Here is a 57,671-nt window from a genome sequence, read left to right on the forward strand (position 1 = left end):
TCCCGTCCGGGGCTTCACCCGCACGTGCACCCCGCCTTCCGAAGCGCGATCGAATTCTCCCCTCTCCCGCTTGCGGGAGAGGGGCCGGGGGAGAGGGCAGCCGAGGAATGCGCCGGCCCAAATCGAAACACCCTGATCCCGTTCGGCAGCCAGCCCACTCACCAAACCAACCTCACGCACGGCACTAGCTCCCTTCCCCCGCGCAGTTTGCTGGGGAAGGGCTGGGGATGGGGGGCGCCCGCCCGCGCACCGCATTGTGCGTATTTCGGGGAGAAGTGCTCCCCCCTGCCGGCGCAGTTTGCCGGGGGATGGGCAGGGGGATGGCCCCCCCTCGAGTCCGCCCCGTGTCGCCTCGTGTTCCGCGTTGACACCCGCCCGCACGACGGGGTAACTTTCGCGGAATCCGCACTCCGTCCCGGACCCCTTCCCGGAACCCAGAAACGCATCGATGGCAGAGTCCCAGCGCCGCACGCTCATGGACGCCGCCGAGGTGGAGCGGGTCCTGGCGGGCATGGCCCAGGAGATCGTGCGCATCACCGGCGGGGGCGACCTGCTGCTGGTGGGCATCGAGCGCCGCGGCGTGCAGCTGGCCGACCGGATCGCCCGGGCGATCTCCGCCGCGGGCGGCGAGGCCCCGGCTACGGGATCGCTCGACATCACCCTGTACCGCGACGACCTGATGAGCGTGGGCCCGCGCCCCGTCGTTGGACAGACGCGGCTGCCCACCGGCGGCATCGACGGGCGGCACCTGGTGATCGTCGACGACGTGCTGTACACCGGGCGCACCGTACGCGCCGGGCTCGACGAGCTGGCCGACTTCGGCCGGCCGGCGCGCATTCTCCTGGCGGTGCTGATCGACCGCGGCGAGCGCGAGCTGCCCATCCAGGCCGACGTGGTGGGCCGGCGGGTGGAGGTGCCCCGGGGCGGACGGGTGGAGGTGCTGGTTCCCGAGGTGGACGGCAGCCTGGGGGTGGAACTGGTTTCGCCGGAGGCGGCCGGCTGATGGCGCACCCGACGGTTCCCTATCTGGGCAAGGACCTGCTGGGGCTGGAAGGGCTTTCCCGCGAGCAGATCACGGCCATCCTGGACACGGCCGACAACTTCAAGGAAATCTCGGAGCGGCCCATCAAGAAGGTGCCGGTGCTGCGCGGCAAGACCATCGTCAACGCCTTCTTCGAGAACAGCACCCGCACACGCATCAGCTTCGAGTTCGCCGAAAAGCGCCTGGCCGCCGACACGGTGAACATCTCCAGCACGGGTTCCTCCGTCGCCAAGGGCGAAACGCTGGTCGATACCGCGCGGAACCTCGAAGCCATGCGCATCGACATGGTGGTCATCCGCCACGGCGCTTCGGGGAGCGCGCAGTTCCTGGGCGAGCGCATCGCCAGCAACGTCATCAACGCGGGCGACGGCAAGCACGAGCACCCCACCCAGGGGCTGCTGGACCTGCTGACCATCCGCGACCACCGCGGCCCGCTCGACCGGCTGAAGGTGTGCATCTGCGGCGACGTGCTGCACTCGCGCGTGGCGCGCTCCAACATCCACGGGCTGCGCAAGCTGGGGGCGCAGGTGGCCGTGTGCGGACCCGCGACGCTGCTCCCGGCGTGCGTCGACGAGCTGGGCGTCACCGTGTTCCGGCGTATCGAAGAGGCGATCGAGTGGGCCGACGTGCTCAACGTCCTCCGCCTGCAGCTGGAGCGGATGAAGGGCGGCTTCATCCCCTCGCTGCGCGAGTACAACCGCGTCTTCGGCGTGACGCGCGAGCGGGTGGAGGCGGCCCCGCGCGATCTCCTGATCCTTCATCCCGGGCCCATGAACCGCGGCGTGGAAATCGACAGCGACGTGGCCGACGGACCCCACAGCGTGATCCTTCAGCAGGTGACCAACGGCGTGGCGGTGAGGATGGCGGTGCTGTACCTGCTGGCCGGCAACGCGCCGGAGCAGTCCACGGCGGTGCGTTCCACGGGGAGCGCCGAATGAGGCCCCTGCTGATCCGGGGCGGCCGCGTGGTGGACCCCTCGCAGAAGCTGGACGCGGTCGCCGACGTGCTGCTGGCGGACGGGCGCGTCGTCGCCGTCGGCGAACGGCTGGACGCGCCGGAGGGCGCCGAGATCGTCGACGCATCGGGCCTCGTCGTCGCCCCCGGGCTGATCGACGTGCACGTGCACCTGCGCGAGCCGGGGCAGGAGCACAAGGAGACCATCCGCTCCGGCGCGCGCGCGGCGGCCGCGGGCGGGTTCACCGCCGTCGTGGCGATGCCCAACACGGATCCCCCGGTGGACGATCCCGCCGCGGTGGGCTTCGTCCGCGCGCAGGGAATCGCGGCCCGCGCCGCACGCGTGTTCCCCACGGGGTGCATCACCGTCGGGCAGCTGGGCGAGCAGCTCACCGAGTTCGGGGAGATGAAGTCGGCGGGCGCCGTGGCGGTGACGGACGACGGCAAGCCCGTCGTCAGCGGCGGGATGCTGCGGATGGCGCTGGAGTACGCGCTGACCTTCGACCTGCCCGTGGCCGTCCACGAGGAAGACCCCACGCTGTCGCGGCACGGGTCGATGAACGAGGGGATCATCGCCAGCCGCCTGGGACTGACGGGCATCCCCAACGCGGCCGAGGACGTGATGATCGCCCGCGACCTGATGCTGGCCGAGCTCACCGGCGGGCGGCTTCACGTGCAGCACGTCTCCACCCGCCGCGGCGTGGAGCTGATCCGCGAGGCCAAGGCGCGCGGCGTCCGCGTGACGGCGGAAGGCACGCCCCACCACTTCACCCTGACGGACGCGGCGGTGGAGGCGTACCGCACCGACGCCAAGATGAATCCGCCCCTGCGCTCGGCCGCGGACCGCGACGCGGTGCGGCAGGGCGTGGCCGACGGAACGCTGTGCGTGATCGCGACGGACCACGCCCCCCACCACTACGACGAAAAGGAGCAGGCCTTCGAGGACGCTCCCAACGGCATCGTGGGGCTGGAGACGGCGCTGGGGCTGAGCTACACGGAGCTGGTGGAGACCGGGCTGACGGACCTGCCCACGCTGATCGAGCGGATGAGCTGCGCGCCGGCGCGGTCGATGTCGCTGGCGGGGCTGGGATCGCTGGCCGCCGGCAGCCTGGCGGACGTGACGATCCTTGATCCCCGCATCGAGTGGACGGTGGATCCGCGGACCTTTCTGTCCATGAGCCGCAACACGCCGTTCGGAGGGCGCCAGCTGCGCTGCCGGGCGGTGATGACCATCGTGGGCGGTAAAACCGCCTGGCAGCTGGAAGGAAAGCAGGGATGAGGGAAGTGGTGCCCAGGCCGTTCCTGCCCCCGCGCGTGGACCCGCGCGCATTCTGCGGGCCGGCGTACCCGTGGCCGCGCGTGTGCGACCTTCGCGATGACGGACGCGAGGTGACCGCGTGCTACGTGGTGCACGGGAAGAACCGGCGCGAGACCAAGGCCGGCAAGCCGTTCCTGGAGTTCGTGCTGGGCGACGCCTCCGGCAGCGTGGCCGCCATGATGTGGGACGACGCCGAGCGCTGCGACCGGCTCGTCGCCGCCGACGACGTGGTGGGCGTGCGCGCCCGCGTGGGCACCTACCGCGAAAAGCTGCAGCTGACCATCAGCTTCATCGAGCCGCTGGAGGTGTCGGACGACGACTTGGCGATGTTCCTTCCCGCATCCCCGCGCGATCGCGGGCAGATGTGCAGGGAGCTGGACGCGCTGATCGCCACCGTCACCGATCCGCCGCTGCGGACGCTGCTGGCGCGCTGCGTGGGAGGCAAGACGCCGCTGGGGCGCACCTTCCGCATCCATCCCGCCGCCAAGCGCAACCACCACGCGTACCTGGGCGGGCTGCTGGAGCACTCGCTTTCCGTCGCCAAGGCGGCGGACCGGATGTGCGCGCACTACCGCGAGCAGGGCGCCGCGCTGGACCGCGACCTGCTGGTGGCCGCCGCGCTGCTGCACGACATCGGCAAGGTCAAGGAGCTGGCGGCGCGCCGCACCTTTTCGTACACGGACGAAGGGCAGCTGCTGGGGCACATCCTGCTGGGGCTGCAGATGGTGACGCGCGAGGCCGAGAGCATCCCCGGCTTCCGGCCCGACCAGCTGCTTCACCTGCAGCACCTGGTGGCCAGCCACCAGGGCAAGCTGGAGTGGGCCAGCCCCAAGATTCCCATGACGCTCGAGGCCATCATCCTTCACGCGGCCGACGAGCTGGACGCCAAGATGAACTCGGGGATGGCGATGGTGTCGGCGCTGGAGCCCGGGGCGTGGACGGGCTTCGACCGGCACCTGGAGCGCGCCCTGTACCGCCCGCCCGAGCCCCTGGCCGACGCGCCGCCCCCGGCGGTGCTGGAGCCCGTTTCCCCGCAGGCGTTCGTGAAGGACGTGATGCTCGACATGTTCCGCGGCTGACGCAACGGACGGAAACCACGAGATGAGCCAACAGAACCCCATCGCCGGCTCGCCGGTGCTGCAGCTGATCCAGCAGCGCGAACAGCTGAACCAGTGGATCGCCCGCCTCGACGAGGTGGCGCCGCAGGCGTCCAGCCGCGCCACCGAGCGCGTGCGCGCCGACTACGCCGACCGTCTGCGCCGCGTCAACGAAGACCTGGCCACGCACCGCGACGAGATCGAGGCCGACCTGCAGGCGCAGCGGGGCGCCTTGGAAGCCGCCGAGCAGCAGCGCTCGCACGCGGCCGACATCATGGACGAGGTGCAGCTGCGGCACCTGATCGGAGAGCTGGACGAGGCCGCGTGGAACCGGCAGCGCCCGGAACTGGAGCAGGCCGTGGCCCGCGCCGACCAGGCGCTGGTGCACGCGCGCGGCGAAGTGGAGCGCCTGCAGGCCCTGGCCGCCGACATCGCGGGCGCCGCCACCCGCGCGTCCGCCGCCGCTCCGCCGCCGCCCGCCGCCGCCGAGCCCACTCCGCCGGCCGCCCCACCCGCGCCAGCGGCTCCGCCTGCCGCCGCCGAGATGGAGGACGACTGGGAGCCGTCGTTCCCCGACGCGGAGCCCGCGCCGGTTTCCCCGGAGTCGCTGGCCCCGGCGGACGAGCCTCCCGCCGCGGCGGGGGGTGCGGACGAGTGGGACCCGTTCGGCGCGGAGTTCGGACCGCCGCAGGAGACGGGCGACGTCGACGAGGGGCTGCCCTGGCTGGAGGGGATCGACGAGGCCGCCAAGACGTGGACGCCGCCTGCCCCTGCGGTGGAGGAGGATGCGGGGCTGGACTTCCTTCGCGACATCGAGGAGTCGGCCCGCACGCCCGAGCCCCCGACGGGCGACCTGGGCGCGGACGACCTGGCGTTCCTCGAGGAGCTGGACCGCGCCATCGGCGCCCCGCCCGCCTCCATCGGTGGAGCCACGACGCCTGTGCCGCCCCCTGCCGCGCCCCCGCCCGCCGCCGCGCCGGGCGGCGCGGGCCGCGCCGAGCCGCTGCTGTGCAAGGAGTGCGGGGCGATCAACGAGCCGCATTCCTGGTACTGTGAGATCTGCGGGTCGGAGCTGTAGTGCGTGAGTGCGTGAGTGCGTGAGTGCGAAAGTGAAGAAGCCCGCCGAATCCGGCGGGCTTCTTTGCTCAAGCAGGGTCGAGCCACCGACTTGACGGAGCACGGCAACAAGGCAGTCCACGAAGGTGGACATCGTGTGGTTGTTGCAGCGAATTCATTCGCCCGTGCAGGCTGGGGCGCGCGCCTACAGAGGAATCCGAGTACCGGGCTTCCGTGCCGCTGCCGCGTCCAGGCTTAGATGTGGCTCAGGCTAGATCCTTCGGCCCGCAAAGGATCGTGTGCGGGTGAGTGCGGTGCGCTTGGGCCTCTGGATGACAGGCTCTCGGTGTACGGGCGAGTGCGGTGCGATTGGGCCTCTGGATGACAGGTTGCCGACGTGACGATTGCTGTCATGCGGCTGGCGCTCTGAATACCAGATTCGCGCACCGATGGCATGTCGGAGGGGACGCGAAAACCCCGCCGACCGGTGGGGTCGGCGGGGCATCGGTGCTCCGAAAGTACTTGGATCAGGCCGCGATGGCGGCGATCCGGGCGCTCAGGCGGCTCTTGGCGCGCGCGGCCTTGTTCGGATGGATGATGCGCTTGCGGGCAGCGCGGTCCAGCAGCGAAGCGGCCTCGCGGAACGCGGGAGTCGCGTCATCGGCGCTCGTCGCGGAACGCACCTTCTTCAGCGCGGTGCGCAGACGCGAACGGAACTGACGGTTGCGCTCGGCGCGGACCTCGTTGGTCCGCATCCGCTTCTCGGCGGACTTGACGTTCGGCAAGGCTTCTCCTCCAACGGAATCGGCGCCGCCCGGCACCGAAAGGTTTCGTAGCTGTCCAGAAAACAGGAAGCCCCAACATTATGCCTTCAAGCCCCGTCTGTCAACCCCGCCAGCACGCCGTTTTGACATCTTCTCAGGCCACGCGTAGCTTGCGCGCATGCAATTCGACCTCGAAGCCGTTCTTCTTGCTCTTCCCATTCTGCTGCTGTCCCTGACCGCGCACGAGTTCGCCCACGCCTGGGTGGCGCTCAAGCAGGGCGACGATACCGCGTACAAGCAGGGCCGGGTGACGATGAACCCGGCCGCGCACGTCGACATCATCGGCACGCTCGTCTTCCCCGCGCTTGCCATCGCCAGTGGAATGCCGCTGCTGGGGTGGGCCAAGCCGGTGCCGACCAATCCGGCGAACTATCGCAACTACAAGCGCGGCGACATCCTGGTGTCAATCGCGGGAGTCTGCGCCAACGCGATTCTTGCCGTCTTCTTCGCCCTGGTGGCGCTCGTCCTGTTTTGGGCGCTTGCCGCCACGTCGGGAGCCGCGAGCGACACGCTCGGGATCGCCTTCCAGATGGCGCTGTATGGGGTGATCGGCAACGTGGGGCTGATCATCTTCAACCTCCTGCCCATTCCGCCGTTGGATGGGTCGCACGTGATGTATCACATGCTTCCGCCCGACGCCGCCGCGTCGTACCGCCAGATCTACCCGTACGGCTTCATCATCCTGTGGGCGCTGGTGCTCACGAATGCCCTCGACATCCTGTGGCCCGTAATCCGCGGGATCTCGAGGGTGCTGCTGGCGCCCATCGGCATACCGCTGCTCTGATGGAAACGGTCGCGGCGCAGGACCCGTTCGACGTCGACGTGGAGCGGTTCCATGGGCCGCTGGACCTGCTGCTGCACCTGATCCGCAACCAGGACATCGACATCTTCGACATCCCCATCGCGAAGATCACCGAGCAGTTCCTGGCGGCCATCCGCGCGGTGGAGCACCTGGAACTGGAACGGGCGGGGGAGTTCCTGGAGATGGCGGCCACGCTGGTGCGCATCAAGGCCCAGATGCTCTTTCCCCGCCGCGTGGACGACGAGGAAACCGAGGACCCGCGCGCCGACCTGGTGCGCCGCCTGCTGGAGTTCGAGCACTTTCGCGAGGCCGCGCAGCTGATGGAGCGCTCCGAGCGCGAGCGCGCCCGCCTGTTCGCCCGCGGCTTCGTGGAGGCGCGCCCCGCGCCCCGCCTGGCCGACCTGCCGCTGGATACGCAGTGGGACGAGGTGTGGGAGGCGCTGGTGCGCCTGGGCGAGCGGCTGAACGCGCCCGAGATCGTGCACCACGTGCGCGGGCGCGAGGTGAAGATGGAAGACAAGATCCAGGAGATCATGGCGCTCCTGGAGCAGCTGCGGCGCGTGGAGTTCGCGCGGATCGTGGAGCCGTGGGGCACGCGCATCCACGCGGTGGCCTCGCTGCTGGCCTGCCTGGAGCTGGCCAAGCGTAGCGTCGTGCGCGTGCGGCAGGCCAGCCCCTTCACCCCGCTCTGGATCTATCACGCCAGGGACGAGGCGGCGTGATCCGCCCCAGCCGCGTGATCGAGGCACTGCTGTTCGCCAGCGAGTCGCCGCTTTCCCCGGCAGACCTGGCCCGGGCCGACGAGGCGCTGGACGAGGAGCGGGTAGAAGCCGCCATCGCCGAGCTGCGGGCCGAGTACGACCGAGAGGGGCGCGCGTTCACCGTCTTCGAGGTGGGCGGGGGATATCAGCTGCTCACGCGGCCGGAGTTCGCGCCGGTGCTGGAGCGCTTCGACTCCGTTCCCGGCGCGCAGCGGCTCTCGGGGCCGGCGCTGGAAACGCTGGCCATCATCTCGTACCGCCAGCCCGTGGGGCGCGCCGAGATCGAGGAGATCCGCGGCGTGGGCGCGGGCGGCGTTCTGAAGACCCTGCAGGAGCGGGGGTTGATCGAAGTGGTGGGCCGCGGCGAAGGGCTGGGCCGCCCGCTGCTGTACGGCACTACGCCCTTCTTCTTGCAGCATTTCGGCTTCCGGAGCCTGGCAGACCTGCCTCGCTCCGAGGAGCTTCCCGTCGTGCTGGCGCGGCGGGACGAACCGAGGGACACGAATGGCGAAGCAGCCGGGATTTCTTAAGCGCGGCGAGTCGCTGCGCCTGCAGGCATTTCTCTCCCGCTCCGGCCTGGCCTCGCGCCGCGCCGCCGAGGAGATGATCGAGCACGGCCGCGTAAAGGTGAACGGCGCCGAGGTTACCGCGCAGGGCACGCGCGTGGTGGCGGGTGTGGACCGGGTGGAGCTGGACGGGGTGGAGGTGAAGGTGGCGCCCACCACCTGGCTGGCGCTGCACAAGCCCACCGGCTACGTCACCACCCGCCAGGACCCGTTCGGCCGCCGGACCGTCTACGAACTGATCCCGGACAAGTTCCACGGCCTGTTCCACGTGGGCCGGCTGGACCGCGACAGCGAGGGGCTGCTGCTGCTGACCAACGACGGCGACCTGGCCAACCGGTTTCTTCACCCCAGCTTCGGCATCACCAAGGAGTACGACGTCATCGCCAGCGGCAAGCCGACGGACGCGGCGCTGCGCCAGCTGGTGGAGGGCGTGGAGCTGGAGGACGGCGTGGCCCAGGCCGAGTCCGCCCGGCTGATCGGACCGGCGGGGAACGGGCAGTCGCGGCTGAAGCTGGTGCTGCGCGAGGGCAAGAAGCGCGAGGTGCGCCGGATGCTGGAGGCGGTGGGCCACCCCGTGCTGCGCCTGGTGCGCCGCCGCTTCGGGCCCATCGACCTGGGCGAGCTCCCCGAGGGCAAGTGGCGCGTGGTGCAGCCCGAGGAACTGGTGCAGGTGCGCGACGCGCAGGCCAGCCCCAAGGGCGCCCGGCGTACCCCGGCGGGGGACGCGGATGCTCCCAAGGCCAAGCGCGTGCGCACCGCCGACGCCGAGGATCGGCCGGCGCGCGGCAAGGCCGAGCGGCCGGGCCGCAAGGACGCGCCGCGGACCGCGCGTGGAAAGCCGGAGCGCGACGAAAAGCCGGCGCGCGGGCGCGGGCCGGAGCGGGGCGCGCCGCGAGGACGCTCGTTCGATCGCGAGGAGGCTGCCCCGCCGCCGCGCGAGCGCACCCCGATCACCATCGATTGGGACGCGGAGGAGTGGGGCGACGCCAAGCCGCGCGGCGGCGACGCCCGGCCCAAGCGGGGTGCATCCACCCCCTCCCGCGGGGCCGATGAACGCCCGGCGGCACGCGGCAAGACAGGTACGGGACGCGGATTTTCGGAAGACCGCCCGGCGGGTGGTCCGAGAACGGGCGCGGGACGTGGAGCCCCGGATCGCCCGTTTCTCCCGAGCGATCGCGACCGTCCGGCGGGCCGTGGAGGATCGGACCGCGAGGATCGTCCTCGCCGCGACTTCCAGGATCGGGATGACCGCCCGGCACGTGGGGGAGCCGATCGGCCTGCACGCGGTGGGACCGATCGCCCGGCGCGTGGGCCAGCGGACCGACCGGCGCGTGGGCCAGCGGACCGGCCGGTGCGTGGCGGAACGGATCGTCCCCGGCGCGACTTCCAGGACCGCGACGACGGCCCGGCACGCGGGGGAGCCGATCGCCCCCCACGCAGCGGAGCGGATCGCCCGACCCGTCCTACCGACCGGCCGAAGAAGGGGCCGGTGGACTGGGGCACGCGGGCGCCGCGGCAGGACCGCGATCAGCCTGCATCCCGTGGCCCTCGGCCGGGTCCGGGCCGCCGCCCGGTGGATGACGACGACGATTTCGTGACGGAGCGCCGTCCGCGTTCGGCACGGCCAGGGCGGGGCGGAGGCGGTCCGCAGCGTGACGGGGCGGTGCGCGCCGGCGATCGTCCGGCGGGGGCGCGCCCGGGCGGCAGGCCTGGCGGCGCGAAGCCTACCGGCGGCAAGCCCGGCGGCCGCAAGCCGGGCGGAGCCAAGCCCGGGAACAAGCCCGGAGCCAAGCCGCAGGGCCCCGGCAGGCGTCCCGGCCAGGGCGGAGGCAAGAAGGGCCGCTGACGATCCGCCCGGCAGCCGCGGCATGAACTACGGCTGCCGGGTATCCACCGGATCGCGGCACTTGTGGTGCGCCCGCGCCGGCACCATCCTGCATGCCGATGCACCGCAGTATCCATCCGGGCGGGCCGACGGGACCTTCCGCCACGGAGACGAGAGCGCACCGAGCGCCGAGCACCCATGCCGCCGCCAAACACACCCTCGCGACAACTCGTGGACCTCGCCAAGGCCTTTGCCCTGGGCGAGTTCTACCCGCTCACGCATCCCACGCTCACCCAGGCCCTGCTGAGCCTGGCGACCACACTGCTCTCCACGGGCGAATACCTGGAGATCCGCCTCTCGCCCGCCGGGGTGTCGGTGAACGGCGGGCACGGCCCGCGGTCGGGCCACGTGGACCGCTTCGTCCATCGCCTGGCGGAGCACGGCGTGTCGTCCATCGCCCTGCGCCACGACGTGGGCGCCGAGTCGCTGGGCCGCTTTTTGTCGGCGGTCGCGCTTCCGCCGCGGATCGCCAAGGCGGCCGGCGGGCTGGGCGGTGCGATGGCGGCCGCGGGGGCGGCGCGCGTCGCCCTCAACGGGCACTGGATCCAGCCGCCGCCCGTGGTGGTCGGCGCGTCCGCGGGAGGCGGGAGCAAGGTCGAGGGGCTGGAGCCGGGGATCGCGCTGTGGAGCGCGCACGACATGTACGAGCAGGTGCGCGACTCCGCGGTGCGCGTGGAGCACGAGAACACCGACGAGCTGCGCCGGCTGATGCGCGAAACGGCGACCGAGTCCGAGCGGCTGGCCGTGCTCAACCGGCTGGAATTCGTGGCGCAGTACTGCGTGTCGAAGGAGATGATGGACCGCGTCGTGACGCTGATCCAGGACCTGCGCCACGACGCCGAGGAGCTGCGCGGCCGGAACCCCGCCGCACGCGGGATGGTGATGCTGGCGATGCACCGCGTGGCCAACCGCGCGCTGATCGAGGAGCTGGTGACGCGGCTGGGCAAGGCGCGCAGCGAGGACGAGCGCGCCTCGCTCCGCGCCACCCTGCTTCACATCGGCGCCGACACGGTGTCGCCGCTGGTCCGCTCGCTCGTGGCGGCGACGGACGTGTCGGCGCGGCGGGCGTATCGCGACGCGCTGGTGGCGCTGGACCAGGTGGGCGTGCCGCTGCTGGAAGACATGGTGGGCGACGAGCGCTGGTTCGTGGTCCGCAACATGGTGGGCATTCTGGGAGAGATCCGCAGCGCCGATGCCGTGGACCACTTCCGCCGCACCATCGAGCACTCCGACGCGCGCGTGCGCCGCGAGACGATCCTGGCGCTCTCCAAGATCGGCGGCGAAGAAGCGGTGCCGCTGCTGGCCAAGGGGCTGAACGACAAGGAGCCCAGCCTGCGGGCGGCGGCGGCGCTGGGGATGGGGCTGACCAAGCTGGCGACGACCGTCACGCCCCTGCTGGCGCGGCTGGCACAGGAAACGGACCAGGACACGCAGGTGGAGGTGATCCGCGCGCTCGGCCGGGTGGGCGATGCGCGTGCCGTTCCCGTCCTTGCGGAGCGCGCTTCGGCGGGCGGATTCTTTCACCGCACGCCGGCCCCAATTCGCGTGGAGGCGGTGCGCGCCCTGGCCGACGTGGGGGGCGAGCCGGCCCGCGCGGTCCTTCAGCGGCTGCTGAAGGACCGCAACGACCAGGTGCGCGAGGCGGTGTTCGCGGCGCTCGCGAAGGAGTGACGCCGCGCCGCGGCACTGTTCTTTCTGGCACAACCGCCGCGGCCCCGCATCAGGCCGCGGCGGTTCGTCATTGTGGGCCGTTTGCGATGCTGGCACGGAGGGCACAGAGGCCCTGTCATCCTGAGGCCCAAGCGCGCCGGACTAGCCTGCACGCAATCCCATGCGGGCCGAAGGATCTAGCCGAGGACACGTACAAGTCGGGGCGCGGCAGCGGTCACGGAGGCGTGGGCCTCGGCTGCCGTGGGGCCCTCACCCGGCCGCGCTGACACGCGTGCCACCCTCTCCCACAAACAGCGTGGGAGAGGGGGTATACTTCGGGATCGGGAGCGCGTCGGCTGGGTGTGGTGCACGGGCCGGCGCCCCCCATCCCCAACCCTTCCCCCGCAAACTGCGCGGGGGAAGGGAGCCAGTAGAGTGCGCTACGTCAGCCGAAGCGCGATTCAGATCTCCCCCTCCCCTGCGCAGCGGGGGACGGGGGCCGGGGGGAGGGGGCTCCAGAGGTATGCGCCGGCAGCCTGTCGACGCGCGACCGAAGTTCTCCTCTCTCCCGCGCAGTTTGCGGGGGAGAGGCCGGGAGAGGGGGCGGCCGAGGCGCGAGCGACAGTCTGGATCCTCCGGTGCGAAGTCCGGCCGAGTCTCGGGCTGTCGGCCCGCTGTCGCGCCCAGGTTTGGAAGTGGTTCAGGGCTAGATCCTTCGGCGCGCAAAGTGTGGAGTGCGGGACGGTGCGGTGTGCCTGCGCCTCAGGATGACAGACGGTGTGCCCGCGCCCGAGGATGACATACGCGCGCGTGGAGTTTGGCTTCTACCATAGTGCGGTGTGCTCGCGCTTCACGATGACAGACGGTGTGCCCGCGCCCAGGGATGACAGATGTCCGTCGCTTCGACCCGATACATGAAATCGAACTAGCACGCATGACACAGCCGTCGCCGTACGCCCCGCCGGGCGCCCCTCCCCGGGCCGCGTTCCTGGACCGCATCATCCACGAGATGCACCGCCGCGTGGTGGGGCAGGACTACATGGTCGAGCGGCTGCTCATCGGCCTGCTCACCGGCGGCCACGTGCTGTTCGAGGGGCTTCCCGGCCTGGCCAAGACGCTCGCCGTCCGCACCCTGGCCGACACCTTCGACGCCACGTTCGCGCGCATCCAGTTCACGCCGGACCTGCTCCCCGCCGACGTGGTGGGCACCACCATCTACAACCAGCGCACGGGCGAGTTCGTGCCGCACCGCGGCCCCATCTTCGCCCACATCGTCCTGGCCGACGAGGTGAACCGCGCGCCCGCCAAGGTGCAGGCCGCGCTGCTCGAGGCCATGCAGGAAAAGCAGGTGACCATCGGCGGCGAAACGTATCCGCTCCCGACGCCGTTCCTGGTCCTGGCCACGCAGAACCCCATCGAGCAGGTGGGCACCTATCCGCTTCCCGAGGCGCAGGTAGACCGCTTCATGCTCAAGGTGCGCGTGGGCTACCCCACACGCGAAGAGGAAAAGGAGATCCTGCGGCGGATGTCCACCGGGGCCGAGATCCCCGTGGAGCCCGTCGCCACCCCGGCCGACGTGCTGGCGGCGCGCGAGGCCATCGGCGGGCTGTACCTGGACGAGCGCATCGCCGACTACATCCTTGACCTGGTGGCGGCCACCCGCGAGCCGAAGCGCTTCGGAGCGGGCGAGCTGGCGCCGCTCATCGAGTACGGCGCCTCGCCCCGGGCCACGCTCGCGCTGGCCGCCTGCTCGCGCGCCCACGCCTACCTGCGAGGCCGCGGGTTCGTGACGCCTGAGGACGTAAAGGCCATCGCGCCCGACGTGCTGCGCCACCGTATCGTCACCACGTACGAGGCAGAGGCCGAAGAAGTCACCTCCGAAGACATCGTCCGGCGCGTGCTGCGGGCCGTGCGCGTCCCCTGACGCCGATGTCGCTGCTGTCCCGCTTCCGCCGGTCCGCACCGCCCGCGCCGTCCCCGGACGATGCGCGGCCCCCAGCACTCGCGGACGTGATGCGCCAGGTTCGGCGCATCGACCTGCGCACGCGCGGGCTCGTGGCATCGCAGTTCAGCGGCGAGTACCACTCGGTGTTCAAGGGGCAGGGCATCGAGTTCGTCGAGGTGCGCGAGTACGTGCCAGGTGACGACGTGAGGACCATCGACTGGAACGTCAGCGCCCGCACGGGAACCACGTACGTCAAGAAGTACGTGGAAGAGCGCGAGCTTACGGTGCTGCTGGCCGTAGACCTGTCCGGCTCGCAGCGGTTCGGCACACGCGGGCGGTTCAAGAGCGAGATGGTGGCCGAGGTGGCCGCCACGCTCGCGATGTCGGCCATCCGCAACAACGACCGCGTGGGATTGATGGTGTTCACCGACCGGGTGGAGGCATTCGTTCCGCCACGGAAGGGACGCCGCCACGTGCTGCGCATCATCCGCGACCTGCTGGTGTTCCGCCCCGCGGGGCAGGGAACGGACCTGGCCGCCGCGCTGCGCCACGCCGTGCGGGTGATGCGCTCGCGCTCCATCGTCTTCCTGATCAGCGACTTCCAGCTTTCCGAGGCACGCGCCCGGTTCGAGACCGCCATCTCGCTCGCCGCCGCGCGCCACGACGTGGTGCCCGTCGTCCTCGGTGATCCCGCGGATGGCACCATTCCCGACGTGGGCGTGCTGAGGATGAGGGACCCGGAGACCCGGGACCTCGTCTCGGTGGACACGGGACGCGACACCGTGCGGACGCGATTCGCCGACGACGTGCGCGACGAGCGTGCGGCGCTGACGCGGACCTTCCGGCGCTTGGGCGTGGAGCCGATCGAACTGCGCACCGACGCACCCGTGTCCACCGCCGTCCTCTCGTTCTTCCGCCGCCGCGAGCGCCGCCTCCGGCGATGAGCCTCCTGCGCGCCGCCGCGTGGGTGCCGCTGGCGCTCGCGTGCGCGACCCCCACCCATGCTCAGCCATCCGCCGTACAGGTGGGAGTCGATCCCGACACGGTGACGGTCGGCGACCGCTTTCGTGCCGCCGTGTTCGTCCCCCTGGCGGGCGGGCAAGTCACCGTCGAGTTGCCGCCCGCGCCGGACGGCCGCTGGCAGACCGTCGGCGAGGTGCAGCGGACGGACTCCGCCGGGATCGCGCGCATCGTCATTCCCATGGTCGCGTGGGTGCCCGGGCCCGGGGGAAGCGCACAGGGCGAGGTGCGGCTCACCGCGCGGGATGGCACGGTGAGCGCCGTGCCGATCGCCATCCCGCTGCCGTTCGTCCGCGCGGTGCTTCCGGCGGACTCCACCCGTCCGCGCGGGCCGCGTGATGTCGTGGACGTGCCGGGAGCGCCGCTGCCGTGGGCGTGGATCCTGGCGGCGCTGCTCGTGCTGGCGCTGCTGGCGGGGTGGATGTGGATTCGGCGCAAACGTGGCGGGCCGCGTGTGGCGGCGGATGCGCGGCAGCACGCGCTGGCGGAGCTGGACCGGGTGCGCGCGTCGGGACTGGCCGAGGCAGGCGACCTGGAGGGCTTCTACGCGCGGACGAGCGCCGTGCTGCGCGAGTTCATGGCCTCCACCGATCCCACGCTGGGGGTGGACCTGACCAGCCACGAACTGATGGACCGCCTGTCGCGCAACGGCTCGCGGCCAGACGATCTGGAGCGGCTGGCGGATGTGCTCGCCGACGCTGACCTCGCCAAGTTCGCGCGCCGCGCCCCGTCCGCCGGCCGCGCGCTGGACGACTGGAGTGCGGCGCGGTGGTGGGTGGAGTCCTTCGGCCGCCACGGCGCGGCGGGGGGCGGCGAATGAAGCTGCAGCTCGCGAACCCGTGGGCGCTGCTGCTCTTGCTTTTGGTTCCCGCCTGGCTGTGGTGGATCCGCAGGCGCCAGCCGGCCGCGCTCACCTTTGCGCGCGCCGGGACGCTGGGCGACGCGGCGGAAGGGCGAGGCTCGTTCCTGGGCATATTGCCCGACGCCATGCGCGCGGGCGCCTTCGCCTGGCTGGTGATCGCGCTCGCGGGGCCGCGGACGGGCGCCACGGTGGTGCACGACGAGACGGAGGGCATCGCCATCGTGGTGGCGGTGGACGCATCGGAGTCGATGCTGGCGGAAGACATGCGCCCCCGGAACCGGCTGGGCGCGGCCAAGCAGATCATCGCGCGCTTCATCCAGAGCCGCGAGCACGACCGCATCGCCCTGGTGGCGTTCGGCAGCGAGGCCATGACGCGCGTGCCGCTGACCCATGATCACGCCGAGCTGCTGCAGTCGCTGACCGCCATCCGCGGCGCCGAGCTGGGCGTGGGCACCGCGATCGGCGACGCGCTGGCGGCCTCGGCCAACCGGCTGCGGCGCGCGCCCGAGAAGTCGAAGGTCGTAGTGCTGATGAGCGACGGCGTGAACAACAGCGGCGCCGTGGCCCCGATCGACGCCGCCCGCGCCGCGAGGGCCTTGGGCATCCGCGTGTACACCATCGGCGTGGGCACCGACACGGCGGGGCGGCGGCAGGCGGCGGAGGGGGGCGAGCGGGTGCGCTACGTCCTGCGCCAGGCGCGCATCGACGAGGGCACCATGGCCGACATCGCGCGGACGACGGGCGGCCGCTACTTCCGCGCGAGAGACACGGAGGCGCTGGGCCGCATCTATCGCGAGATCGACCGCATGGAGCGCACGCCGGTGCAGACGCGGCGCTACGTGCGGCACCGCGACTGGTACCTGCCCTTCCTGCTGGCCGGGGCGGTGCTGCTGATCCTGGAATGGCTCTTTCGCGCCACCCGATGGGGGAGGGTGCCGTGATCCGCTGGGCCGACCCGTTCCTGCTTCACCTGATCCCGCTCTTCCCTGCGCTGCTGGCCGCCGCGCTGCTGCTGTGGTGGCGCAGGCGGCGCGACGTGGCCGAGGCGCTGGGCGACCCGGCGCTGGTGCGGCGGCTGTCGGGAACGGACCTGCGCGCCTTCCCCCGCCGCCGCGCCGCGCTGCTGATCCCGGCCGCCGCGCTCCTGGGGCTGGCCGCCGCCGGCCCGCGCTGGGGCGAGGTGCGTGTGGACGGCGTTCCGCGTGGTGACGTGGTGCTGGTGCTGGATGCGTCCAACTCCATGCTGGTGGAAGACGTGCGGCCCAACCGGCTGGAGCGGCAGCGCGAGATCGCCCGGACGCTTGTCCGCCGGCTGGAGGGCTCGCGCGTGGGGCTGGTGGCCTTCGCCGGGAGCGGCCACGTGCTGACGCCACTGACCGACGACTTCAGCGCGTTGAATCTCTACCTCGACGCCGTAGGACCGGACATCGTGCACCAGAGCGGGTCGTCGCTCTACTCGGCGCTGGCGGAGGCCGTCAACCTGCTCGACGTCCCCGGCGCGGGGGAGAACCCGGGGTCCATCGTGCTGATTACCGACGGTGAGGCACTGGAGCCGTCGAGCATGGTCGAGCTGTCGCTGGAGCGGGCCGTGCGCCGCCGCGTGGCCATCCACACGGTGGGCCTTGGCACCGAGGCGGGAGGCCCCGTCCCCAACGTGGACCCCGAGACGGGGCGCCGCCGCGGCTTCAAGCGCGATCCGGAGACACGCGAAACCGCGGTCTCGCGCCTGGAGCGGCCGCTGCTATCCGCCATTGCCCGAACGACGGGCGGCACGGTGCAGGTGATGCCGAACGCGCAGGCCGTGGCGGCCCTGGCGAACGCCGCCGCGTCCGGCGGGCGGGGTCCGGGTGGGGGAGACTCGCATCCCGACAACCGCTACGAGTGGTTCCTGGCGCTGGCGCTCGTTCTGATCGCCGCGGACGCCTTGGCCGAGCACCGCCGTCCGCGCCCCCGCGCCGAGGAGCGCCCGTGACGACGCGCCTGCTGACGATCTTCGTCCTGCTCGCGATCGGCGGGGGAGCAGTGGCGGAGGGCAACCGCCACTACCGCGCGGGCGACTACCGCCGCGCCGCGGCCGCGTACTCCCGTGCGCTGGCGGATGGAGATTCGTCCGCCGCGGTGCGCTACAACCTGGGAACGGCGCTGTTGCGGCTGGGGCGCAACGACGAGGCGCGCCCGCACCTGGAGGCTGCCGGCCGTGCACGGGCGCCGCGCCCGCCGCTCCCTTTCCGCGCGGCCTTCAACGCCGGGAACGCGGACCTGGCCCCGGTCGCCGCCGGCCAGGTGCCGGACGAGGAGCGCGTCCCCCGGCTGACGCGTGCCGTGGGTGCCTACCGCCGCGCCCTGCTGTCGGACCCCGGCGATGCGGATGCCAAGTGGAACCTGGAACTGGCGCAGCGGCTGCTGGGGCGGGAGAGCGGGGGCGGGGCGAACGACGACGAGAACGACGATCCGCAGCCGCAGGGCGGGGGAGGAGGCCAGCAGCCCTCGCCCGCCGCGCCGAAGCCGCAGCCCAGTCCGTCGGCGGGTGACGATGGCCCCATGACGCCCCAGCAGGCGGAGCGCATCCTGTCCGGCGCCGAGCAGCGCGAGCAGGGGGTGCAGCGGCGGCAGCTGAAGAAGGACCAGGAGCGTCTTCACGGGGTGAGGGACTGGTAGGCATGGTTCCGTGGGTGGGCGGGCGCCCCCCATCCCCAGCCCTTCCCCCGCAAACTGCGCGGGGGAAGGGCGCCAAGCCCCGTCGCCGAGCCCCCGGTTGACAGCGGCCCACCCCCGGGGCTAGATTCTCCGATCGAATTGCAGGAAAGTGGGAACCGGCGGGTTCCCCACCTTTCGGCTCGGGCGCCACGGGCGCACGATGCTGCCAGGTCCGCAAAACGCGGAGCGACGGCCGCCTCCCCCCACGGGGAGGACGGCTTCGCTGGCGCGTGGACGGATCTGAAGGTTTCAGATCCGTCCTTTTTGTTTGTCCTCGATACCGGAGAGCGGCGTATCAACGAGAAGACGCGTGTGAACCGGCAGATCCGCATCAGCCCCGTCCGGGTGATCAGCCCCGAAGGTGAGCAGCTGGGGATTCTGTCGATCGAACGGGCGCTGGAGATCGCGGAAGATCAGGGGCTGGACCTGGTGGAAGTCGCGCCCATGGCCCGGCCGCCGGTCTGCCGCATCATGGACTACGGCAAGTTCAAGTACGAGGAGCAGCGTCAGGCGCGCGAGGCGCGCAAGAAGCAGCACCACGTGCAGATCAAGGAAGTCAAGATGCGCCCCGGGATCGAGGACCACGACTTCGACTTCAAGGTGCGCCACGCCCGGAAGTTCCTGGACGAGGGACACAAGGTGAAGCTCACCATGATGTTCCGCGGGCGGCAGATGGCCCACCCCGAGTACGGGCGCCAGGTGCTCGACCGCGTGTTCCAGCAGTTGCAGGACCTTTCGAAGGTGGAGTCGCACCCCATGCTCGAGGGACGCAGCATGGTGATGGTGCTGGCCCCCACCGCCAAGCCGCCGCAGGCCGCGCCCGCTCCCGCTTCGACGGCGGCACCCGCGCAGCAGGCGGCCCCGGCCGCTCCGCCGGCTCCCCGGCCGGCGCAGCCGACCAGCTAATACATCCCGCCCCCGGGCGGACCTGAAAAGGAAGTTCTCGATGCCGAAGATGAAGAGCCACCGGGGCGCCGCAAAGCGCTTCAAGGTGACGGCCAAGGGCCGCGTAAAGCGTGGCAGCGCGTTTCACAGCCACATCCTGACCAAGAAGTCGCCCAAGCGGAAGCGCAACCTGCGGGGCACCACCATGCTGGCCAAGGCCGACGAGAAGCGCGTAAAGCGCCTGCTCGCGTCCTGAGCCTGCCCGCATCCGCTTACACGACTTTTTCGTAACCCGGGAAGGATGAGGACATGCCTCGCGTAAAGACCAACGTGGCGCGCCTGCGCCGCAAGAACCAGATCCTGGAAGCAGCCAAGGGCTACTTCGGCCGCCGCAAGAACCTGTACAAGACGGCCAAGGAGGCCGTCGAGCGCGCGCGCAAGTACGCCTACCGCGACCGCAAGAACCGCAAGCGCGAGTTCCGCCGCCTGTGGATCATCCGCATCAACGCGGCCGCCCGCCAGAACGAGATTTCGTACTCGCGCCTGATGGACGGCCTGAACAAGGCCGGCATCGAGATCGACCGCAAGGTGCTGGCCGACATCGCCGTGCGCGATCCCAACGCGTTTACGCAGATCGCCAACGCCGCCAAGACGAGCCTGGCTGCCTGACGCAGCACGCTCTGACGGGACCAGCGGCGCCGGAGACACCCTCTCCGGCGCCGCTTTTCGTTGGGCCGGGGTAGCCAAACGGCCGCTCCGGGGTAAGTTTCGGGATGAGAGCCACGCGCGGGCGCCGGGCCCGCGGGCACACGGGAGTAGACGGGGACATGCCGACGACGACGGTGACCGACGAACTGATCGCGCAGCTTCGCGCGCTGGAGGCCCAGGGCGCCGAGGCCGTGGGCGCCGCCGGCGGGGCCGAGCCGCTGGAGGCGCTGCGCACGGAGTACCTGGGCCGCAAGGGCCGGCTCACGGGCATTTTGCGCCGGCTGGGCGAGCTTTCGGCCGAGGAGCGCCCCGTGGTGGGCGCCGAGGCGAACCGGGTCAAGGAGGCGCTGTCTGCCCTGCTGGACGAGCGCGCCGCCTCGTTCGCGGCCGCGGCCGACGCGGGCTCGGGCATCGACCTGTCGCTCCCCGGCCGCGCGCGCTGGAAGGGCGGGGTGCACCCGGTGACGCTGGTGATCGACGAGATCTGCGAGATCTTCCGCGACCTGGGGTTCAATCGCATCGCCGGGCCGGAGCTGGAAACGCAGGAGTACAACTTCACCAAGTTGAACTTCCCGCCGAACCACCCGGCGACGGACATGCACGACACCTTCTACCTGACGGACGAGGTGCTGCTGCGCACCCACACCTCGCCGATGCAGGCGCGGGTGATGGAGCAGTTCGCGCCGCCGGTCCGCGTGGTGGTGCCTGGGACCGTGTACCGCCGCGACCCGTTCGACGCCAGCCACGCGCCGGCGTTCGAGCAGATCGAGGGGCTGGCCGTGGACGAGGGGATCACCTTCGCCGACTTCAAGGCCACCATCTCCACCTTCGTCCGCCGCTTCTTCGGGGCGGATGCGAAGACGCGGTTCCGCCCGTCGTTCTTCCCCTTCACCGAGCCCTCGGCCGAGGTGGACGTGTCGTGCCAGCTGTGCGGCGGCTCCGGCTGCAGCGCCTGCAAGGGCACGGGGTGGATGGAGATCATGGGGGCCGGCATGGTGCACCCCAACGTGTTCGCCGCCGCCGGCTACGATCCGGAGCGCTACACGGGCTACGCCTTCGGCATGGGGCCGGGGCGCATCGCCATGCAGCGGTACGGCGTGCCCGACATCCGGTTGCTGTACGAAAGCGACGTGCGGTTCCTTGGGCAGTTCACGTAACGGACGACGGTCATGAACATCTCCTATCGCTGGCTCCGGTCCATCGCGCCGGGGCTCCAGGGTACGCCGCAGGAAGTGGCCGAGCGCCTGGCCATGCTGGGCGCGCCCGTGGACGAGATCACATATCTGGGTGCCGGCATCGGCGACGTGGTGATCGCCCGCGTCGAAGAGGTTCGCCAGCACCCCAACGCCGACCGCCTGCGCCTGTGCACCGTGAACGCGGGTGGCGCCGAGCGGCTGCAGGTGGTCTGCGGCGCGCCCAACGTGGAGGCGGGCGGGCTGTATCCGTTCGCGCCCATCGGTGCCACGCTTCCCGGCGGGCTGCAGATCAAGAAGGCCAAGCTGCGGGGTGAGGCGTCGGAGGGAATGCTCTGCTCCGCGCGCGAGCTGGGGCTGGGCCGCGACCACGCGGGGCTGATGACGCTGCACGGCGAGTTCGCCCCGGGCACCGGCTTCCGCGACGCCCTCGGACTCGACGATCACCTGCTGGCCGTCGACGTGACGCCCAACCGCGGCGAGCTGCTTTCGCACCTGGGCGTGGCGCGCGAGCTGGCGCCCGCGGGCGAGGACGGCGTGGAGCTTCCCGCCTTCCCGGGTCGCCAGGGGAGCTCGTTCCCCGTCCACCCTGGCCGCCGCGCGTGCGACGACCTGGGGATGGACGTGGCGATCGAGGACGACGAGGGGTGCACGCGGTACATGGGCGCCATCGTCCGGGGCGTGCGCGTGGGGCCGTCTCCCGAGTGGCTGGCCACCCGCCTGCGCGCCATCGGGCAGCGGCCCATCAACAACGTGGTGGATGCGACCAACTACGTGCTGCACGAGCTGGGGCAGCCCGTACACGCCTTCGACCTGAACCTGCTGCGCGGCGGCCGCGTTGCGGTCCGCCACGCCCGCGCGGGCGAGGCCCTGACGACGCTGGACGGCGTGGAGCGCACGCTGGACGCCCAGGACGTGGTGATCGCCGACGGCGAGGGCGCGGTGGCCCTGGCCGGGGTGATGGGTGGCAGGGACAGCGAGGTGGGCGAGGGAACGACGGACCTGTTCATCGAAGTCGCCCTGTTCGATCCCCAGCGCGTGCGCCGCGCGGCCCGGCGCCAGGGGCTTTCCACCGACGCCTCGTACCGCTTCGAGCGCGGGGTGGATCCCGAGGGCCAGCCCGCCGCGCTGCGCCGCGTGGTCGAGCTGGTGCTGACCGTCGCCGGGGGCGAGGCCGTGGGCGCGGTGGACCTGGTGCCGCACCGCTACGAGCGGCGCGCCATCGGGCTGCGCGAGGAGCGGGTGCGGCAGGTGCTGGGCGTGGAGGTGGCGCCGGACGAGGTGCGCGACCTGCTGGAGCCCATCGGGTTCGAGGTGAACGTGCGTCCCCGGCCCATGCGCGTGCTGGTGCCCGGCTTTCGCCCCGACGTGGTGGAGGAGATCGACCTGATCGAGGAGCTGGCCCGCCGGCGTGGCTACGGCACCTTCCCGGAGGAGATCGCGCCGCACCGCCCCAGCACGGTACCCGAGGACCCCAGCGTGGCGGTGGAGGCGCGTATCCGCTCGCTCTTCGTGCGCTGGGGATTCATGGAGGCGCGGACGGTGCCGTTCGCGCCCGAGTTCGCCGGTGCCGTTGCCGTGCTGAACTCGCTGTCGGCGGAGGAGTCGTTCCTGCGCGCGGCGCTGGTGCCCGGGCTTCTGCGCCGGGTGGAGCACAACCTTGCGCACGGCGTACGCGACGTGCGGCTGTTCGAGATCGGCGCGGCTTTCCACGCGCCCATTGGTGGCGGGGCGGGGGAGGAGCGGCGCGTAGCCGCCGCCTTCACCGGGGCCAGCCGTCCGCCGCACTGGAGCGGCGCCGCGCCGGAGTGGGACCTGTGGGATTTGAAGGGGCTGCTGGAAGAACTGGCGGGCGAGTATCCGGACGGCCGTGTGGATGCGGTGGAAGGGCGTCTCACGCTGTTCGCCGGGGCGGATGAGATCGGCACGGCGCGGCAGGCGGAGGAGGGCGAGGTGGATGCGCCAGCCTGGGCCGGTCCCACGTTCGTGCTGGAGGTGCGGCTGCCGTCAGCGCCGGTGGAGCGCAGGAGCATCCAGTATCGTCCGCTGCCCGTGCATCCCGGTTCGGAGCGCGACCTGGCGCTTCTCGTCCCCACCGCGCTCGCGGCGGGCGACGTGGGCGGGACCATCCGCGAGTCCGCGGGCGAGCTGCTGGAAAACGTCTTCCCGTTCGACCTGTACGAGGGGAAGGGGATTCCGGAGGGGACGCGGAGCGTGGCGTTCCGTCTGCGGTTCCGCGCGGCGGACCGCACGCTGACGGACGCGGAGGTGGATTCCGCCGTGAGCCGCGTGCTGGCGGCGCTCGAGGAGCGGCATGGCGTCCACCGACGCTGATCACCCCGTGATGACGTCCGCTGGGCCGGCCGCCCCCGCCGAAGTGGCGGGGTGGGACCGGCTGGAGCGTGCCGCGCGCGCCACCGCCATCGCGCTGGACGAGTGGCGGCGGCGCGCGCAGGAGGCCGAGCAGGAGGTGCAGCGGCTGCGGGGCGAGCTGCAGGACCTGACGTCGATGGGTTCGCTGCCGTCCATCGAGTCCGGCGACGAGCTGCGCCGTCTGCGAGCGGAGAACGCGGTGCTCACCAGCCGCGCCGCCGAGGCGCGGCAGCGCATCACGGGGCTGCTGGCGCGCCTGGCCATCCTGGAGAACCGCAAGTGAGCCCCCGCAAGCCCCAGCCGTCGCGCCACACCGTCACGGTGGAGATCGCGGGCGAAAAGCACGTCCTGCGCTCGGACGTGCCGCCGGAGTACACCCGCGCCGTGGCGGAGCACCTGGACCAGATGATCCGCGCGCTGCCGTCGTATCCCACGCTGGAGCCGTTCCGCGCGGCGACCCTCGCCGCCCTCTCCATCACCGACGAGCTGTTCAAAGCGCGGGAAGAGATCGCCCGGCTTCGCGAGCTGATCGAGCGGGGGACGGGGGAGGTCGCGGAACTGCTGGAGGAGGCCGTCAGCGGCACGGGCGAACCGCGGTACTGATCACCCCGCAACGTCGGACGAGGGATCACGCGGAGGCGCGGAGAAACAGATGAGCCGCGGAGGGGATCGGTGCCCCTCCGCGGCTCTTCTCTTTTCCTCCGCGGCTCCGCGTGGAGTCAGCGAGGCCGGAGCGCGAGTGCGGGCCGGGCCTGTCGTTCGATGATCAACGAAGCGCCACCCGCAGCTGTCCCCACTTTCCCTGCGTCCACCAGTGCACGACGATCCGGTCCGCGCGGGCGTGGTATCCATCGATTTGGGAATAGGGGATGCTCACCTCGCCGCCCGGCTTCACCGCCGGCCACTCGGTCGCGGTGGGGTTCAGGTCTACACGGTGGCTCGTCTCTTCCTCGAGGGCCACGTAGTGCACGGGATGCGGCGATTCGTTGCGCAGGATGAGCGCGCTGCGTCCCGCGGTGGCGGAGAAGCCTTCTTCCGTGCGGTTCATGTCGGGGCTCAGCGGGCAGCCGCAGACGCAGCCCGACAGGGCGGCGCCCAGGAGCAGTACGATCCCAATCCGAAGCATGGCAGGCGTCCATTCATCCGCGTCAGTAGTCCGCCGTGAGAACGATCGGACGTGCCGGACCGTGACGGGGGCGGGCGCAGCTGAGAATCGGGGCGTTTTCGAATCGGTGCCTGCGCATGCCGAGGGAGCCCCCTCTCCCCGGCCCTCTCCCCCGCTTCGCAGGGGAGAGGGAGAATTCGACGGCGCTTCGAACGGTTCGTGCGGCTCGACCGCAGGGGTGTTGGGTGGCTGCGGTTTGGGTGCGCAACTCCGGCTGTGTGGCGGATCCCTCGGTCGCTGCCAACTGCCGTGTACGGGCAGTTCCGGCGTGGCCGCTCCTCGGGATTACAGTTGCGCGTGGCAGGTGTCGTGCGCGTGCAGGTGAAGCCCCGAACGGGACGCGCGAGCGGCCCGTGTCGGGGCTTTCCGCTTTCCCAGCGGCGGGTTTACCCGCTGCCGCGTTGGGGACGCACCCACCCTGAGAATGGGTCGCCTCAGCACCGCAACGGCCTTAGGCCAGACGCAGGACGGCGGCGTGGATGCCCTGGACCACCATCGCCATTCGCGCATAGTCCAGCGTGTCGGCGGTGTCGCGTGCGGTATGGTAGTGGGGGTTTCGATAGAACGCCGTGTCCGTGATCATCACCGCCGCATAGCCTTCGTCCCAGTAGCTGGCGTGGTCGGAAAAGTCCACACCGGGAACCCACCGCGGCGCGTTGATGGAGTGCACGGGCAGCGGCGACGCCTTCCGCATCGCGCGCTTCACCCGTCGCACGGCGGAGGCCTGCCCCAGCTTTCCAATCACGGTGATGAAGTTACCGCGAGAGGGATAGAAAGCCTTGAGGACGGCGAGCGGAAACTGCTGGCTTCCCTCCGCGTCGGTGAAGTAGCCGATCATCTCCAGCGACATCATCAGCCGCACCTTTACGCCCTGCGCCCGCAGCGACCTGGCGTGCACGGCGCTCCCCATGTGCCCCGTGCGGAAGAACGGTGGCTCCTCCAGCGGAAACGCCACCAGGTCCACCCGCGTCCCCGGCGGTGCCGCGGACAGCAGCCGCGCCAGTTCCAGCAGCCCCGCCACGCCGCTGGCGTTGTCGTCGGCCGCGGGGTAGGGGCCCGCCGCATCGTAGTGGGCGCCCACCACGATCCGCTCGCCCTCCTCCGGGCCGAACGAGGCCACCACGTTGCGGTACGTGGTGCCGCGCACGTCGAAGTCCTGCACCGACACCCGCCCGCCGGCACGCTCCAGTTCGTCGCGGATGTACGCCGCGGCGCGGTTCAGGTTCTGGGGATGCGTGTAGTCGCGCGGAACGAACTCTTCCGAGAGCGCCCGCACGTGGGCTTCCAGCCGCTCGGCCGAGACCGCCGGGGCCGGGCTCATCGCCCGCCCTCCAGCCATCGGCTGCACGACGTAGCAGGTGCCCGCGATGGAGGCGGACGCCGGGAGTGCGACCGCGATGAACAGGCTCCTCGCACGCATGCCATCCCACGACAGGGTTGCCGATGATCCACGAGGCGGGCAGCAGGGCAAGCTCTGCTCCCGCGATCCAGCAGCCCGGGAGGATGTGCACGCCGTGGCGGGAGGTGCATGTTTTCTGCGGAAGCCGTATGATACAGCTCCGAGCGAGATCATCCCGCGAACCGGTGCACCCCCTGGCGTGCCGCGTCGAGGCCAGCGCCTCGGCCTCGGGAGATCCCGACGATCGCCGCCGGTCCCCCATCCACCACCCCGAGGTGCACATGCACGCACGACAGTTCCGCTTCGCCCTGCTGGCCCTTCTGTCGGCCGCGGCGGGGTGCGCGGACGACCTGCCCACCCAGCCCGACATCGCCCCGCCGGCGGGCGCGTCGTTGAACACGCTGGAGCCGTACGCCGGAAAGATCCGCGTGGGCATCATCCCCGCCGCCACGTCGGTGAAGATCGGGGCCACGGTGGCGTACGACGTCCGCGAGAAGGGGACGAACGCCTATCTCGTCTCGGGGCTGGCGGGCGAGCAGGCGACGGTGACGTGGAACCAGTCGGTGGGGGTGGCCACCAACAACCGCCGGCTGCAGGTGGTGTGCACCACCACGGCGGCGGACCGCGACCAGCGGGTGACGGCGGGAACCGCGGCGGGCTTTCCGTCGGCGTGGGAGTACGTGTCCACGGCCAGCTGCTGGCGCGTGTACATCGGCGAGCGGCCGCTGCCCATGGACACCACCGCCGAGCGCATCTACAAGCAGAACGTGATCAACGCGGGCCTGGCGACCACGTCGGCGCTGTGGAAGACGGTGAACACCACGGTCTACGAGCCGCGCTACGTGACCACCAAGACGACGGGAACGTCCGCCATCTCGCGCGCCCAGCCGCGCATCACGGTGGCGTCCACGGCGCGCGTGACCATCGGCACGGCGCAGTACCGCGGGATCGCCGAGGTGATGAAGAACGCCGCGGGCACGCTGGCGGGCATCAACGAGGTGGGGATGGAGGAGTACCTGTACGGCGTGGTGCCGCGCGAGCTGGGGCCGTCGGTGTACCCCGAGATGGAGGCGCAGAAGGCGCAGGCCGTGGCGGCTCGCACCTACGCGCATTCCAGCCTGGGCAAGCACTGGAACAACGGCTACGACGTGCTGGCCACCGTGCAGGACCAGGTGTACGGCGGGTCGGCGGCGGAGCATTCCATCAGCACCAGCGCCATCAATGCGACGGCGGGCATCGTCGCCACGTACAACGGGGCCATGATCAGCGCCCTGTTCTACGCCACCAGCGGCGGCAAGACGAGCAACGTCGAAGACGTGTTCGCCACCACCGCGCCCTACCTGCGCACCGTGTGGGACGCGCCGGCCGGCCAGGAGCTGCCCTCGGTGAGCGCGCTGCTCACCGATCTGCGTACCCCCACGTGGACGGGGGCGTACGGCGGCTTCCACAGCTACCACCGGTGGAACTACAGCTGGACGATGGCGCAGATGAGCTGCGTGGTGGGCGACTTCGCGAACAAGCCCGTGGGCAACGTGAACGCCATCAACATCCTGGCGCGCTCCAGCACCAGCGGGCGGGTGACGCAGATCGAGTTCGTGACGGACCAGGGCACCTTCACCGAGACGGGGACGGCCATCCGCTCCGCGATGCCGTACATCAGCAGTTCCGGCGTGCCCACCATGCTTCCGAGCACGCTGTTCGTGATCGAGCGGGTGACTAACTCGTCGGGCGCGCTCACCGGGTATCGCGCGTACGGCGGGGGCAACGGGCACGGCGCGGGGCTGGCGCAGACGGGCGCCGTGGGCATGGCGCGCGCGGGCCACACGTACGACCAGATCCTCAAGAAGTACTACACGGGAATCGCGCTGCAGGTGATGAACGGCACGCGCCGCAACGGCACCTCGCCGAACCCCACCACCACCACCGACCCGTACGACTGCACGGCGGCCTGACGTATCGGAGGTTCTCACGCCGAGGCGCGGAGAACTGCGGGAAAAAAACGACAGCCGGGGGAGCGATCCCCCGGCTGTCGTGCGTCTGGATGGCTGATCAGCATGACGAGGTGGGCCGGAGGTGGCGCTCCAACCAGCGCAGCGTCTCGTCCATCGCCTGGGTCCAGTGCTGCTCGGACATCAGGTGGACGGCGCCCGCGAGTTCCACGTGGCGATGCCCCGGCTCCGGGTCCGCCGCGGCGAGCCGCTGGTGTAACTCGCGCGCGGCGGCGGGCGGCACGTTTTCGTCGCGTTCCGCGGTGATGGACAGGAGCGCGGTGCGACGGAAGCCCTCCAGATGACGGTGCGGGCTGTCGCCGTCCGGCCATTCCGGCGAACCGAGGATGGCAACGGCGGCGCGGATGGAGGGCTCCACCAGCACCGCCCGATACACGACGTACCCGCCCATCGACACGCCCACGACGCCGACCCGCTCCGCGTCGGCCAGGCCTTCATCCGCCAGCGCGCGGACGACGGCGGGAATCTCATCCGCCGTCCGCGCGGCAAGGCCGATCATGGTGCGCAGCGCCTGCTCGTGCGGCGCGGCCTGGCGCGCGTCCAGGTCCGGCAGGCGGCGAGCGCCGTGGCCCACCGCATCCACGCCCACCCCCAGGAACCCGGCCCGCGCCAATTGCTCAAGTTCCTTGCGGTGCACCTCCTTGTCCACGCCGAACCCGTGGAACCAGAGCACCGCCGGGTGCGGCGCATCCCCCGCCTGCGGAAACGCCAGCAGGAGGGGAACGCCGCCGACGGTCCGCGATGCAAAGGCGATGGAGCGGTCCATCAATCGAAGTCGAAGATCTCGCCCAGGAATCCGCCGCGCTTCTTCTTGTGGCCGTACCCGCCGTGGTAGTCCTTGTCGTACTTCTTGTGCTGGCCGTATCCGGGCTGCTGGCCGTAGCCGGGCTGCTGCGGCGGGTAGACGTTCAGTGGCGGCTCAGGCGCAGACGTGGCGGGGGCCGACGTGGCGGAGCGCTCGATGATCTTGTCGAGCTCGCCGCGGTCCAGCCACACGCCGCGGCATTGCGGGCAGTAGTCGATCTCGATTCCCTGGCGTTCGGACATCACCAGGTCGGGCTGCAGGCATACGGGACACTTCATCTTTCACCTCGACAGTATGGGTTGAACGGACGTGCTCCATCAGGCTGATGGCTACGCGCGGGTGTAGACCGATTCGACGGCCAGGTCTTCCTTGCCGTCGGGCCAGACGTTGTAGTGCGTGATGCGCAGCGTATCATCGCCCGGCGCGACGTCGATGCGCCATCCCCAGTCCGGGCCGGGCGGCGCGGCGTACGAGCCGCGCACGGTCAGCGTGGAGTCTTCGCCGGGCGTTCCGGTGAACGCCATCGCCCCGTATCCCACGTGCCAGGTGTCGACCAGGTGCCCCGACAGTGTGTTGGCCTTGGGATCGAAGCCCACCAGCAGCGAGCCTTCCTGCGGCTTCCCCTGGTACGCCCACGTGTAGTCCATCCGCACGAACCGCCCGCCCAGCACCGGCGTAACGGTGAGCGTGGACGCGGACTCTTCGGCGACGTTGTTCATGGGGTCCTGCAGGGTGCTGGGGCCGCTCCACGTTCCGGCGCAGGCGGCGAGCGTTTCGATCGGGTTCATGGGAGGGAGTGCGTGAGTGCGAAAGTGCGAAAGCGACGTCAGCGGTAGCGCTGCACCATCTCGCCCAGGCGCCGCACGCCTTCCGCCACGGCCGACTCTTCGGGGCCGAACGAGAAGCGCGCGTAGGTGCGGAACCGCGATGCCCGGCCGCTGCGGCGCTTGCCCGGGTTGATGTCGAAGAACTCGCCCGGCACGCAGATCACCTTTTCCTCCAGCGCGGCCTGGAAGAAGTCCATGCCGTCGTTCAGCGGCTCGGGAAGGCCCGCCAGGTCCGCCCAGATGTAGAAGGTGCCCTCGGGCTCCACGTCCAGCCGCATGCCCGCGTCGCGCAGCCCGTCGAGAAGGATGCGCCGCTTGCGCAGGAAGGCGCCGCGGATGGCCGCCGTCTCGGCGCGTACCGCCGCGGGCTCCAGCAGCGCGACGGCGGCGCGCTGCAGGGGCCGGCTGCCGCCGCCGTCCAGGAACGAGCCCGCGCTGGTCACCGCCTCGATCACCGCCTTCGGGCCCACGATCCACGTGGTCCGCCAGCCGGGGTAGCGCCAGTTCTTGGTCAGCCCGTCCATGATGACCACCGGGTCGTCGTCCACGTCGTCCACGTAGCGGGCGGCCGAGACCAGGCCGTCCTCGTCGGGCGTGGCGCACCAGGCGTAATGCGAGTAGAACTCGTCCAGCAGCAGCGTGCACTCCAGCCGCCGCGCCGCCTCTACCCACGACGCCAGCTCCAGCCCGCGGATGGTGCGCCCCGTGGGGTTGGACGGGTTGGAGAGCAGCAGCGCCGAAAGGCCGCGGCCCATGATCTCGCGCTCCAGCCGACCCATGTCGAAGCGGTAGCCGTCGGTTCCTTCCAGCAGGATGGGGATGGCGGTGAACGCGCGGAAGACGTTCAGCAGCTCCTCGTACGCGGTGTAGTCGGGAAGGAAGTGCCCCAGGTTGATTTCGCCCAGCGCCGCCACGGTGCGGGTGAGCCCCAGCCGTCCACCGCCGCAGATGCAGACGTTGTCGGCGGTATACTGCGACGCCTTGCCCTGGCGGTACAGGTGGTTGTACAGGTCGGCGACGGCGCTGCGCAGCTCGGGAATGCCCGCCACGGGCGCGTACTCCTGGTCCGCCGTGCTGATGGGCGCCTCCAGGATGCGGGGCGGGGCACCGGGAAGGGGGCCGGTTTCGGGCATCCCCTGGCCCAGGTTGCACCAGTCGGGGTGGCCGTACGCGTAGCCGCGCTTGGCGGCCTCGGCCATCACGTAGATCACCCCGGTGAACGGAACGGCGCGGAAGCCGGGGATGTGGGGCGGCGCGATATCGATACGTCTGCGGTCCATCAGGTCAGGCGATGTATGGATTCAGGGGGCGATCGTCGGAATCGGGTGCCGCACAGCAATGAACGATCCGTTCCGATGGATGGCGCTGTTGTCAGCTGATGCACCGCACCCTGTCATCCAGAGGCCCAGGCGCGCCGAACCCGCACGCAGGCCGGAGCCGAGGCCTCGGCTCCGGTCCCGTCCAGGCGGTTGCAACCGCGGCTGGAACATCACGAAGTCCGCCTGCGCGGACTGCATTCACGCTCGAGTGCGCCAGGCCGGCCGAAGCGCAATTCAGGTCTCCCCCTCCCCTGCGCAGCGGGGGACGGGGGCCGGGGGGAGGGGGCTCCCAAGGCATGCGAGACAGCCCGTCGCCTCCCGATCGAAGTTCTCCCCTCTCCCGCGCCGTTTGCGGGGGAGGGGCCGGGGGAGGGGGCCCTACTCGCCGGCGGGGCGCGGCTCGCGGGGGAGGGTGAAGAAGAAGGTGCTGCCCTTGCCCCATTCGCTCGCCACCCAGACACGCCCCCCATGCTGCTGGACGATGCTGCGGCAGATGGCCAGCCCCAGCCCGGTGCCGCCCTTGTCGCGCGCGTCGGAGCTGTCCACCTGCCGGAAGCGCTCGAAGATGGCGTCGAGCTTGTCGGCGGGGATTCCCCGGCCGCGGTCGCGCACCTGGAACAGCGCCTGCTCGCCGCGGTTCTCGGCGACCACCTCCACCACGGCGCCGGGCGGGGAGAACTTGGCCGCGTTGGAAAGCAGGTTCACCAGCACCTGCACCACCCGGTCGGGATCGGCCCAGACGTCAAGCCCCGGGTCGATCCTGGCCTCCAGCGTCACCTGCACGCCCGTCGCGGCGCCCTCGACGGCGTGCATCGACTGCTCCACCAGCCGGGCGACCTCCACCCGCGCCGGGTTCAGCTCCAGCCGGCCGGACTGCAGGCGGTCCAGGTCCAGCATGTCGTTGATCAGCCGCACCAAGCGGTCGGAGTTCTGCGCCGCGATCTCCAGCATCCGCTGCGCCTGCGGCGTTCCGTTCAGCCGTCCGCTGGCCAGAAGCCCCAGGCTGCCGCGGATGGAGGTCAGCGGCGTGCGCAGCTCGTGCGCGACGATGGAAACGAACTCGTCCTTGAGCCTGGCGATCTGGCGCCGCTCGGCCACGTCCAGCCGGAGCTCCACCTCGGTGGTTACCGACGCCGCCAGGTCCGCCAGCAGCCGCACCTCGCGCTCCGTCCACTCGCGCGGCTCGAAGCCCGCCACGCAGAGCGTTCCCAGCGCGTGGCCGTTGGAAAGGATCAGGGGAACGCCCAGGTAGCTGACCAGGTTCAGGTCGCGCAGGAACACGCTGTCGCGCACCCGCTCGTCCTTTCGCGCGTCCGCGATCACCACGGGCTGGCGCTCGACGATCGTCCACCGGCAGTACGACTCCTCCACGGGCGAGTTGGGGTCGTCGGGCCAGCCTGGCGGGGCGAAGCAGCTCTTGGCGAACTGCCGCTGGTCGTCCAGCAGGTTCACCAGGGCCAGCGGCGCGTCCAGGAACTCGGCCGCGATGCGGGTGAGCCGGTCGAACGACTCCTCCGGCGCGCTGCCGAGCAGCGCCGTGGCGTGGAGCGCGGCCAGGCGGGCGGGATCGCGCAGCGGGTCGGTGCCAGGGTCCTGCGGCGGCTCGGAATCGCGGCTCATGCAGCTTCGGGTCGGTGGGGCGTGGGGGCCGGAACGGGCACCGCTCCGCCAGAACCCGCGTAATTTCGCGCACGCGGACGATCCGGCAAGGGCGGGACGCACGATCGTCGTCTGGACGCGCGCCGTCCGCCGCGTAAGTTCACGCGTGGCGGCACGGCGACAGGCCGCTGCGGACGAACCACCACCTGGAAACATCCATGCAGAACGGCATCGACCCGGCTGTCACCTCCCCGGCGGAGTACCGGCAGCTGGCGCGCGACATTTTTTCCGAGCTGATCGCCATCGACACCACCGAGGCCGCGGGCGACGTCACCGCGGCGGGGCAGGTGGTCGCCCGCCGCTTGCTGGCGGCGGGGCTCCCGGAGGACGACGTCACGCAGGCCGGCCCGCATCCCCGCAAGATGAACCTGGTGGCGCGCCTTCGCGGCAGCGGCGCGCGCGGGCCGCTGCTCCTGCTGGCCCACCTGGACGTGGTGGATGCCGATCCGGCGGAGTGGTCCACCGATCCCTTCGAGCTGGTGGAGCAGGACGGGTTCTTCTACGGCCGCGGCACGAGCGACCAGAAGGCCATGGCCAGCATCTGGGCCGCCAACCTGGTGCGCCTGCTGAACGAGGGCGTGGTGCCGGACCGCGACATCATCCTGGCGCTGACGGCGGACGAGGAGGGCGGGCCGCAGAACGGGGCCAAGTGGCTGACGGAGAACCGCCGCGACCTGGTGGATGCGGAGATGGGGATCAACGAGGGGGGAACCGGGCGGATCAAGGCCGGGCGGCGCGTCGCCAACAACCTGCAAGCGAGCGAGAAAGTCTATGTCGACTTCGAGCTGTGCGCCCGCGGCGCCTCCGGCCACAGCTCGCTGCCCACCCCGGACAACTCCATCTACCACCTGGCCGCGGCGCTGGGCCGCATCGCCGGGTTCACCTTTCCCGTGCAGCTGGGCGAGGTGGCGCGCGCCTTCTTCGAACGCATGTCGCGGATCGAGGCGGGGCAGGTGGCCGACGACATGCGCGCGCTACTGGACAGGGGCGATCCGGACGCGGCGGCTCGGCTGAGCGAGGTGCCGCAGTACAACGGGATGATGCGCACCACCTGCGTGGCCACGCGGCTGGATGCGGGGCAGAGCAACAGCACCATCCCCCAGTCCGCGCGCGCCATCCTCAACTGCCGCCTGCTTCCCGGGACCGATCCGGACGAGGTGGCGCGGCAGCTGGTGGAGGTGATCGCGGACGATCGCGTGGTGCTCACCCAGGTGAATGCGGCGAAGCCCAGCCCCCCGTCGCCGCTGACGCCGGAGGTCGTAGGCGCGGTGGAGCGGATCACCGGGGAGCTGTGGCCCGGCGTGCCGGTGGTTCCGGTGATGGGCATCGGCGCCACGGACAGCCTCTACTTCCGCGCCGCCGGCATTCCGATGTATGGCGTGTCTGGGATTTTCTTCGACGTGGACGACGTGCGCGTGCACGCGCCCAACGAGCGGATTTCGATCAGCTCCTACTTCGAGGGGCAGGAGTTCCTGTACCGGCTCGTCCGCGCGCTGTCTGGCCAGGGCTGACGTAGCGGGGGTTTCGCACGGAGGACACGGGGGACACAGGGGAGGGCCTTCCGCGTCCTCCGAGCCCTTCGTCAGCGATCCAGATGGCCGCCGCACGTCGCCGAGGGGGTGGATGCGTCGCTCGTGGAGACCAGCGCTTTCGCGACCGGGTTTTCTGCCGGAAGCCACGCCGCGGCGGCGGCATCTGCATCGGCCTGGATGCCCAGGGATCGCAGCTCCTGGCTCATGATCCCGCGCATCCGTGACCGGGCGGCGCGATGAACCAGCGCGCGGACGTCCCTTTCGCCCTGCGCGCCGAGCGAGAGGAACGGGTTCGCGCAGATCATCGCCTCGCGCTCGGCGATCAGCGCGTCGCGCGTCCGCTGCACCCCGGCGATGCGCGCGCGGGCGGCGTCGGGAAAGGCTTCCAGGTCCGCCAGGCTGCGCCACTCGTCCCCGCGCGCGGCGATCGGCCGCTGCCCGCCCGCGGCGGCCACTTCGGCCACCATGCCCAGCGGCCCCAGCGCCGGGCGGGGCCCCCACAGCCCCTCGAATTCGCTCTGCAGGGGGATGGGCAGCGGCGACGCCTCCATCATCAGCGGGCGGAAGACGTTAAGCACGCGGCCGCGCGCATCGGGGGGCACGGCGGTGCCGTGGCCGGCCAGCACCTCGTCCTGGTACGATGACAGGTAGCCGTTGCTGCGCCCGCGCGCGGCCAGCGTCGCGGTCACGTAGCCATCCAGCAGCCGGGCGAACGTTTCCGCGGGGCGCGTCTCGTAGTCCCATCCGCCGCTACGGCCGGCGCTGCGCCCCGCGACGGGTGCCGTGGGCAGGCTTCGCACGGCGGCGGCGAACTCGTCGGATCCGTTCGCCCGCAGCGCCAGGTCGGTGCCGTACGCGCCCCGACCGCGGTAGCGCCTGCGCGCCACCTGCCAGTCCAGGTCGTGCGCGATCTCGTGCATCAGCGTGCCCGGGCCCGTTGCGGGCGGAACGTGGATGCGGCGCCCGTATGGGTCGTGGATGGCGAGCGCCGATCGCTCCTTGCCCGTCCGCCCGAACTGGATCGAAAGCCCCCGCACGTCCATTCCGGGAAGGATGGCTTCCATCTCGGCAAGCGCGCTTCCCAGCATGCGGCGGTAGTACGGGCGCCAGGCCATCGGCACGTCGGCGTCGAAGTCCACCGCCTTCAGCCCGTAGCGCCGCTTGAGATCCGACGTGGACGGGGCGGGGAAGCCCGGGTGCCACACCGCTTCCTGGGCGTAGGTGCGCATGGCGACGGCGGATTCCAGCGCGGCCTCGGCGAGCGGGGCGGCGGGGTGTGTGGCGCGGATGCGGGTGTACGCGGCGGCGAAGTGCTCCTCGTCGCGGGCCGACTCAACGAACCGGCGGCCGTTGGCGCGGCCCGTCTCCGTGGGCCCCAGCGCCTGCTGGATCGCCCGGCTGTAGCGTTCCAGGGAGACGGCGATCGGTGCTACCGGTGGCGGCTCGTGGCGGTCCGCCAACTCCGCCAGGCGACGGGCCGCGGCGCGGGAAAGCAGGGGGACGGGCGCGGACACGGGCTCATGCGCCGCGGCACGCGCGGGAACGGATGCGATGGCGCTCGCCAGCGGGATGGCGGCGGCACCGGACGCGGCCTCGCGCGACTCGCTGCGCCAGGCGCCCGCAGGAGATTCCACGGAGAAGCGCCGGGCCGCCCGCCACTCGCGCAGCAGCGCCAGCGGGTGGCGGTTGGTGAGCGCCGCGTCGCCCAGCAGGGCGCGGGCGTCGTCGCGCGCCCTCCGCCGGTCCGCCGCGAGCGCCGCCGCCCGCGCGACGAGCGGGGGCGAATGCGCGGGAACGGTGCCCTCGGCGGCGGCGAGCGCGTAGGCGGCGCGGACGGTCAACTCGCCGCCGCGCGGGTCTGCCGCGGTGGCGACGGCCTGCTCGATGATGTCCAGGTGCAGGCGCGCGGCCCGCATCCGCACGTCCACGGAGCCGTGGGAGACGGTGGAGAGGGCGAGCGGGTCCAGCACGTACCCCCGCCCCGCCGCCGTGGCCGACAGGAGCACGGCGCCGGCCCTGCGGCGCGACGCGGGAGTCAGCCGGGGGTCCTGCAGCGCCAGGTCCGTCAACCGGAACGGGCTGCCGAGCCCGAGGCGCAGCCGCTCCATGTATCCCAGCACGATGACGTCTTCGTCGCTCAGCGCCGGGGCGCGGGTGCGCGCGATGGAATCGGCGTACGCGTCCGCCCGCACCAGCTCCACGTCCACCGCGGACAGAGGCCGCTCGCGCCGCGCTCCACAGCCCGCGAGCATCGGCAACAGCAGCGCGACGAGGGCCGCGGTGGCGGCTCTCCATCGTGCGGTGCGTCGGGTGTTCGTGGTCGCGTTCATGGCCGCTCCGGGTCGGGCGTATCGGCGGCGGCGACCTGGCCTGGTGTCGCCCCGCCCATCACCGTACGGCGAAAGCGCCCCCGGAGTTCCGTCGTAAGTTGCTGCGGCGCAACATCAAACGAGCGGGAGGCGCGGAGAATGTTCTCCGCGCCTCCGGTTTTTGTGTGCCCGCCGGGCTTGGTCGGGCGAATGAATTCGCTGCAACGACCACACGATGCCCACCTTCGTGGACTGGCCTGCCGAGGTGTTGTTGTCGTCTGTGGCGCGCCCTTAGTGTAGTGGGCCCGCCGCTCTCCATCCCGGGCCATCACCGGCCCCTGTCATCCAGAGGCCCGAGCGCACTTGACGGGCCCGCAGTGCATACCATGCAGGGCCGTGGGATCTTGCCGCGGGAGCCACTTCGCCCGGGCGCGGCAGCGACACGGAACCCAAGGCCTCGGTCCTGTCCCCGCCTGGGAGCGGCCCAAGCCTGCACGGGCGTATGAATTCGCTGCAACGACCACACGATGTCCACCTCCGTGGACTGCCTGCCGCGGTGTTTGTTGTCGCCTGTGGCGCGACCTTGCTATGGTGTGCCTGACGCTTCCATCGGTCAGTCCGTTGCCGTGGCCGACGCGGGCATGGAGGCGTGGAAGTCCTCCTGGACGCGGTGCATGTACGAGCCGAGCAGTTCCGCGACGCGGTCCGCGCTGGGCGAGGCGAGGATCATCCCCACGTGATGGCGCTTGTTCATCCGCCAGACGATCTCGGGATCGTCGTACGCCGACGTGTCGGGCCACTCCTGCCGGGCGAGCGACACCAGCAGCCCCGCGTAGTCCTCCCTCGTCTTCGGCAGCACGTACGCCTCGCCCCGCGCATCCGCCACCTCGATCCGCGCCCATTCGCGCCACAGGTTGATGCCCGTAGCGGCTTCCACCATCTCGACGATGTTCGCGCCGCCTACCCGGGCGGCCGTCTCCAGAAAGTAGAACTCGCCGTCCTCGTCGCCACGGATGAACTCCGTGTGCAGCGCGCCCCGCACGATGCCCAGCGCCTCCCGTACCCGCGCATCCTCCTGCTTGAGGGCGGCCGCCTCGTCGGAGTCGCGGGGCAGGGTGCGGGTGCTGAACAGTCCGCCGCCGTGGTACACCTCGAACGGCGGGCTCACGTAGCCGTTGGCATCCGAGAACACGATCTCCCGGTCCCACACCAGCGAGTCCACGTGGTACACCGAACCGCGGACGAAGCGCTCCAGCAGGTGAAAGCTCCGCTTGTCGCCCAGCGACTCGATGGTGCGCCACACCTGTTCGGGATCGTCGAGCTTGTGGATGCCGATGGCCGACGCTGAAAAGCGCGGCTTGAGCACCCACGGCGCGGGCACCGTCTGCAGAAAGTGGTTGACGTGGTCGTTGTGCAGCACCGGGGCGAAGTCCGGAACGCGGACGCCGGCTTCGCGCGCCCGCATGCGCATCGCCAGCTTGTCGCGATAGTAGCGGACGGTGGTTTCGCCCATGCCCGGCACGCGCAGGTGCTCGCGCAGCGCCGACGCGATCTCCAGGTCGAACTCGTCCAGCGGCACGATGCGGTCGATGTGCTCCGTGCGCGCCAGCCAGCTGATGCCGTTGATCACGTCGTCGCGCTTGAACAGGTCCGGCATGTACAGCATCTCGTCGATGGCGTCGCGCGGCCACTCGGCCTCGCGCAGCTTTTCGACGGTGATCAGCAGCACGCGGCAGCCCTGCCGCTTGCACTCGCGGAGGAATTCCTCGCCCTTGAGGAAGCTCGAAAGGCAGACGATGGTGACGGGGCGGTCGGTCACGGGCCGATGTCCGGTTCAGGTGCGGGAATTTGCTCGCGTTTCGCCACGTCACATCCTGTGCCCCGGACGCGTGCGCGGCAAGGCCCAGCCTGACGCGCCGTACGATGCACGGCGATTCTGTCGTCCAGAGGCCCGAGCCCACTACTCATCCCAGCCGCATGAGCTCGGTTTGTCCATCCAGCGGCCCAAGTGTACCGCTCATTCCCGCCGCATGAACTCGGTTTGTCCATCCAGCGGCCCAAGTGTACCGCTCATTCCCACCGCATGAGCCCACGTCTGTCATCCAGAGGCCCAAGCGCACGAGACTCGCCCGCTCGCCGACCTATGCGGGCCGAAGGATCTTGCCTGAACCACGAACGAGCCTGGGCGCGGCAGCGGCACGGATCTCTCCGAGTCGCCGATCCCCAGAACCGAGTTCGTGTGCGTAACCCCGGGTTCAAGCCGAGCCCAAGCCTGCACGGGCGAATGAATTCGCTGCAACGGCCACCCGAAGTCCGCCTTCGCGGACTGGCTTGACCTGGTGTTGGTTACGCCGTGTAGCGCGCCCTGGCTCGTCTGACTCCGCGGATCAGGCGACTACGCCCGCGCCATGCCTGACGCGATCGAAGAAAATGCGCTTAAGATTGTTCGACACGCCGTCAAGGCCCGGAAACAGGTTGTGAGCATGGATTCCGCACCAACTAAGGTGCTCTTCTATTTCGAGCTTGGCACTTGCCGGGATGACGAATTTGAACAAGTAGTCCGGTTCGAAAGCGATGGTTGGATCCGGATGGATTGTGAATACGCTCGCTTGAGGGTTTACCCGCTCGGAAACCTGATAAGGAAGAAGTGCGAACACTCGATCGACGGTGAATGGATTGAGGCTCTCGGACTTGTGGAGATGGTACCACTCGATATCTCTATTGCGTATCGCGAACACTGCTCCATCCTCGCCGTAATTTGCGGACACCGCGAAGTAGAGCCCTACCAACGGGTTGAATGTCCAATCCAGTAGCCGCGTTGGTAACCCATGGTGCTGGGCGATGGTCATCAGTTCCAAGTCGTTGCGAATCTCGCGTCGGACGTACGGGAGAGCAACGATGGAAAAGCTGTAGAGAGCTTCCCGCTCCCGTTCCAGCAGCTCGTTGGGGGAGAAGTATCCCGTGTCGCCTGAAGTTGCATAACGTCCTAACGACGGCTTTAACACGTGTCGAACAGCGTCATTAACACCGCGAAACAGCGTTCCCGGCCACAGGTGTTCCTTGATTGCGCGATGAAAGTCGGGCAGCGACGCCACAGCAAGTTCAGTCATGAATCCCTCCGAATGAAGATCGTACCTATGTGGGTGTCATCGCTCCAGGCGGGCTCTGATTCGCTGCAACAAAGAGACCTCCCCATTTTCCCTGTTCGAAGGTTTTCACGGCGGCGGGAGGTGCCACTTGATCCGCGTGTAGGCGATGCGGAAACCCTGGCGCTCGGCGTTGCGCTGGGACGCGCTGCCGGGCTCCGCACCCATCATCGCCAGGTCGCATCCGTGCTCCGTCGCATACCGAAGCCGCGCCTGCAGCAGCGCGCGCTGCGCTCCCTGCTTCCGCGCCGCGGGGACGGTGCTCGCTCCCGCCAGCAGCGCCACGCCGCCATGGATCGCCAGGGCTCCCGTGGCGACCGGCTCTCCATCGACTTCGGCGAGGAACGGCACGGTGCCGTCGGCGCTCGCGGTGATCGTTCCGAAGGCACGCATGAACTCCGCGAGCTCCGGGGTTTCGCCCCAGCCGCGGGCGGCCGTGTCTGCCCACAGGTCCACCTCCCCAGGCTCGATCCGCCGCACCCGCACCTGTGATTCGGCACCGGGGACGGGAATCGTGGTGGGCCGGTGCATCACGCTGGTCAGCTCCACCGGGCGGTACCCGCGCGCCGCGAGCACGCCCAGCAGCGGCATCCCCGCCATGGGGCTCACCTCGTGGAACACCTCGGCTCCGCGCGCGTGCAGGGACCCTTCGATTTCGCCGAGCGTTGCGTCCGTCGCCTCGCCGAGGGTGCCCAGCCCGAACGTCTGCGTGAGGGCCGATCCCACGCCGTCGAACATCACCAGTGTGCCGGCGATCTCCTTCCACGTGGCCCCCACCTCCGGTTGCCGCCGCGCGCGACTGGTGACGAACGCGGCGTTCGCACGCCCCTCCGCGGCCTCCAGGCGACGCGCGAGGGCCAGGTCGGATAGCGGGTACTCGGGATCGGGACGGGTCATGGGACGATAGGCCGGGTGCAGATGGATCGATCGGTTTCACCAAAGTGCGCGCATCGGCCGATCCGCGCACGGGTCAGGTGACCCGCAAGGGCGTCACGCCACGCGGACCCGGCGGGGCCGGCTGGCAGCGCTGGGTGAGTCGGGTGCGTGGTCACATGGGCCGGCGCATGCCGCCGACGCGCCCCCAACCCCAGCCCATCCCCCCCCAACAGCGCGGGGGAAGGGAGCCAGTGCCGTTCGCTTCGGCGGGCTGGGCGCCCGGGCTGGCAGTCCCTGGAAGAGTCGGGCGCGCGGTGACGTGGGCCGGCGCATGCCCCGGCTGCCCTCTCCCCCGGCCCCTCTCCCGCGAGCGGGAGAGGGGAGAATTCGATCGCGCTTCGGCAGGCTTCGGTGTGCATCCCCTCCGACCCGCTCCCGGCGCCCGACAAGGTCGTGCCCCAAGCCTCAACCCACACTCCAGCAAGCCAGTCCGCGAAGACGCGCGAAGACGGACTTCGTGTGGTTGTTGCAGCGAATTCATTCGCCCGTGCAGGCTTGGACGGCGACGGAACTTGGCATCCACATTCCAATCTTTGGTGCGAGGCCCACGCACGAACCCCTGTTCCAACCGCCCTTGGGGGACTATCGTGTAGGTGCTGCTAATTTAGCATCCTCGAAATCACCAGATCCCCGCAAGGAGTCCTCATGCTGCGTCGTTCCGTGCGCACCCTCCTGCTGCTCGCGCCGTGGCTGGCCGCCGTGCCCGCCGCCGCGCAGACCGCGCGCGACCTGCCGCCGCCCCCCGTGGCGCGCGTGATCCCCAGGACCGACACGCTGCACGGCGACGTGCGCGTCGACAACTACTTCTGGCTGCGCGACAAGCAGAACCAGGAGGTGATCAGCTACCTGGAAGCCGAGAACCGCTACGCCGATTCCGCCATGGCGGGAACGAAGGCGCTCCAGGAAACGCTGTACCAGGAAATCCTGGGCCGCATCCGGCAGACGGACCTTTCGGTGCCGGACCGCATCGGTCCGTACTACTACTATTCGCGCACCGAAGAGGGAAAGCAGTACTCCGTTCTCGCCCGCAAGCGCGGCAGCCTGGACGCCCGCGAAGAGGTGATCCTGGACCTGAACCAGATGGCCGAGGGCAAGCGCTACTTCAGCCTGGGCGCCTACTCGATCAGCCCCGATCACCGGCTGGTGGCGTTTTCGGTGGATACCACCGGGGCCGAGCACTTCACCATCATGGTGAAGAACCTGGAAACCGGCGAGATCCTTCCCGACCGCATCGAAGACGTGTCGTTCGGCGCCACGTGGGCCGCCGACAACCGCACCCTGTTCTACACGAAGACCGACGAGGCGCAGCGCCCCGACCGCGTTTTCCGCCACACGCTGGGTACCGATCGCGCCACGGACGTGCTGGTGTTCCACGAACCCGACGTGCTGTTCCGCGTGGGGATCAGCCGCACCAAGGACAACCGGTACATGATCCTGTCCACCGGCAGCTACACCAGCAGCGAGGTGCGCGTGGCGCCGGCGGACCGGCCCACGGAGTTCCGGCTGGTGGCGGCCCGTGAACGGGACCACATCTACTCCGTCAGCCACCAGAACGGCCGCTTCCTGATCCGCACCAACGTGGGCGGCGCCAACAACTTCAAGCTGATGGAAGCGCCGGAGTCCAACCCGTCGCGGGCCAGCTGGCGCGAGGTGGTGCCTCACCGCGAAACGGTGCTGCTGGACGGCTTCGACGTGTTCCGCGACCACCTGGTTCTCTTCGAGCGCACCAACGCGCTGCGGCAGATCCGCGTCCGCAACATCCGCAACGGCCAGGAGCACACCATCGAGTTCGCCGAGCCGGTGTACACGGCCTCACCGGGGAGCAATCCCGAGTACGACACCAGCACCCTCCGCTTCGGGTTCACCTCGCTGGTCACGCCGTCGTCGGTGTACGACTACGACATGAACACCCGCCAGCGCACGCTGAAGAAGCAAACCGACGTGCTGGGCGGATACGACCCCTCGCAGTACGCCAGCGAGCGCACCTGGGCCCGCGCCGCGGACGGCACCATGGTGCCGGTGTCGCTGGTGTACAAGAAGCCGCTGGTGCGTGACGGCTCGCGTCCCATGCTGCTGTACGCGTACGGCAGCTACGGCAGCAGCACCGACCCCGCGTTCAGCATCGCCAACCTGAGCCTGCTGGACCGCGGGGTGGTGTACGCCATCGCGCACATCCGCGGCGGCCAGGAGATGGGCCGGTCCTGGTACGACCAGGGCAAGATGATGAACAAGCGCAACACGTTCACCGACTTCATCGCGGTGGCCGAGCACCTGGTGAACGAGCGCTTCACTTCGCGCGAGCGGCTGGGCATCCGCGGCGGCAGCGCGGGCGGGCTGCTGATGGGCGCCGTGGTCAACATGCGGCCGGACCTGTTCAAGGTGGTGATCGCCGACGTGCCCTTCGTCGACGTGATCAACACCATGCTCGACGCGTCCATCCCCCTCACGGCGGGCGAGTGGGAGCAGTGGGGCAATCCGCAGAACGAGGAGCACTACCGCTACATGCTGTCGTACTCGCCCTACGACAACGTCGAGGCCAAGGCCTATCCCACCATGCTGGTGACCACGGGGCTGAACGACCCGCGCGTGGCATACTGGGAGCCGGCCAAGTGGGTCGCGCGGCTGCGCGCCACCAAGACCGACAGCAACCTGCTGCTGCTGCGCACCAACATGGGCGCGGGCCACGGCGGCTCGTCGGGCCGCTACGACGCCCTGCGCGAGACCGCGTTCCGGTATGCGTTCCTGCTGCATCACCTGGGTGCGGCCCGCTAGGGCGGCTCGCGTCCGTGGAACGCCGGAACGGCCCGGCTGCCCCAGGCAGCCGGGCCGTTTTTCTATTCGACGATCCTTCGAAGGATTACGCTTGACGACACACCGTAATGAAACTACCATAAGAAGCGCTCACAATAGGACTCAATAAGCGAGTGTTGCTTGAAGTCCCGATCCTGGGCTGATCGAAAGGCGGGACCATCGTGGGATCTCTCCTGAAGCTTCGTCCGCTATTTACCGTGGTGGCATGCCTGCTCCTCGGCGCACCCGAAGGCGCCGGTGCCCAGTTGCCTGAAGGCGAGCCGGCGCACGCCGACGGCATTGTCCGTCTCCTGACGTCTCGAGGCTTTTCGAACGCCGGGGCGGTCGTGGATGGTCAACGGCTGTGGGTCACCCTCGAGAACACCCGTTACCGCGATACGCGAAGGGCGCTCGACGAGGCTGCCGCGCTCCTGCTCCCCATGCTCGGTGACGCGCGGGAACTCGTCCTCGTTCCCACGCGCGACGGGGTGATGCTCGGGAAGAGCGTGTATTCCGCCGCGGAGGGGCCGGACCTCGCCGAACGCGGCGGTGCGGCCTCCGGCTCGCTGAGCCTCGCCGGAGTGCCCCCCGAGCTCATCTCCGCGGAGCGGGCGGGCAGGTCCTTCGGGCGGGTGGACGTCGTGGTTCACCCCTGGTTCGAAGCCGCATTCGGTGACTACGACAACCCGATCCGCTCCCGCGGCGGCGTCGCACCCGAGGTCCGTGTGCCGCTGCGGACGGGGCTGAGCCTCTCGGCCCAGGTGTTGTTCACGCTGCAGGACGATCTTCCGACAGGCGAGTCGCGGGTCCGACCGGGCCTGGTGACCCTCAACCAGGCCGTGCGCCTGCCGCGGAACGTGTTCGTGGTCGCGGCAGCCGGGCTGTTCACGCCCAATCGCTACGGGGCCGACCTGCATGCGCGCGCGTACTCGCCGGATGCGCGCTGGTTCGCGGGCGGGGAAGTCGCGACGACGGGGCTGGCGTCGTTTGCCCGGGAGGAGTGGCGGCTGGCCCCGGCCGCCGAGCGAACCGCCCTGGCGGAGGCGGGATGGCGGAGCACGCGGCAGGGTCTGACCGTGCAGGGCACCGCCGGCACCTTCCTGCGCGATCAGAAAGGGGTCCGGATGGATGTCGTGCGGCAGTTCGGGGAGGTGGACCTGGGCTGGTTCGTCACGCACACCGGCCAGGGTACGAATGCCGGGGCAACCCTGCGCATTCCTCTCGGGGTGGCGAAGCATCCACGTCCCGGCCCGCTCCGCGTGCGCCTCGCCGATGCATTCCACTGGGAGTACCGGTACTACGGCTTCGTGCCGGGAGGGCGGCGCTTCCGAACGGGGCGCACGATGGATGATTTCGCCCGGTGGATGGGTCCGTGACACCTCTCGTCGAGCACTCCATTTCCTGCCCCCCGAGCCAATGACAAAGGCTGGACGGGACACGGTCGATTCGCTGGCGCAGCTGGTTCGGCTGGGCGCGGTGTTGATCGCCGGATCGCTGCTGATGAGCTCCGAGGCTCGGGCACAGTCGCTCACCGGCACGACAGGGCTCGTCAGCATCCCGACGGGCCGGATCATGGAAGATTCCGAGCTGCGGGCGGGGCTCCAGTGGATCGCGCCCGGGCATCACCACTTCTACGGGCACCATACCCGGCGCGGGCTGGTGCAGTCGCTCTCGCTGGGTTTCCTCCCCTTTCTGGAAGTGGACCTGCGGCTGACCAGGCCTCTCGACGTGCCTCGCCAAGCGCTGGGCGACCGGATGGTGAGCTTCCGGGTGCAGCTGATCGACGAAGGCGCGCGGCGGCCGGCCCTCGCGGTGGGCATGCACGACATCGTGGGGACGCGGCTGTACTCCGCGACGTACGTGGTGGCCAGCAAAGAGGTGCGAATCACGCCGGCGTCGATCGGGATTACGGCGGGGTACGGCGAAAACGTGCTCGATCTCGCGGTGTACGACGAGCAGTTCGTGGGCCTGTTCGGAGGCGTATCCGTGGCGCCGCGGCCGTGGCTGGCGCTGATGGCCGAGTACGATGGCGAGCAGCCGAACGCGGGCGTGCGGATCGGACCGCTTCGCGGGTTCGCCGTGCTGCTGGCGGCGCACGATCTGGACGCGCTTTCGGGAGGGATGACCTACACCCTGCGGCTGCGCTGAAGGAGTCGGGCGATTGACATCGGCGTGGCGCGCCCCGCAGCTTGTCGCGCCCGCTGGTTCCATCCCCCCGCCGACCGCGACCGCCGTTGTCCTCGCCCGCTCCCTCCGCGTCCCCCGCCGACCCCGTCGCATCTTCCGAAGGCGCCATCGCCGTACCCGGGCTGAAGCGCACGTTGACCACGTTGTCGCTGGTGGGGGTGATGTACTTCAACACCTCTGGCGGCGCCTACAGCCTGGAGGGCGTGGTCGCCGAGGTGGGGCCGGGGCTCACGCTGCTGATCGTGCTGCTCGTCCCGCTGATCTGGGCGCTCCCCGAAACGCTGATCGTGGCCGAGCTGTCGAGCATGCTGCCGGTGGAGGGCGGCTACTACCGCTGGGTGCAGCGCGCGTTCGGCCGGTTCGCCGGGTTCCAGAACGGGTGGATGACGTGGGTCTACTCGCTGCTCGACATGGCGCTCTATCCCGTGCTGTTCAACCAGTACCTGGCGTATTTCGTCCCCGGCCTCGGCGGGCCGGCGCGCTGGGCGGTGTCGCTGGCGGTGATCTGGGGCGCCACGGCCATCAACCTGCGCGGCGCCTTTCGCGTGGGCCGCGTCTCCGTCTTCGCCGGTGCCTTCATCGTCGCGGGATTCCTGGCGTTCGCGCTGGCCGCCATCCCCAACATCTCGCACGTGCCGTGGAAGCCCTTTTCCACGGGCGGGGAGTTCGGCGCGGGCGCGATGGGCCTGGCGCTCTCCACCGTGCTGTGGAACTACCTGGGCTGGGACAACGCCTCGACGGTGCAGGGCGAGGTGGTGGACGCGGAGCGCACCTATCCGCGGGCGCTCTTCCTGACACTGCCGCTGGTGACGCTTGGATACGTGGTTCCGCTGATGGCGGGATTGGCGGCGAGCGATGGAACGACGTGGCGGGAGGGGGGCTGGCCGCAGATCGCGGAGCAGGCGGCGGCGTTCGGGGGGCGGTGGATCGGGGGATGGCTCGCGCTGGGAGGAATGGTGAGCGCGCTGGCCCTGTTCAACTCGCTGCTGATGGCGTATTCGCGCATTCCCCTGGTGATGGCCGCGGACGGGCTGCTTCCCGCCGCCCTCGCGAAGACGGACGAGCGGGGGACGCCACGGAACGCGGTGCTGGTGTCGGCCGTCTTCTACTCGGTGTTCTCGCTCTTTTCCTTCGGCCACCTGGTGACCGCGGACGTGCTGCTGTACTCGCTGGCGCTGATGATGGAGTTCGCCGCCCTGCTGGCCCTGCGGATCCGCGAGCCGGGGCTGCGGGGGCCGTTCCGCCTGCCGGTGGGGGCGGCGGGCGTGGCGGTGCTGGCCGCGGTTCCCGCCCTCGTGCTGACGGTGGTGACCGTTCTGAACCTGCGCGACCCGGAGTACGGCGCCCCGGCCGTTCTCTCCGCCCTTGCGGTCGCGGCTGTCGGACCGGCGCTGTACGCCATCGCGCGGCGCGGGACCTGAAAGGCGGGTCTCATCGATTCAGGCGACGTTCATCGTTGCTCCTTTCTCGCAACACAAAACGCTTGACGACAATCCATCGTACGTTAGATTCCTTTAAGGAGATCCGTTTGAGACTATTATTCGCTGTCACCGTAAGCATATAACTATGGCCTTCGTTTCGCGGCGCTTGGGCTGTTCAGTCGGCGTGGTACTGGGCGTCCCTCGATCTCCGCCGCACCGCTAACCTCTACGAGGTTCAAGATGAGAATTGATACGTCGGCCTATCGAAGGAAAATCGTGGCAGGACTGGTTTCCATGGTTATTGTGGGAGCATGTGAGGTAAACGGATCGCTAGAACCTGAGCCTCCGAGTGTTGTTCAAGAAGATCCGCAGCTGTTGACGCCTCCTCCAGGTGCGACCGCAAGAGTGGAAACGAGATTTGTCACTAGTGAGGACGCATCGGATGAGTTGCTCAGTGGGTGTGCCTCTCCTCAGACGACGTTCACGCGTGCTCAGTTCCAATACCACCCGGAGTTCATTTTCACCACTGCGGAAAACGACTCTCGGCTGATCACCTTCGGCCGCAATCTGGCTACGGAATACCTTACGAAAACCGTACCGGCAGCTACGTACCAAGTTCCTTCTCCACCGACGGCTGCTCAGGCCGTAGCTGTCGCGCCGCTATGGCAACGAGTGGAGGTCAGAGGCGCCGTCGTGTATCCGGAGTATGGAAATCGGGCACTCGAATATGTATACACATACCGCTACTTCACCGGGTGGAAATGGGTGACAGGCCCCTGTCATGAACAAGGCCACGGGCACTGAGCTCAGGTCAGCAAATAATTTCTTTACGCCTAAGTAATGCCCTGAGCCCGGCGGCTCGTTCCCGCCTACGACGCCCTGCATGAGACGGCGTTCCGGTCAGCCTTTCTGCTCCACCAGTTAAGGGTACGGAAGTAGTTAAGCGCCGTCCTCGGCCCGGCGCTGTACGCCATCGCGCGGCGCGGGCCAAGACCTGGCAACGGGTCTCACGCTGAGGCGCAGGAACGCGGGGAAGCCGGATACCCCCCGCAGTTCTCCGCGTCCTCCGTGCCTCCGTGTGATTCCAGCCGTTCAGACCTGGCGCAGCGCCTCGATGAACAGCCGGTTCTCCTCCGGCGTGTTGTAGAAGTGCGGCGAGACGCGGACGTAGCCGGCGCGGTGGTCGACGATGATGTTGCGGTCGGCCAGCTGTCGGACGGCGCGGGCCGCGTCGTGGTGGCGCACCAGGATGATGCCCGAGCGGTGCGCGGGCTCTCGCGAGATCTTCATCTCCCACCCCTGCTCGTCCACCAGCCCCACCAGGTCTTCGGTGAGCGCGGCGATGCGTGCGTACGCCTTTTCCTGCCCCGCCTCGGCAAAGATCTCCAGCCCTCCCAGCGCCGTGTAGACGGTGGGGACGGCGGGGGTGCCCATGGAGAAGCGGCCCGCGTCGTCGCGGAACTCCAGCTCGTCGTTGCGGAACTGGAACTGGTCGCGCGCGCCGAACCACGAGGCGATGGTGGGGCGCAGCTCGGCGATGCGCTCCTGGCGGACGTACAGGAACGCCAGCCCGGGGCCGCCCAGGAGCCACTTGAGCGGCCCGGCCACGTAGATGTCGGCGTCGATGGCGCGGGGATCGACGGTGATCTGGCCCGCCGCCTGGTAGCCGTCCACCAGGAACAGGGCGCCGTTGTCGCGGGCTGCCTTCGCCGCGCCGGAAAGGTCCTGAATGTAGCCGGTGCCGTAGAAGACGTGGCTGGTGGCCACCAAGGCCGTGCGCTCGTCCACGTACTGGGCCCAGCGCTCGGGCGGCACGCCGATGCCGTCGTCGGAGGGCACGCGCACCACCTCGATGCCGGGGCGGGCGAGCCACTGGTAGACGAGGGTGGGGAAGTCCAGCTCGGCGACCACCACCTTGTTGCGCTTCGTGTAGTCGATGGACGAGGCGATGGACGACAGCGCGCCCGACACGCTGGGCGACAGGGCGATCTCGGTTTCCTGCGTGCTCCACATCGTGGCGACGCTCTGCTTCAGCTGCCCGATGCGGCCCATCCACAGCTCGTACCACGCGCTGGCGCCCATGGTGTTCCACAGCGCCTGGTACTCGCCCAGGTAGCCCATCGACCGGCGCGACAGGGCGCCCAGCGAGCACGAGTTGAGGTACGTGCGCGTCTGCAGGATGGGAAACTCGGTGCGGAAGCGCTCCAGCTCCGGGTGCGGGATGGTGCTCATTCAGCCGTCTCGCGGTCGATGTCGATGGGTCCGTCGGCGTTCAGGCGGTCGAGCATGTCTACCGCGCGGCGCAGGTGCGGGATGACGATGCTGCCGCCGACGACCAGCCCCACGTTGAAGGTTTCGAACAGCTCGGCGTCGCTGACGCCTTCTTCCTTGCAGCGGACCAGGTGGTACGTCACGCAGTCGTCGCAGCGAAGCACCATGCTGGCGACGAGGCCCAGCAGCTCCTTCGTTCTTACGTCGAGCGCGCCGGGCTCATAGCAGCGGGTGTCGAGCGCGAAGAAGCGCTTGATTTCCAGGTTGCCGGCCTCGAGGATGCGGTCGTTCATGCGCTCCCTGAAGCGGCGGAATTCTTCGAGTCTATCTGCCATTCGCGTGCTTCCTTCCGGGTTCGGGCGAGCGCGCAAAGTGCCGGGCTGGGGGAAGTGCCGTCAAGGTTTCACGCAGAGGTCGCAGAGGGAACTGAGAGGACGCAGAGAACTGCTACTGAGGGTGATACCGATTCACGACGCGGTGCAGCCCCTCCTTCAGCCGCTCTTCACCGAAGTTGATGAGGAGCCCCACCTGCAGATCCATCAGGCGCAAATAGCTGAGAAGCTGCTTGGAATGAACGGGAGCCAGCTTCTGAATCGCCTTGATCTCCACCACGATCCGCCGCTCCACGAGAAGATCCACGCGAAAACCGTCCTGGAAGTGGATCCCGTCGATCACGAACGATATCGGCTTCTGCCGCTCGATTTCCAAGCCCCGGTCCGCGAGCATCTTCGCGAGTATGGCTTCGTATACATTCTCCAGCAGCCCGGGTCCGATTCGCGTGTGCAATCGGTATGCTGCGTCCACGATGATTCCCGTCACCTCGTCGCGTCCCGGCACGTCTTCCCCTCCTGAAGTTTCCTCTGCGTCCTCTCAGTCTCCTCTGCGACCTCTGCGTGAAACTGCCGTTGATGTTAACACTGTGTACTTTCGCAAGTAAGTAGAGGCACGCGAGCGAGCGTGAGGGGTACGTGCAGCCCATGGAATCTACGCTGCCGTCACCCACTGGACTGAGCGAGCGCATCAGAGCCCGGGCCCTGGAGATGGGTTTCGGCGTGGTGGGGATCGCGCCTGCGCACGAGAGCGCGCACGGTGACGCGTACGCGCGATGGGTGGGCGAGGGGATGCACGGCGAGATGGGCTACCTGGCGCGCGAAGACGCCGTCGCCAAGCGCCGCGACCCGGCCATTCTCGTGCCGGGGGCCAAATCGGCGATCGTCGTGGGGCTGGAGTACTACAACGCCGACGCGGAGCCCGCCGCCACGGCCGATCCCTCGCGCGGCATCGTCGCCCGCTACGCGCGCAACCACGACTACCACGAGCTGATGAAGGAGCGCCTGATCGCGCTCCAGGAGTGGATCAGCGCCGAGCTTCTGCCCGTCAACGGCCGCGCCTACGTCGACACCGGCGCCGTGCTGGAACGCGAGCTGGCCAGCCGCGCCGGCCTGGGATGGCAGGCGCGCAACACCATGCTCATCCAGCCGGGCCGTGGCTCGTTCTGGTTCCTGGGCGTCATCCTGCTGGACGTGGAGCTCGCGTACGACCAGCCGTTCCGGAAGGACCACTGCGGCACCTGCAACGCCTGCGTGAGCGCCTGCCCCACGGGCGCGCTCCTGGGCCGTGACGCAACCGGCGCGCCCCGGATGGATGCCCGCCGGTGCATCAGCTATCTCACCATCGAGCTCAAGGGCGCCATCCCCCCCCACCTGCGCCCCCTGATCGGCAACCGCGTCTACGGCTGCGACATCTGCCAGGAAGTATGTCCCTGGAACTCCTTCGCGACACCGTCGGTGGACCCAGCGTTCCTCGCACGCGAGGGGCTGGACGGGCCCAAGCTCATCGAGTGGATGACGATGACGCAGGAGGAGTTCTCCGCGCGCTTCAGGGGTTCGCCGATCAAGCGCGCCAAGCGCCGCGGCCTGCTGCGCAACGTCGCCGTCGCGCTCGGCAATTGGGGCTCGCCCGAGGCCGTCCCCGCGCTCGCCGCGGCGCTGAACGACGAGGAGCCGCTGGTGCGCGGCCACGCGGCGTGGGCGCTGGGCCGCATCGGCACGGAGGCGGCGCGGCAGTCGCTGCGGGGGAGGGAAGAGGCGGAAGTGGATGCGTGGGTGCGGGAGGAAATCGGGGCGGCGCTCGAGGAGGGCTGACGATCTCAACCCGCTGGCGCGTCGTGGGGAACGCCAGCGTCCGCTGCGGTCCGGCAGCTGGATGCATTGCCCCCGATACTTTTGCTATGCCTGCGCGAAGCGGTCCTCCACCTGCTCCGTCGCGAACAGCCACCGCACCGACGGCGTCGCGGCTAGCCCCTTGAACGCGGCCGTCGTCTGCAGGGTGTCGAACACCTTGCGGAACGAAGACACCGCCGAGCGGGCCTGCCTGCGCAGGCCGTCGCTCATGGGGCGATCCTCGTCGTCCGCGGGGGCGGCCTCGCTGGAAAGCTGGGTGTGCAATTCGGCGTAGTCGTCGACCAGCGCCTCGATCGCAGCCTCCAGGACCTTCTCGCCCGCGGCGTCCGGCATCCTGAAGAACTGCACCGCGAACCGGCACACCTTCACGATGCCGGGGTCGCACATCTCGTCGAAGAACGCGTACAGGTCCTCGGGATTCGCGATGTTGGGGGCAAAACGTACCCGGCCCAGCAGCCACAGGCGCAGGGCCAGGATGTTGAGCACCCGGTAGGCCGTCCGCTTTCCGTCGTGCCAGTCGTGCAGGCGGCCGGGGCCCGCGTCCGCCAGGTACTGCGTGGTGAGATCGACGAAGTACTGGCTCTGCGCCACCTGCCGCACCGTCTGCGGGATCACTCCCAGGGTCCGTTGCAGCAGCTCCGCCTTGAGCTGGGCGATGTAGGAGGGGTTGAACACCGGACGCAGCTCGGTGAGGATCTGCAGGTGCCGGTTGCGGACGTGCGGCTCCTTCGTCAGCCGGCTGTCGAGAATGCGGGTCCGATTGAAGACGGCCTGGTATCCGTTCCCCAGGGCGTCCGTGGCCTGGCGCTCCAGCAGCAGCCCGGACGGGTTCCCGGCCACCCGCTCCGCGCCCTCGAACTCCCAGTCCTCGCTGCGCATGTACCGCGTGATCCGGTTCCAGAACGCCACGGCCAGCTTGCGGCGCTCGTCCACACCCGATTCGGCCGGCGAGTAGTAGACGCTGCACTCGATGTCGGAATCCCGGCGCATCTCCATGCGCCCGCACGACCCGTAGACGCCGATGCCGATGAACGCGCTCTCGGCGCCGGCACGGTTGTAGTACGATGCGGCGCGGGCGAGCGCGTCCAGCCGGTCGCACGAGGCCCTGATCGAGACGCGCGCGGCGTTCAGCTGTTCGTGGCAGTGCGCCCGCTTGCGCACGTACTCCTCCAGCACCGACGTGGGGCCGTGGGCGTCGTAGGCGGGGGTCTCCAGCGTGGGGAGAATGTAGCGCCGGCATTCCTTCACGGCCGCGGCCAGCTTTTCCAGCGATTCGGGCGGCAGCGGCCCCTCCTTGGTCTCGACGTCCTTGGCCACGAACGTCCAGTACGGCTCCACGGCGAACTTGCGGCGGTGTTCCTCGCCGGGCATGTACTGCGAGTAGACCACGAAGAGGGTGGTGCGGTCCACCGGCCACAGGTGTGCGCGGATCAGGTCCAGCCCCTCCGTCTCGGAGGCGTGCACCCCGGTGTTCAGCCGCAGGTCGGTGACGACGATCTGGCTGTCGGGGTTCAGCGCCTTGTAGTTGTACAGCTTCTCCTCGTCCCAGGCGCCGAAGTGCACCACCGTGAAGCCCGCGTCGTCCAGCACGCGGCGGATCTGCTCCACGTGGCCGGGGTTGTCCTCGATCAGGAGGACGGGGACGGGCCTAGGAGTACGGAAGGATGTCATGTAACGGGTTGCGCAGTTCGGGAGGAACGAGGTAAGCGGGAATGCGGGCTTCGGTCTTCCACCATCCGTGCTTCTCGGGGTCCGGCGCGGAGCGGAACTCGCCGCCCACGGCCGACGCGGCCGTGTCGCAGGCGGAGCGGCCGGTCGCGGCCTGCGGGGGAGGAGGAGCCTCGTGGTGGGCGTCGTTGCGGAGGGTGAGGACCACCGTGGCCCGGCCCCCGGCCCGGGCGAGCTCCCCGTTCGCGGTGCGCTCCGGCGCGGGCTCCACGCCCAGGGTGATGTGCACCTCCTTGTTGCAGTAGGTGAACGCGTTGATGAGCGACTCCAGGGCGATGAACTCCAGCACCGCCACGTGGAGCGAGCAGTACGTGGGCCCGTCCCCATCCAGCCCTCCGACCCACCGGCATCCCGGCGGCCCCGCGGCGAGGCGCTCCGCCGAGGTGTCGGTGAGCGGCCAGCTGCCGGTGAACGCATCGGGCGGAACCACCCGGGGGGGATAGGGCCCCCGCAGCACGTCCTCCACCCCCGTGCGCATCTCCACGCAGAGCGCCGTCACCAGGTCCGCCAGCTTGTCGGTCATGAAGAGCGGCTCCGCCGACATCCGCACCGCGCGGCGCAGCATCTCGCCCGTGTCGCGCCTGTGAAGCGCCAGCTTGAGCAGGTAGCGCCGCCAGTTGAGCTCGGGCGAGGCCGAGACGTCGGTGCGGATGTTGTGCAGCGGACTGAGCGACTGCAGGGCCACGCTCCACGCCGTTCCCGATTCCACGTAGCGGGCGTGAATGGCGGGAAGGACGTCGCGGAGCAGGCGCTCCGCCCGCAGCCAGTAGGTGTAGGCGGTGCACTGCGTTTCCCGGTCGCGCGGCTCGCAGCATCCCACCACCACGTAGTAGCCCACCCCCGCCCACCGCCGCTCCGGGGCCGGGCCGTCCGCGGCGGGGGGCCGGTGTGTCGCGGGCGCGACGGGCCCGCCGAGCGCCCAGCCGTGGCGGGAGTGCAGCCGGTAGCGGTTCAGGAAGCCCGCCTCCCGCTCGCCGTCCGCGTGATAGAAGAGCGAGTTCCGCATCCGCGAGACCAGCCGCGGGGGAAGCCCGTCCATGCGCAGGTGTTCGGCGGTGAGGGTGTTTTCGCCGCGGTGGTTCCTGCGCGTGTAGAACATCCGCAGCACGTAGTCGTCGTCGTCGCCGCTGCGTGCGAAGAGCAGGACGGTGTCTGCGCGGCAGAGCGCGAGGAGGGTGGAGAGGGTGCAGGTGTACCCGGGGGCCTCGCGCAGGTACTTCATCAGCGCGTTCCCCCCGTCCGCCGCCAGGTCGCGCAGGAACGCGTCCTGGTCGTCCCACCGGCGCGCGCACAGCACCTGCGCGAGCGCGGTCCCGGGGCGCACCATGGGCTCCAGCAGGTCGAGCAGCAGGATGCACAGCTCGGCGCGCTCCTCCGGCGGCCGTGCCCCGACGAGGTCGCGTATGGTTTCCGTATACGGGTCGTGGTCGGTGAGCACGTCGCCCTTGGCCGCGAACAGGCGGTTGATTCCCCAGGCGAACGCCCCCAGCAGCGTGCGCACGGCCCCATGGCCGGGCGGCGCCTCCCCGCGGTCCTCCAGCATCCGGGGCGCCAGCTCCGTCAGCACCCCGCGCCCCACCTCCAGCAGCCGCGCCGACCCGATCACCGACAGGTGCAGGAGCGCCTCCGACACGAGCTCGGCCAGCGGTGCCCAGGCGCCGCGCGCCACGGCCAGCGAAACGACGCGGGTGCAGAGCCGCTCCAGCCGCTGGTAGGTGCGAAACACCTCCACGTAGCGCGAATGGGTCACCAGGAAGAGCGACGTCCGCAGCAGCCGCACCCCGTGCGTGTCTCCCGGTTCGTCCAGCGCCCGGTCCAGCAGGGCGTCCATGCACGCCCAGAAGTAGTCGGCCAGCACCAGGGGCTGCAGAAAGTTGTACAGCACCGCGATGCGCGTTTCCAGGTCCAGCTGTGCGCCCGGCCGCAGCACCAGCTCGCGCAGCACGCGCTCCGCGTGCGGGTTCGGCGCGCCGCGGCCTCCCTGCGCCAGGGCCAGCCCCCGCGCCTCCGGATCGCCGCGGCAGAAGCGCGCGAGCTCCCAGCCGGTGGCGAAGGGCTGCTCGCTTCGGCGCAGCGCGAAGGAGGACACCGCCTCGCGCCGCACCCCGGCCTCGAGCTCCTCCAGCAGCCTGGAGGGTGCCGCCTCCCACGAGCCCAGCGGCATGTGCAGGCGATACAGCGCGTGGACCTGGATCCCGGCGCCGTCGATGGCCGCCGTGAACTCCGCGGGAAGGCGGTTCACCAGGACCAGGACGTCGCGGGTGGTCACGTCCAGGTTGGCGGCGATCCCCAGCATGGTGAGGAGCGAGGCGCCGCTGACGGCGCTGTCGTCCACGACCAGGCAGTGAAGCCGGTCGCGGCGCATCCACCGGCGCCGCTCGGTGATGCGGCTGCGGTAGTAGTCGTAGTCGGGAGGGGTGAGCACCACCTGCTCCCCGGTGGGGCCGCGCGCGAGCGGCAGGGTCAGGGGCACGCGGTCCAGGTGCATGGCCACCATCTGCGCCACGAACGAGGCCACCGGGTGGGAGGGGTGCAGGATGATGTCGACCGGGCCGTGCAGGTGCTCGCGCACCACCCCCGCCACGTACTCCATGGCGACGCGGCGAAGCCGCTCGTCCTGCATCAGGCGGGGGGTGGACTGGTAGAAGGTCAGGTGCCGCTTGTCGTTCGGCTGCAGGCTCAGCAGCCGCGTCTGCGCCACGTCGCGCCAGAAGCCCAGCGAGTACTCGTTGGGCTGGTAGCTCTGCCAGACGCGGTCGTGCTCGCTGTACTGTTCCACGGCGGGCGGCCGCTCGCCTTCGTCCAGGTGCGGCCGGGGCTTGGAAAGGAGGTAGAACTCGTGGTTCTCCACCACGCGCCAGCGGCTGTCGGGGCGGACGCGCCGCGGGTGGTCGGGGAAGGAGGCCGCCGGCACGCTCCTCACGGGGACCCCCAGGAACGGCCGCTCCGCGGGCGCGCTCTCCTCGCCCTCGCTCGGTGGGGGGTCGCGGTAGTCCTGAAAGGCGTACACGGCGGCGACCCGGGCCTGCCGTCCCTTGCCGATCCGGTCGACGAAGTCGTGGACGTAGCCGCGCTCCTCGTCCCCCGGATACAGGGCGTCCACCACCACGACGAGGTCGCCGTGGACGTCGGAAGGAACCGCGCCTGCGGCGAACCCGGGTGCCTGCACCAGCAGGCGGGGCACCCGGGTCACCCGCTGGATCGCGGCGGCCAGGCGGTCGCCGTTGTTCATGAAGGCGATCAGCGTTCCCGCGACGGGAATGCCGCGGCGCGACAGGAAGAGCATGGCGCAGTCCAGGAGCACGTCGTCCTGGCTCCACACCAGGCAGAAATCCACGATCGAGTCCACGCAGGCTCCATTGCGCAGCTTGATCGCCACACGGGCGAGGCGGCCTTCCGCCCCGTCGTCCGCGGACGGACTCTTGATCCCCGCGCCGGGGGCCACGCGAAAGCCGGGCAGGTGCTTCAGGTGCCGGGCCCGGGCGGCCTCCAGCGCGCCGCGCACCGGCCACGCCGCGTATCGCGCGGCCGTCCCGCTCCCCGAGCGGTAGAACATCCCGGAGGTTTCCTCGCCCAGCAGGTCGTCGAGCACCGTGAGGGCGCGCGGATGGGCCCGGAGCACGGCACGGAGCTCGGCCCGGCTCGCGCTTCCCTCACGGTAGAGGTGCTCGAGGCATTCCTCCGGGCCCGACAGCCCCTGGTGGATGCGCTGCACCCCGATCAGGTGCGGCTCGGACGCCTCGTCCAGCAGAAGGCAGTACTGCCCGTGCAGCATGAGCGTCCCCGCGCAGCTCCGGGAGCGGAGGCCGTGGATGACGTCGCGCGGGACGTTGACGAAGAAGATCCGCTCGAACACCCGGGGCCGCTCGGCGCGGGGATCGATGGAGAGCCGGGCGAGCTCCTGGATGAGGTGGTCCAGGAAGGGGACGTTCAGGGTGGAGGAGAACTTCAGGTCCAGGTAATGGAACGTGTGCCCGGCATCGCCGGCGTGCGCCCTGCGCAGCTCCTGCAGAAGCCAGTGCGCGCCGTACTCGCTGTGGCGCCGGGACTCCGAATCGGAGAGGGGGGTGAAGATGAAGGGCGGGAGAAAGCCGAACGGCTGCACCCGGCACGCGGGTGCGGCCGGCTCGCCGCCGTTCTCCGGGCTCCCCGGCTGCGGGGGCGGTGCCGGGATGGCTTGGGGCGCGGCGGCCGCCGCGACGGGCCGATGCGCGGACCGGCGCGGGGCGGAGGGCAGCCGCAGCGGCAGCGACACGTTCACGCAAAGGCCGGGAAGGTACCTGCGCATGTTCCGGCGCTGGCGCACCACCACCGACGAGCCGCCCTCGCCCAGCACCCGCACCTCCG

Annotated in this window: 47 protein-coding genes (1 of these 47 running past the window's edge); 30 read left to right on the top strand and 17 right to left on the bottom strand. The window is 70.2% G+C overall.

The genetic code is table 11. The features are described from left to right. Positions 1-448 precede the first annotated feature (448 nt). From pyrR to VGB24_RS02245, 5 genes are read left to right on the top strand one after another with little or no spacing between them, the layout of a single operon-like run. Positions 449-1,003 (top strand): bifunctional pyr operon transcriptional regulator/uracil phosphoribosyltransferase PyrR, encoded by a 555-nt coding sequence (gene pyrR, locus VGB24_RS02225; protein WP_331071324.1) that lies wholly within the window; start codon positions 449-451, stop codon positions 1,001-1,003. Continuing rightward, complete coding sequence (locus VGB24_RS02230; RefSeq protein WP_331071325.1) at positions 1,003-1,980, top strand: aspartate carbamoyltransferase catalytic subunit; 978 nt, start codon at positions 1,003-1,005, stop codon at positions 1,978-1,980. Before pyrR ends, VGB24_RS02230 begins: the two co-directional genes overlap by 1 nt. Beyond that, positions 1,977-3,275, top strand: a complete 1,299-nt coding sequence (locus VGB24_RS02235; protein ID WP_331071326.1) for a dihydroorotase — start codon at positions 1,977-1,979, stop codon at positions 3,273-3,275. Before VGB24_RS02230 ends, VGB24_RS02235 begins: the two co-directional genes overlap by 4 nt. Then, on the top strand, positions 3,272-4,393 hold the full coding sequence (locus tag VGB24_RS02240; protein ID WP_331071327.1) for a 3'-5' exoribonuclease YhaM family protein: 1,122 nt from the start codon (positions 3,272-3,274) through the stop codon (positions 4,391-4,393). The genes VGB24_RS02235 and VGB24_RS02240 overlap by 4 nt, the downstream gene beginning before the upstream one ends. A 22-nt stretch (positions 4,394-4,415) precedes the next feature. Beyond that, the gene (locus tag VGB24_RS02245) at positions 4,416-5,489 is read left to right on the top strand and encodes a Ran-binding zinc finger domain-containing protein (RefSeq protein ID WP_331071328.1); all 1,074 of its coding nucleotides are present in this window, start codon (positions 4,416-4,418) and stop codon (positions 5,487-5,489) included. A 505-nt stretch (positions 5,490-5,994) separates the two neighbouring features. On the opposite strand, the gene rpsT is transcribed toward VGB24_RS02245, so the two are convergent. Further along, positions 5,995-6,252: a 30S ribosomal protein S20 gene (gene rpsT / locus VGB24_RS02250; protein ID WP_331025902.1), complete on the bottom strand. Its 258-nt coding sequence runs from the start codon at positions 6,250-6,252 to the stop codon at positions 5,995-5,997. Between the two features lie 157 nt (positions 6,253-6,409). On the opposite strand from rpsT, the gene VGB24_RS02255 reads away from it, so the two are divergent. From VGB24_RS02255 to VGB24_RS02340, 18 genes are all read left to right on the top strand, one after another. Further along, entirely contained in the window at positions 6,410-7,075 is a 666-nt protein-coding gene (locus VGB24_RS02255) for a site-2 protease family protein (protein WP_331071329.1), read from the top strand. Next, the gene (locus VGB24_RS02260) at positions 7,075-7,815 is read left to right on the top strand and encodes a segregation and condensation protein A (RefSeq protein ID WP_331071330.1); all 741 of its coding nucleotides are present in this window, start codon (positions 7,075-7,077) and stop codon (positions 7,813-7,815) included. Before VGB24_RS02255 ends, VGB24_RS02260 begins: the two co-directional genes overlap by 1 nt. Further along, the gene (gene scpB / locus VGB24_RS02265) at positions 7,812-8,384 is read left to right on the top strand and encodes an SMC-Scp complex subunit ScpB (protein WP_331025905.1); all 573 of its coding nucleotides are present in this window, start codon (positions 7,812-7,814) and stop codon (positions 8,382-8,384) included. The genes VGB24_RS02260 and scpB overlap by 4 nt, the downstream gene beginning before the upstream one ends. Next, positions 8,359-10,266 (top strand): pseudouridine synthase, encoded by a 1,908-nt coding sequence (locus VGB24_RS02270; RefSeq protein ID WP_331071331.1) that lies wholly within the window; start codon positions 8,359-8,361, stop codon positions 10,264-10,266. The genes scpB and VGB24_RS02270 overlap by 26 nt, the downstream gene beginning before the upstream one ends. 210 nt (positions 10,267-10,476) lie before the next feature. Then, the gene (locus VGB24_RS02275) at positions 10,477-11,976 is read left to right on the top strand and encodes a HEAT repeat domain-containing protein (protein WP_331071332.1); all 1,500 of its coding nucleotides are present in this window, start codon (positions 10,477-10,479) and stop codon (positions 11,974-11,976) included. Positions 11,977-12,889: 913 nt separating this feature from the next. Further along, positions 12,890-13,879 carry a MoxR family ATPase gene (locus tag VGB24_RS02280; protein ID WP_331071333.1) on the top strand — a complete coding sequence of 330 codons (990 nt, stop codon included), beginning with the start codon at positions 12,890-12,892 and terminating at the stop codon, positions 13,877-13,879. A 5-nt stretch (positions 13,880-13,884) separates the two neighbouring features. Further along, positions 13,885-14,844 carry a DUF58 domain-containing protein gene (locus VGB24_RS02285; protein ID WP_331071334.1) on the top strand — a complete coding sequence of 320 codons (960 nt, stop codon included), beginning with the start codon at positions 13,885-13,887 and terminating at the stop codon, positions 14,842-14,844. After that, complete coding sequence (locus VGB24_RS02290) at positions 14,841-15,740, top strand: DUF4381 family protein (protein ID WP_331071335.1); 900 nt, start codon at positions 14,841-14,843, stop codon at positions 15,738-15,740. Before VGB24_RS02285 ends, VGB24_RS02290 begins: the two co-directional genes overlap by 4 nt. Next, the gene (locus tag VGB24_RS02295) at positions 15,737-16,723 is read left to right on the top strand and encodes a VWA domain-containing protein (protein WP_331071336.1); all 987 of its coding nucleotides are present in this window, start codon (positions 15,737-15,739) and stop codon (positions 16,721-16,723) included. The genes VGB24_RS02290 and VGB24_RS02295 overlap by 4 nt, the downstream gene beginning before the upstream one ends. Continuing rightward, complete coding sequence (locus VGB24_RS02300) at positions 16,684-17,754, top strand: VWA domain-containing protein (RefSeq protein ID WP_331071337.1); 1,071 nt, start codon at positions 16,684-16,686, stop codon at positions 17,752-17,754. The genes VGB24_RS02295 and VGB24_RS02300 overlap by 40 nt, the downstream gene beginning before the upstream one ends. Then, positions 17,751-18,440 carry a tetratricopeptide repeat protein gene (locus VGB24_RS02305; RefSeq protein ID WP_331071338.1) on the top strand — a complete coding sequence of 230 codons (690 nt, stop codon included), beginning with the start codon at positions 17,751-17,753 and terminating at the stop codon, positions 18,438-18,440. The genes VGB24_RS02300 and VGB24_RS02305 overlap by 4 nt, the downstream gene beginning before the upstream one ends. 351 nt (positions 18,441-18,791) lie before the next feature. Then, positions 18,792-19,385: a translation initiation factor IF-3 gene (gene infC / locus VGB24_RS02310; protein ID WP_331071339.1), complete on the top strand. Its 594-nt coding sequence runs from the start codon at positions 18,792-18,794 to the stop codon at positions 19,383-19,385. 40 nt (positions 19,386-19,425) lie between these two features. After that, the gene (gene rpmI / locus VGB24_RS02315) at positions 19,426-19,620 is read left to right on the top strand and encodes a 50S ribosomal protein L35 (protein ID WP_331025915.1); all 195 of its coding nucleotides are present in this window, start codon (positions 19,426-19,428) and stop codon (positions 19,618-19,620) included. Positions 19,621-19,673: 53 nt separating this feature from the next. Beyond that, entirely contained in the window at positions 19,674-20,033 is a 360-nt protein-coding gene (gene rplT / locus VGB24_RS02320) for a 50S ribosomal protein L20 (RefSeq protein WP_331025916.1), read from the top strand. A gap of 158 nt (positions 20,034-20,191) precedes the next feature. Beyond that, positions 20,192-21,229 (top strand): phenylalanine--tRNA ligase subunit alpha, encoded by a 1,038-nt coding sequence (pheS, locus tag VGB24_RS02325; protein ID WP_331071340.1) that lies wholly within the window; start codon positions 20,192-20,194, stop codon positions 21,227-21,229. A 12-nt stretch (positions 21,230-21,241) separates the two neighbouring features. After that, positions 21,242-23,599, top strand: coding sequence for a phenylalanine--tRNA ligase subunit beta (gene pheT, locus VGB24_RS02330; RefSeq protein ID WP_331071341.1), 2,358 nt, complete (start codon positions 21,242-21,244; stop codon positions 23,597-23,599). Between the two features lie 7 nt (positions 23,600-23,606). Then, entirely contained in the window at positions 23,607-23,921 is a 315-nt protein-coding gene (locus tag VGB24_RS02335; RefSeq protein WP_331071342.1) for a hypothetical protein, read from the top strand. Further along, positions 23,918-24,241, top strand: coding sequence for a cell division protein ZapA (locus tag VGB24_RS02340; RefSeq protein WP_331071343.1), 324 nt, complete (start codon positions 23,918-23,920; stop codon positions 24,239-24,241). Before VGB24_RS02335 ends, VGB24_RS02340 begins: the two co-directional genes overlap by 4 nt. A gap of 163 nt (positions 24,242-24,404) precedes the next feature. Here the strand turns inward: VGB24_RS02340 and VGB24_RS02345 are convergent, their stop codons facing one another. Then, positions 24,405-24,764: a hypothetical protein gene (locus VGB24_RS02345; protein WP_331071344.1), complete on the bottom strand. Its 360-nt coding sequence runs from the start codon at positions 24,762-24,764 to the stop codon at positions 24,405-24,407. A 490-nt stretch (positions 24,765-25,254) separates the two neighbouring features. Further along, entirely contained in the window at positions 25,255-26,223 is a 969-nt protein-coding gene (locus tag VGB24_RS02350) for a M28 family peptidase (RefSeq protein ID WP_331071345.1), read from the bottom strand. Positions 26,224-26,387: 164 nt separating this feature from the next. Here VGB24_RS02350 and VGB24_RS02355 point away from each other — a divergent pair, with 164 nt between their 5' ends. Beyond that, positions 26,388-28,154 (top strand): SpoIID/LytB domain-containing protein, encoded by a 1,767-nt coding sequence (locus VGB24_RS02355; protein WP_331071346.1) that lies wholly within the window; start codon positions 26,388-26,390, stop codon positions 28,152-28,154. 97 nt (positions 28,155-28,251) lie between these two features. Here the strand turns inward: VGB24_RS02355 and VGB24_RS02360 are convergent, their stop codons facing one another. From VGB24_RS02360 to VGB24_RS02380, 5 genes are all read right to left on the bottom strand, one after another. After that, positions 28,252-28,977 carry an alpha/beta hydrolase family protein gene (locus tag VGB24_RS02360; protein WP_331071347.1) on the bottom strand — a complete coding sequence of 242 codons (726 nt, stop codon included), beginning with the start codon at positions 28,975-28,977 and terminating at the stop codon, positions 28,252-28,254. Further along, entirely contained in the window at positions 28,977-29,294 is a 318-nt protein-coding gene (locus VGB24_RS02365) for a zf-TFIIB domain-containing protein (RefSeq protein WP_331071348.1), read from the bottom strand. The genes VGB24_RS02360 and VGB24_RS02365 overlap by 1 nt, the downstream gene beginning before the upstream one ends. Positions 29,295-29,345: 51 nt before the next feature. Next, entirely contained in the window at positions 29,346-29,804 is a 459-nt protein-coding gene (locus tag VGB24_RS02370; protein WP_331071349.1) for a DUF1579 family protein, read from the bottom strand. Between the two features lie 38 nt (positions 29,805-29,842). Beyond that, positions 29,843-31,123 (bottom strand): pyridoxal phosphate-dependent aminotransferase, encoded by a 1,281-nt coding sequence (locus tag VGB24_RS02375; RefSeq protein WP_331071350.1) that lies wholly within the window; start codon positions 31,121-31,123, stop codon positions 29,843-29,845. A gap of 417 nt (positions 31,124-31,540) precedes the next feature. Then, a complete protein-coding gene (locus VGB24_RS02380; RefSeq protein ID WP_331071351.1) occupies positions 31,541-32,782 on the bottom strand; it encodes an ATP-binding protein in 1,242 nt (413 codons plus the stop codon). A gap of 197 nt (positions 32,783-32,979) precedes the next feature. Between VGB24_RS02380 and VGB24_RS02385 the strand changes: the two genes are divergently transcribed. Then, positions 32,980-34,332: a M20/M25/M40 family metallo-hydrolase gene (locus tag VGB24_RS02385; RefSeq protein ID WP_331071352.1), complete on the top strand. Its 1,353-nt coding sequence runs from the start codon at positions 32,980-32,982 to the stop codon at positions 34,330-34,332. 71 nt (positions 34,333-34,403) lie between these two features. On the opposite strand, the gene VGB24_RS02390 is transcribed toward VGB24_RS02385, so the two are convergent. The 4 genes from VGB24_RS02390 to VGB24_RS02405 all read right to left on the bottom strand — a co-directional run bounded on the left by VGB24_RS02390 (position 34,404) and on the right by VGB24_RS02405 (position 40,705). Next, positions 34,404-36,683, bottom strand: a complete 2,280-nt coding sequence (locus VGB24_RS02390; RefSeq protein ID WP_331071353.1) for a hypothetical protein — start codon at positions 36,681-36,683, stop codon at positions 34,404-34,406. A 592-nt stretch (positions 36,684-37,275) separates the two neighbouring features. Then, a complete protein-coding gene (locus VGB24_RS02395) occupies positions 37,276-38,481 on the bottom strand; it encodes a hypothetical protein (protein ID WP_331071354.1) in 1,206 nt (401 codons plus the stop codon). Between the two features lie 568 nt (positions 38,482-39,049). Further along, complete coding sequence (locus VGB24_RS02400) at positions 39,050-39,772, bottom strand: FRG domain-containing protein (RefSeq protein WP_331071355.1); 723 nt, start codon at positions 39,770-39,772, stop codon at positions 39,050-39,052. 105 nt (positions 39,773-39,877) lie between these two features. After that, the gene (locus VGB24_RS02405; RefSeq protein ID WP_331071356.1) at positions 39,878-40,705 is read right to left on the bottom strand and encodes a GNAT family N-acetyltransferase; all 828 of its coding nucleotides are present in this window, start codon (positions 40,703-40,705) and stop codon (positions 39,878-39,880) included. A gap of 684 nt (positions 40,706-41,389) precedes the next feature. On the opposite strand from VGB24_RS02405, the gene VGB24_RS02410 reads away from it, so the two are divergent. The 4 genes from VGB24_RS02410 (at position 41,390) to VGB24_RS02425 (ending at position 47,142) form a co-directional block, all read left to right on the top strand. Continuing rightward, the gene (locus tag VGB24_RS02410; protein WP_331071357.1) at positions 41,390-43,516 is read left to right on the top strand and encodes a S9 family peptidase; all 2,127 of its coding nucleotides are present in this window, start codon (positions 41,390-41,392) and stop codon (positions 43,514-43,516) included. Positions 43,517-43,716: 200 nt separating this feature from the next. Then, positions 43,717-44,910 (top strand): YjbH domain-containing protein, encoded by a 1,194-nt coding sequence (locus VGB24_RS02415; RefSeq protein ID WP_331071358.1) that lies wholly within the window; start codon positions 43,717-43,719, stop codon positions 44,908-44,910. Between the two features lie 40 nt (positions 44,911-44,950). Next, positions 44,951-45,682, top strand: coding sequence for a YjbH domain-containing protein (locus VGB24_RS02420; RefSeq protein WP_331071359.1), 732 nt, complete (start codon positions 44,951-44,953; stop codon positions 45,680-45,682). An 86-nt stretch (positions 45,683-45,768) separates the two neighbouring features. Next, the gene (locus tag VGB24_RS02425) at positions 45,769-47,142 is read left to right on the top strand and encodes an APC family permease (RefSeq protein WP_331071360.1); all 1,374 of its coding nucleotides are present in this window, start codon (positions 45,769-45,771) and stop codon (positions 47,140-47,142) included. Positions 47,143-48,234: 1,092 nt separating this feature from the next. On the opposite strand, the gene VGB24_RS02430 is transcribed toward VGB24_RS02425, so the two are convergent. The 3 genes from VGB24_RS02430 to VGB24_RS02440 form a co-directional block, all read right to left on the bottom strand. After that, on the bottom strand, positions 48,235-49,374 hold the full coding sequence (locus VGB24_RS02430; RefSeq protein WP_331071361.1) for an aminotransferase class V-fold PLP-dependent enzyme: 1,140 nt from the start codon (positions 49,372-49,374) through the stop codon (positions 48,235-48,237). Next, entirely contained in the window at positions 49,371-49,748 is a 378-nt protein-coding gene (locus VGB24_RS02435; protein ID WP_331071362.1) for a carboxymuconolactone decarboxylase family protein, read from the bottom strand. Before VGB24_RS02435 ends, VGB24_RS02430 begins: the two co-directional genes overlap by 4 nt. A 112-nt stretch (positions 49,749-49,860) precedes the next feature. Beyond that, on the bottom strand, positions 49,861-50,250 hold the full coding sequence (locus tag VGB24_RS02440; protein ID WP_331071363.1) for a GxxExxY protein: 390 nt from the start codon (positions 50,248-50,250) through the stop codon (positions 49,861-49,863). A gap of 140 nt (positions 50,251-50,390) precedes the next feature. Here VGB24_RS02440 and queG point away from each other — a divergent pair, with 140 nt between their 5' ends. After that, a complete protein-coding gene (queG, locus tag VGB24_RS02445) occupies positions 50,391-51,557 on the top strand; it encodes a tRNA epoxyqueuosine(34) reductase QueG (RefSeq protein WP_331071364.1) in 1,167 nt (388 codons plus the stop codon). 84 nt (positions 51,558-51,641) lie between these two features. Here queG and VGB24_RS02450 read toward each other — a convergent pair whose 3' ends face one another. Both VGB24_RS02450 and VGB24_RS02455 read right to left on the bottom strand, forming a co-directional pair. Continuing rightward, positions 51,642-53,267, bottom strand: coding sequence for a hypothetical protein (locus VGB24_RS02450; protein WP_331071365.1), 1,626 nt, complete (start codon positions 53,265-53,267; stop codon positions 51,642-51,644). Continuing rightward, positions 53,245-57,671, bottom strand: partial view of a hypothetical protein gene (locus VGB24_RS02455; protein WP_331071366.1) — the 3' portion only. It continues 943 nt past the right edge of the window; 4,427 of the gene's 5,370 nt are visible here — the last part of the coding sequence; its start codon lies beyond the right edge, outside the window; the stop codon is at positions 53,245-53,247. The genes VGB24_RS02450 and VGB24_RS02455 overlap by 23 nt, the downstream gene beginning before the upstream one ends.

Source organism: Longimicrobium sp. (assembly GCF_036399935.1).
GTDB lineage: Bacteria > Gemmatimonadota > Gemmatimonadetes > Longimicrobiales > Longimicrobiaceae > Longimicrobium.

Coding starts and splice junctions, on each gene's coding strand:
- pyrR (WP_331071324.1), top strand. CDS start 449: ATGGCAGAGTCCCAGCGCCGCACGCTCATGGACGCCGCCGAGGTGGAG.
- VGB24_RS02230 (WP_331071325.1), top strand. CDS start 1,003: ATGGCGCACCCGACGGTTCCCTATCTGGGCAAGGACCTGCTGGGGCTG.
- VGB24_RS02235 (WP_331071326.1), top strand. CDS start 1,977: ATGAGGCCCCTGCTGATCCGGGGCGGCCGCGTGGTGGACCCCTCGCAG.
- VGB24_RS02240 (WP_331071327.1), top strand. CDS start 3,272: ATGAGGGAAGTGGTGCCCAGGCCGTTCCTGCCCCCGCGCGTGGACCCG.
- VGB24_RS02245 (WP_331071328.1), top strand. CDS start 4,416: ATGAGCCAACAGAACCCCATCGCCGGCTCGCCGGTGCTGCAGCTGATC.
- VGB24_RS02255 (WP_331071329.1), top strand. CDS start 6,410: ATGCAATTCGACCTCGAAGCCGTTCTTCTTGCTCTTCCCATTCTGCTG.
- VGB24_RS02260 (WP_331071330.1), top strand. CDS start 7,075: ATGGAAACGGTCGCGGCGCAGGACCCGTTCGACGTCGACGTGGAGCGG.
- VGB24_RS02270 (WP_331071331.1), top strand. CDS start 8,359: ATGGCGAAGCAGCCGGGATTTCTTAAGCGCGGCGAGTCGCTGCGCCTG.
- VGB24_RS02280 (WP_331071333.1), top strand. CDS start 12,890: ATGACACAGCCGTCGCCGTACGCCCCGCCGGGCGCCCCTCCCCGGGCC.
- VGB24_RS02285 (WP_331071334.1), top strand. CDS start 13,885: ATGTCGCTGCTGTCCCGCTTCCGCCGGTCCGCACCGCCCGCGCCGTCC.
- VGB24_RS02290 (WP_331071335.1), top strand. CDS start 14,841: ATGAGCCTCCTGCGCGCCGCCGCGTGGGTGCCGCTGGCGCTCGCGTGC.
- VGB24_RS02295 (WP_331071336.1), top strand. CDS start 15,737: ATGAAGCTGCAGCTCGCGAACCCGTGGGCGCTGCTGCTCTTGCTTTTG.
- VGB24_RS02300 (WP_331071337.1), top strand. CDS start 16,684: ATGGCTCTTTCGCGCCACCCGATGGGGGAGGGTGCCGTGATCCGCTGG.
- rpmI (WP_331025915.1), top strand. CDS start 19,426: ATGCCGAAGATGAAGAGCCACCGGGGCGCCGCAAAGCGCTTCAAGGTG.
- rplT (WP_331025916.1), top strand. CDS start 19,674: ATGCCTCGCGTAAAGACCAACGTGGCGCGCCTGCGCCGCAAGAACCAG.
- pheS (WP_331071340.1), top strand. CDS start 20,192: ATGCCGACGACGACGGTGACCGACGAACTGATCGCGCAGCTTCGCGCG.
- pheT (WP_331071341.1), top strand. CDS start 21,242: ATGAACATCTCCTATCGCTGGCTCCGGTCCATCGCGCCGGGGCTCCAG.
- VGB24_RS02345 (WP_331071344.1), bottom strand. CDS start 24,764: ATGCTTCGGATTGGGATCGTACTGCTCCTGGGCGCCGCCCTGTCGGGC.
- VGB24_RS02350 (WP_331071345.1), bottom strand. CDS start 26,223: ATGCGTGCGAGGAGCCTGTTCATCGCGGTCGCACTCCCGGCGTCCGCC.
- VGB24_RS02360 (WP_331071347.1), bottom strand. CDS start 28,977: ATGGACCGCTCCATCGCCTTTGCATCGCGGACCGTCGGCGGCGTTCCC.
- VGB24_RS02365 (WP_331071348.1), bottom strand. CDS start 29,294: ATGAAGTGTCCCGTATGCCTGCAGCCCGACCTGGTGATGTCCGAACGC.
- VGB24_RS02370 (WP_331071349.1), bottom strand. CDS start 29,804: ATGAACCCGATCGAAACGCTCGCCGCCTGCGCCGGAACGTGGAGCGGC.
- VGB24_RS02375 (WP_331071350.1), bottom strand. CDS start 31,123: ATGGACCGCAGACGTATCGATATCGCGCCGCCCCACATCCCCGGCTTC.
- VGB24_RS02380 (WP_331071351.1), bottom strand. CDS start 32,782: ATGAGCCGCGATTCCGAGCCGCCGCAGGACCCTGGCACCGACCCGCTG.
- VGB24_RS02385 (WP_331071352.1), top strand. CDS start 32,980: ATGCAGAACGGCATCGACCCGGCTGTCACCTCCCCGGCGGAGTACCGG.
- VGB24_RS02390 (WP_331071353.1), bottom strand. CDS start 36,683: ATGAACGCGACCACGAACACCCGACGCACCGCACGATGGAGAGCCGCC.
- VGB24_RS02400 (WP_331071355.1), bottom strand. CDS start 39,772: ATGACTGAACTTGCTGTGGCGTCGCTGCCCGACTTTCATCGCGCAATC.
- VGB24_RS02405 (WP_331071356.1), bottom strand. CDS start 40,705: ATGACCCGTCCCGATCCCGAGTACCCGCTATCCGACCTGGCCCTCGCG.
- VGB24_RS02410 (WP_331071357.1), top strand. CDS start 41,390: ATGCTGCGTCGTTCCGTGCGCACCCTCCTGCTGCTCGCGCCGTGGCTG.
- VGB24_RS02420 (WP_331071359.1), top strand. CDS start 44,951: ATGACAAAGGCTGGACGGGACACGGTCGATTCGCTGGCGCAGCTGGTT.
- VGB24_RS02430 (WP_331071361.1), bottom strand. CDS start 49,374: ATGAGCACCATCCCGCACCCGGAGCTGGAGCGCTTCCGCACCGAGTTT.
- VGB24_RS02435 (WP_331071362.1), bottom strand. CDS start 49,748: ATGGCAGATAGACTCGAAGAATTCCGCCGCTTCAGGGAGCGCATGAAC.
- queG (WP_331071364.1), top strand. CDS start 50,391: ATGGAATCTACGCTGCCGTCACCCACTGGACTGAGCGAGCGCATCAGA.
- VGB24_RS02450 (WP_331071365.1), bottom strand. CDS start 53,267: ATGACATCCTTCCGTACTCCTAGGCCCGTCCCCGTCCTCCTGATCGAG.